The 57,671-nt window shown below is 75.2% G+C and carries 42 protein-coding genes, 1 pseudogene and 1 riboswitch (1 of these 44 only partly in view); of the genes and pseudogenes, 28 read left to right on the plus strand and 15 right to left on the minus strand.

Features of this window, described 5'->3' with window-relative positions; genetic code table 11:
* Positions 1–700 carry the 5' portion of a threonine synthase gene (gene thrC / locus AC0VYN_RS33565; RefSeq protein ID WP_475534006.1) on the minus strand. Its footprint begins 611 nt before the window's first position, so 700 of the gene's 1,311 nt are visible here — the first part of the coding sequence; it begins with the start codon at positions 698–700; its stop codon lies off the left edge, out of view.
* Between the two features lie 18 nt (positions 701–718).
* Positions 719–874: riboswitch (SAM riboswitch) on the minus strand.
* Between the two features lie 141 nt (positions 875–1,015).
* On the opposite strand from thrC, the gene AC0VYN_RS33570 reads away from it, so the two are divergent.
* Positions 1,016–1,987, plus strand: coding sequence for a glucosyl-3-phosphoglycerate synthase (locus AC0VYN_RS33570; RefSeq protein ID WP_475534007.1), 972 nt, complete (start codon positions 1,016–1,018; stop codon positions 1,985–1,987).
* A gap of 36 nt (positions 1,988–2,023) precedes the next feature.
* Here the strand turns inward: AC0VYN_RS33570 and AC0VYN_RS33575 are convergent, their stop codons facing one another.
* Entirely contained in the window at positions 2,024–2,707 is a 684-nt protein-coding gene (locus tag AC0VYN_RS33575) for a hypothetical protein (RefSeq protein ID WP_475534008.1), read from the minus strand.
* A gap of 161 nt (positions 2,708–2,868) precedes the next feature.
* Between AC0VYN_RS33575 and AC0VYN_RS33580 the strand changes: the two genes are divergently transcribed.
* Entirely contained in the window at positions 2,869–4,257 is a 1,389-nt protein-coding gene (locus tag AC0VYN_RS33580) for an alpha,alpha-trehalose-phosphate synthase (UDP-forming) (protein WP_475534009.1), read from the plus strand.
* 61 nt (positions 4,258–4,318) lie between these two features.
* Here the strand turns inward: AC0VYN_RS33580 and otsB are convergent, their stop codons facing one another.
* The 3 genes from otsB to AC0VYN_RS33595 are packed head-to-tail and all read right to left on the minus strand — an operon-like array spanning position 4,319 to position 6,751.
* Entirely contained in the window at positions 4,319–5,191 is an 873-nt protein-coding gene (otsB, locus tag AC0VYN_RS33585) for a trehalose-phosphatase (protein WP_475534010.1), read from the minus strand.
* 34 nt (positions 5,192–5,225) lie between these two features.
* The gene (locus tag AC0VYN_RS33590) at positions 5,226–5,450 is read right to left on the minus strand and encodes a DUF3263 domain-containing protein (protein WP_077797979.1); all 225 of its coding nucleotides are present in this window, start codon (positions 5,448–5,450) and stop codon (positions 5,226–5,228) included.
* Positions 5,451–5,485: 35 nt separating this feature from the next.
* Complete coding sequence (locus AC0VYN_RS33595; RefSeq protein WP_475534011.1) at positions 5,486–6,751, minus strand: ABC transporter substrate-binding protein; 1,266 nt, start codon at positions 6,749–6,751, stop codon at positions 5,486–5,488.
* 144 nt (positions 6,752–6,895) lie between these two features.
* On the opposite strand from AC0VYN_RS33595, the gene AC0VYN_RS33600 reads away from it, so the two are divergent.
* The 3 genes from AC0VYN_RS33600 (at position 6,896) to AC0VYN_RS33610 (ending at position 10,033) form a co-directional block, all read left to right on the plus strand.
* Positions 6,896–7,813, plus strand: coding sequence for an ROK family protein (locus AC0VYN_RS33600; protein ID WP_475537035.1), 918 nt, complete (start codon positions 6,896–6,898; stop codon positions 7,811–7,813).
* Complete coding sequence (nagA, locus tag AC0VYN_RS33605; RefSeq protein WP_475534012.1) at positions 7,813–8,958, plus strand: N-acetylglucosamine-6-phosphate deacetylase; 1,146 nt, start codon at positions 7,813–7,815, stop codon at positions 8,956–8,958. The genes AC0VYN_RS33600 and nagA overlap by 1 nt, the downstream gene beginning before the upstream one ends.
* A 142-nt stretch (positions 8,959–9,100) precedes the next feature.
* Positions 9,101–10,033 carry a 1-phosphofructokinase family hexose kinase gene (locus AC0VYN_RS33610; protein ID WP_475534013.1) on the plus strand — a complete coding sequence of 311 codons (933 nt, stop codon included), beginning with the start codon at positions 9,101–9,103 and terminating at the stop codon, positions 10,031–10,033.
* A gap of 95 nt (positions 10,034–10,128) precedes the next feature.
* Here AC0VYN_RS33610 and AC0VYN_RS33615 read toward each other — a convergent pair whose 3' ends face one another.
* Positions 10,129–11,112, minus strand: a complete 984-nt coding sequence (locus AC0VYN_RS33615) for a carbohydrate-binding protein (protein ID WP_475534014.1) — start codon at positions 11,110–11,112, stop codon at positions 10,129–10,131.
* 119 nt (positions 11,113–11,231) lie between these two features.
* On the minus strand, positions 11,232–12,893 hold the full coding sequence (gene cdgB, locus AC0VYN_RS33620) for a diguanylate cyclase CdgB (RefSeq protein ID WP_451686553.1): 1,662 nt from the start codon (positions 12,891–12,893) through the stop codon (positions 11,232–11,234).
* A 326-nt stretch (positions 12,894–13,219) separates the two neighbouring features.
* Between cdgB and AC0VYN_RS33625 the strand changes: the two genes are divergently transcribed.
* Entirely contained in the window at positions 13,220–13,819 is a 600-nt protein-coding gene (locus AC0VYN_RS33625; RefSeq protein WP_475534015.1) for a flavin reductase family protein, read from the plus strand.
* A 48-nt stretch (positions 13,820–13,867) separates the two neighbouring features.
* Entirely contained in the window at positions 13,868–14,341 is a 474-nt protein-coding gene (locus AC0VYN_RS33630; protein WP_475534016.1) for a GNAT family N-acetyltransferase, read from the plus strand.
* 27 nt (positions 14,342–14,368) lie between these two features.
* On the opposite strand, the gene arfB is transcribed toward AC0VYN_RS33630, so the two are convergent.
* Positions 14,369–14,806, minus strand: a complete 438-nt coding sequence (gene arfB / locus AC0VYN_RS33635) for an alternative ribosome rescue aminoacyl-tRNA hydrolase ArfB (RefSeq protein WP_385458335.1) — start codon at positions 14,804–14,806, stop codon at positions 14,369–14,371.
* A gap of 189 nt (positions 14,807–14,995) precedes the next feature.
* On the opposite strand from arfB, the gene AC0VYN_RS33640 reads away from it, so the two are divergent.
* Positions 14,996–15,571 (plus strand): TerD family protein, encoded by a 576-nt coding sequence (locus tag AC0VYN_RS33640; protein ID WP_033312269.1) that lies wholly within the window; start codon positions 14,996–14,998, stop codon positions 15,569–15,571.
* 62 nt (positions 15,572–15,633) lie between these two features.
* Here the strand turns inward: AC0VYN_RS33640 and AC0VYN_RS33645 are convergent.
* A pseudogene (locus tag AC0VYN_RS33645) lies at positions 15,634–15,714 on the minus strand (DNA-binding response regulator); the annotation flags it as partial.
* 223 nt (positions 15,715–15,937) lie between these two features.
* Here AC0VYN_RS33645 and AC0VYN_RS33650 point away from each other — a divergent pair.
* On the plus strand, positions 15,938–16,453 hold the full coding sequence (locus AC0VYN_RS33650) for a GlcG/HbpS family heme-binding protein (RefSeq protein WP_475537036.1): 516 nt from the start codon (positions 15,938–15,940) through the stop codon (positions 16,451–16,453).
* Between the two features lie 57 nt (positions 16,454–16,510).
* Positions 16,511–17,917, plus strand: coding sequence for a M1 family metallopeptidase (locus AC0VYN_RS33655; protein ID WP_475534017.1), 1,407 nt, complete (start codon positions 16,511–16,513; stop codon positions 17,915–17,917).
* A 15-nt stretch (positions 17,918–17,932) separates the two neighbouring features.
* Here AC0VYN_RS33655 and AC0VYN_RS33660 read toward each other — a convergent pair whose 3' ends face one another.
* On the minus strand, positions 17,933–18,880 hold the full coding sequence (locus tag AC0VYN_RS33660) for a bifunctional GNAT family N-acetyltransferase/NUDIX hydrolase (RefSeq protein WP_475534018.1): 948 nt from the start codon (positions 18,878–18,880) through the stop codon (positions 17,933–17,935).
* A gap of 65 nt (positions 18,881–18,945) precedes the next feature.
* On the opposite strand from AC0VYN_RS33660, the gene AC0VYN_RS33665 reads away from it, so the two are divergent.
* Positions 18,946–19,446 (plus strand): hypothetical protein, encoded by a 501-nt coding sequence (locus AC0VYN_RS33665; protein ID WP_386921896.1) that lies wholly within the window; start codon positions 18,946–18,948, stop codon positions 19,444–19,446.
* Between the two features lie 24 nt (positions 19,447–19,470).
* Here AC0VYN_RS33665 and AC0VYN_RS33670 read toward each other — a convergent pair whose 3' ends face one another.
* Complete coding sequence (locus tag AC0VYN_RS33670; protein WP_475534019.1) at positions 19,471–20,163, minus strand: pentapeptide repeat-containing protein; 693 nt, start codon at positions 20,161–20,163, stop codon at positions 19,471–19,473.
* A gap of 160 nt (positions 20,164–20,323) precedes the next feature.
* Between AC0VYN_RS33670 and AC0VYN_RS33675 the strand changes: the two genes are divergently transcribed.
* Positions 20,324–21,826, plus strand: coding sequence for an MFS transporter (locus AC0VYN_RS33675; protein ID WP_475534020.1), 1,503 nt, complete (start codon positions 20,324–20,326; stop codon positions 21,824–21,826).
* A 222-nt stretch (positions 21,827–22,048) separates the two neighbouring features.
* On the plus strand, positions 22,049–27,127 hold the full coding sequence (locus AC0VYN_RS33680; RefSeq protein ID WP_475534021.1) for a hypothetical protein: 5,079 nt from the start codon (positions 22,049–22,051) through the stop codon (positions 27,125–27,127).
* Between the two features lie 35 nt (positions 27,128–27,162).
* Here AC0VYN_RS33680 and AC0VYN_RS33685 read toward each other — a convergent pair whose 3' ends face one another.
* Positions 27,163–29,991: an AAA family ATPase gene (locus tag AC0VYN_RS33685; RefSeq protein WP_475534022.1), complete on the minus strand. Its 2,829-nt coding sequence runs from the start codon at positions 29,989–29,991 to the stop codon at positions 27,163–27,165.
* A 357-nt stretch (positions 29,992–30,348) separates the two neighbouring features.
* On the opposite strand from AC0VYN_RS33685, the gene AC0VYN_RS33690 reads away from it, so the two are divergent.
* From AC0VYN_RS33690 to AC0VYN_RS33700, 3 genes are all read left to right on the plus strand, one after another.
* Entirely contained in the window at positions 30,349–31,032 is a 684-nt protein-coding gene (locus tag AC0VYN_RS33690; RefSeq protein ID WP_386921906.1) for a helix-turn-helix transcriptional regulator, read from the plus strand.
* Positions 31,033–31,195: 163 nt separating this feature from the next.
* Positions 31,196–31,873, plus strand: coding sequence for a Pvc16 family protein (locus AC0VYN_RS33695; protein WP_385458348.1), 678 nt, complete (start codon positions 31,196–31,198; stop codon positions 31,871–31,873).
* On the plus strand, positions 31,870–33,930 hold the full coding sequence (locus AC0VYN_RS33700) for an ATP-binding protein (RefSeq protein WP_475534023.1): 2,061 nt from the start codon (positions 31,870–31,872) through the stop codon (positions 33,928–33,930). Before AC0VYN_RS33695 ends, AC0VYN_RS33700 begins: the two co-directional genes overlap by 4 nt.
* Before the next feature lie 3 nt (positions 33,931–33,933).
* Here the strand turns inward: AC0VYN_RS33700 and AC0VYN_RS33705 are convergent, their stop codons facing one another.
* The 3 genes from AC0VYN_RS33705 to AC0VYN_RS33715 all read right to left on the minus strand — a co-directional run bounded on the left by AC0VYN_RS33705 (position 33,934) and on the right by AC0VYN_RS33715 (position 42,334).
* Complete coding sequence (locus AC0VYN_RS33705) at positions 33,934–35,373, minus strand: RICIN domain-containing protein (RefSeq protein WP_475534024.1); 1,440 nt, start codon at positions 35,371–35,373, stop codon at positions 33,934–33,936.
* Positions 35,374–35,485: 112 nt separating this feature from the next.
* The gene (locus AC0VYN_RS33710) at positions 35,486–36,901 is read right to left on the minus strand and encodes an eCIS core domain-containing protein (RefSeq protein WP_475534025.1); all 1,416 of its coding nucleotides are present in this window, start codon (positions 36,899–36,901) and stop codon (positions 35,486–35,488) included.
* Positions 36,902–37,006: 105 nt separating this feature from the next.
* A complete protein-coding gene (locus tag AC0VYN_RS33715) occupies positions 37,007–42,334 on the minus strand; it encodes a hypothetical protein (protein ID WP_475534026.1) in 5,328 nt (1,775 codons plus the stop codon).
* Positions 42,335–42,660: 326 nt separating this feature from the next.
* Here AC0VYN_RS33715 and AC0VYN_RS33720 point away from each other — a divergent pair, with 326 nt between their 5' ends.
* The 12 genes from AC0VYN_RS33720 to AC0VYN_RS33775 all read left to right on the plus strand — a co-directional run bounded on the left by AC0VYN_RS33720 (position 42,661) and on the right by AC0VYN_RS33775 (position 57,628).
* Positions 42,661–44,271, plus strand: a complete 1,611-nt coding sequence (locus AC0VYN_RS33720; RefSeq protein WP_475534027.1) for a phage tail sheath subtilisin-like domain-containing protein — start codon at positions 42,661–42,663, stop codon at positions 44,269–44,271.
* Between the two features lie 56 nt (positions 44,272–44,327).
* Positions 44,328–44,771, plus strand: coding sequence for a phage tail protein (locus AC0VYN_RS33725; RefSeq protein WP_475534028.1), 444 nt, complete (start codon positions 44,328–44,330; stop codon positions 44,769–44,771).
* Positions 44,771–45,268 (plus strand): hypothetical protein, encoded by a 498-nt coding sequence (locus AC0VYN_RS33730; protein WP_451627627.1) that lies wholly within the window; start codon positions 44,771–44,773, stop codon positions 45,266–45,268. Before AC0VYN_RS33725 ends, AC0VYN_RS33730 begins: the two co-directional genes overlap by 1 nt.
* On the plus strand, positions 45,265–45,420 hold the full coding sequence (locus AC0VYN_RS33735) for a DUF6760 family protein (RefSeq protein ID WP_385472989.1): 156 nt from the start codon (positions 45,265–45,267) through the stop codon (positions 45,418–45,420). The genes AC0VYN_RS33730 and AC0VYN_RS33735 overlap by 4 nt, the downstream gene beginning before the upstream one ends.
* A 108-nt stretch (positions 45,421–45,528) precedes the next feature.
* Complete coding sequence (locus tag AC0VYN_RS33740) at positions 45,529–49,482, plus strand: hypothetical protein (RefSeq protein WP_475534029.1); 3,954 nt, start codon at positions 45,529–45,531, stop codon at positions 49,480–49,482.
* Positions 49,483–49,533: 51 nt separating this feature from the next.
* On the plus strand, positions 49,534–49,956 hold the full coding sequence (locus tag AC0VYN_RS33745) for a phage tail protein (RefSeq protein WP_239765808.1): 423 nt from the start codon (positions 49,534–49,536) through the stop codon (positions 49,954–49,956).
* A 28-nt stretch (positions 49,957–49,984) separates the two neighbouring features.
* A complete protein-coding gene (locus AC0VYN_RS33750) occupies positions 49,985–50,707 on the plus strand; it encodes a CIS tube protein (RefSeq protein WP_385472073.1) in 723 nt (240 codons plus the stop codon).
* The gene (locus AC0VYN_RS33755; protein ID WP_475534030.1) at positions 50,707–52,632 is read left to right on the plus strand and encodes a VgrG-related protein; all 1,926 of its coding nucleotides are present in this window, start codon (positions 50,707–50,709) and stop codon (positions 52,630–52,632) included. The genes AC0VYN_RS33750 and AC0VYN_RS33755 overlap by 1 nt, the downstream gene beginning before the upstream one ends.
* 82 nt (positions 52,633–52,714) lie before the next feature.
* Entirely contained in the window at positions 52,715–53,167 is a 453-nt protein-coding gene (locus AC0VYN_RS33760; RefSeq protein WP_385472068.1) for a GPW/gp25 family protein, read from the plus strand.
* Positions 53,167–55,125, plus strand: coding sequence for a putative baseplate assembly protein (locus AC0VYN_RS33765; RefSeq protein WP_386924147.1), 1,959 nt, complete (start codon positions 53,167–53,169; stop codon positions 55,123–55,125). Before AC0VYN_RS33760 ends, AC0VYN_RS33765 begins: the two co-directional genes overlap by 1 nt.
* Before the next feature lie 59 nt (positions 55,126–55,184).
* Entirely contained in the window at positions 55,185–55,694 is a 510-nt protein-coding gene (locus AC0VYN_RS33770) for a phage tail protein (protein WP_385472089.1), read from the plus strand.
* Positions 55,695–56,269: 575 nt separating this feature from the next.
* Positions 56,270–57,628, plus strand: coding sequence for an NADase-type glycan-binding domain-containing protein (locus AC0VYN_RS33775; RefSeq protein WP_475537037.1), 1,359 nt, complete (start codon positions 56,270–56,272; stop codon positions 57,626–57,628).
* The last annotated feature ends 43 nt before the right edge of the window (positions 57,629–57,671 follow it).

Below are 57,671 nucleotides of genomic sequence, written 5' to 3' on the forward strand. Positions count from 1 at the left end.
GGTTGACGTTGACGAAGCCCCAGCCCTCGCCGGCCGGGTCGCCGATCAGCTCGGAGCAGAAGCGGTTCACGTCGTCGTAGTTGCCCTCGATGCCGACGAGTTCACCGCCGTAGACCGCGGCCATGACGACCTTGCCCTGCTCCAGGTCGTGCGGGATGAACACGCAGGAGCGGAAGCCGGCCCGCGCGGCGGCGGCGCCGACGGCGCCGGCGAGGTTGCCGGTGGAGGAGCAGGACAGGGTGGTGAAGCCGAAGGCACGGGCGGCCTCCAGGGCCTGGGCGACGACGCGGTCCTTGAAGGAGTGCGTCGGGTTGCCGGAGTCGTCCTTGACGTACAGGCCGCCGGTGACGCCGAGCTCGCGGGCCAGGTTCCCGGCCTCGACCAGCTTGGTCCAGCCCGGATTGATGTTCGGCTTGGTCGCGACGTCGGCCGGGACGGGCAGCAGGGGCGCGTAGCGCCAGATGTTCGCGGGGCCCGCTTCGATCCGCTTCCGCAGCTCCTCGGTGTCGTAGGCCGAGAAGTCGTAGGCGATCTCCAGCGGGCCGAAACACTCCTCGCAGGCGAAGACCGGGCCGAGGGGCACGCGGTGGCCGCACTCGCGGCAGGAGAGCGCCGCGGCGGGGCCCAGGTCCACGGGGGAGGCGGGGGAAGCGGGGGAAGCGGTGGTGTCGGTGCTGCTTGCGACAGTCTGCACAGCCATGTGAGGCGAGGCCCTTTCTCCTCATCTTCCTCACGACGCATCTCGCCGTGAGACGGATTTGGCACCTTCCCTAGCCGGGAGCCTCGCGCTGCGATCGACAGTGATCTACGAGAACCGACTGGAGGGTTGCCGGGGCTTCATCGGGCCGTTTCCCTCTGCCCCTCTGGATGAGCGGTATGTGGTTGTTTTGCGCTGGTGCACACGGTGACCCGGCATGCGCCGGTCCTCCGCGTTGTTCAAGACTGTAACCGACGGCCACGACTGTTGAGATAGTCGTCCGTACCGCGAGATGGATCACGAAGGAGCCCACCGACCGTGCTGGAAGAAGTCGAGCGCTGGCTTGGCGCGCGTTCCTGGTCCGTGGCAGACCGCACGATCGCCCAGATCATGGCCGCCAAACGTGCCACGGGCCAGTCGGTCAGCGTGGTGCTGCCCGCGCTCGACGAGGAGGCGACCGTCGGCGACATCGTCACGGTGATCCGCCGTGAGCTGATGCGGCGGATCCCGCTCGTCGACGAGCTCGTGGTCGTGGACTCCGGGTCGACCGACCGCACGTCGGCGGTGGCCGCGGCGGCGGGGGCGCGCGTCGTCCATCGCGACGAGATACTCCCCCGCATCCCCGCCGTGCCCGGCAAGGGCGAGGTGCTGTGGCGCTCGCTGCTGGTCACCGGCGGCGACATCGTCTGCTTCGTCGACGCCGACCTGCGCGAGTTCTCCGCCGACTTCGTCTCCGGCATCGTGGGCCCGCTGCTCACCGACCCGGAGGTCCACCTGGTCAAGGCCATGTACGACCGCCCGCTCACGATGCCCGACGGGCACGCCGGCGGCCCCGAGTCCGCCGGCCAGGGCGGGCGGGTCACGGAACTCATGGCCCGCCCGCTGCTCAACCTGCACTGGCCGCTGCTGGCCGGCTTCGTCCAGCCGCTCAGCGGTGAGTACGCGGCCCGCCGCTCGCTCCTCGAACGGCTCCCCTTCCCCGTCGGCTACGGGGTGGAGCTGGGCATGCTGGTCGACTCCCTGCACCTGGTGGGCCTGGACGCCCTCGCGCAGGTCGACGTCGGCGTCCGCAGGCACCGGCACCAGGACGGGCAGGCCCTGGGCCGGATGTCCGCCGCGATCTACCGCACCGCCCAGCTCCGGCTGGCCCGCGGCCATCTGGTCCGGCCGTCGCTGACCCAGTTCGAACGCGGCAGCACCGGCTTCGAGCCGCGCACCTACTCGGTGGACACCGAGGAACGCCCGCCGATGACACAGATCGCGGAGTACGCGGCCAGAAGAGTGGCCTGAGCCCCCGGGGTTGTTCCCGCCGGGGGCCCGCAAGCGTCAGCCGGAGACGCCGTCCGACCAGCGCCAGCGGCCGGCGGAGTCCGGCTCGCAGGTCAGGTACTCGCCGCCGCGGCCGTGGGTGCTCAGACCGCGGTGCTTCTTGGCGCAGAACTGGCCGTCGGCGTAGCAGTTGCCCGCGGGGCTGGTGAGTTCGCAGGCGCCGGTGCCCGTGCCGGCCCCGGTGCCCGTGTCCGAGCCGCCCGTGTCCGGTGTCCTGGCCGGTTCGGGGGTCGGCGTCGGCTTCGGGGTGTGCAGCAGGCGCCCGGCGCAGTCGCGGCCGTCGCGGGGGACGCTGAAGGTCACGCCACCGGGGCCGTCGGTCTGCTCGCAGACCTTCTCCCCCGTGCCCCAGGAGGAGGCCTGCCGACCGGTGCCCTGGAGCCGGACGGTGTAGCCGAGTCCCGCCCGCTTCGCCGCGAGGACGGCCGACCCGGCACTCCGCCCGGTGAAGTCGGGCAGCGTCACGGGGGTCGGTGTCGGCGTCGGTGTCGGTGTCGGGGCGGGCGCGGAGGTCGTCGCCCCGGTGGGGGACGCCTCGGCCGTGGGGCTCGCGTCGCCCGGTGTCGCGGTGGCCGCCGCCGACCGTTCGTCCGCCGCCGCGTCCGCGGTCCCGTCGCCGCAGCCGGCGAGTGCCAGCGCGGAGACCGCGACCGTCGCCGCGGCACCGGCGAGTCTGTTCATGCGCCTTCGTACGAGCACGGCGCCCACCCCCTGATCTCTGAAATGTGCACCTCGCATACTTGATGTGTTCACAGCATCCACACAAGTCACGTGACCAAATCGCGACCGAGGTGACGCACGGGCACGTTTGAGGATTTGGGGGCCGGGCTAGGTTGAGGCGTATGGCTTCAAGCTTCGGTGCTGCTCAGGTGCTCGTCGCCTCCAATCGGGGGCCCGTCTCGTACGAGGTGCGGGAGGACGGTTCGCTGCACGCCAGACGCGGCGGTGGCGGGCTGGTCTCCGGTCTGTCGGCCATCGGGCCGGACGCGGGCGCGTTGTGGGTCTGCTCGGCGCTGAGCGACGGCGACCGCGAGGCCGTGCGGCGCGGGGTGGGCGAGGACGGCGTGCGGATGCTGGACGTGCCGGCCGACGTGCACGCGGACGCGTACAACGGGATCGCCAACTCGGTGCTGTGGTTCGTCCACCACATGCTGTACCAGACCCCCGTCGAGCCCGTCTTCGACGCGGAGTTCCGGCGGCAGTGGGCGTCCTACGAGGCGTACAACCGGGCCTTCGCCGAGGCGCTGGCCGAGGAGGCCGCCGAGGGGGCGGTCGCGATCGTGCAGGACTACCACCTGACGCTGGTGCCGGGCATGCTGCGCGAGCTGCGGCCCGACCTGCGGATCGGCCACTTCTCGCACACGCCGTGGGCGCCGGTCGACTACTTCCGGATGCTGCCGGACGACATCGCCGAGCAGGTGCTGCGCGGGATGCTGGGCGCCGACCGGCTCGGCTTCCTCACCCGGCGGTGGGCCGACGCGTTCACCGCCTGCTGCGAGGCGCTGGTGGGCGGGCTCGGCGGCACGGAGATCGGCGTGCACGGGCTGGGGGCGGACGCGGACTTCCTGCGGAAGCGGTCGCACGAGGCCGACGTGGACGAGCGGATGGCGAAGCTGCGCGAGGAGATCGGCGAGGGGCGCCGGACGATCGTCCGGGTGGACCGGACCGAGCTGTCCAAGAACATCGTGCGCGGCCTGCTGGCGTACCGGCAGCTGCTCACCGACCGGCCCGAGTGGCGGGAGCGGGTCGTGCACGTCGCCTTCGCCTACCCGTCGCGGCAGGACCTCGCCGTGTACCGGGACTACACGGCCGAGGTGCAGCGGGTCGCGGAGGAGATCAACGCGGAGTTCGGGACGGCCGGGTGGAAGCCGGTCGTGCTGCACGTGAGGGACGACTTCGCGCGGTCGCTGGCGGCGTACCGGCTGGCGGACGTGGCGCTGGTCAACCCGATCCGGGACGGGATGAACCTGGTGGCGAAGGAGGTGCCGGTCGTCTCCGACGAGGGGTGCGTGCTGGTGCTGTCGCGCGAGGCCGGGGCGTACGAGGAGCTGGGCGACGACGCGGTGGTGGTGAACCCGTACGACGTCGCCGGAACGGCGGACGCGCTGCACGAGGCGCTGTCCGTGGGCCCGGGGGAACGGGCGGAGCGCTCGAAGCGGCTGGCCGCGGCGGGAACGGCCCTGCCCCCGGCCCGCTGGTTCCTGGACCAGCTAGAGGCCCTGAGGTCCTGACCCCGCCCGACTGCCCGCCGCCGCGAGCACGGCCGCGGGCAGTCGCGCCTCCCGCACCGCCCTACCGCAACCGCGCCGCCAGCCCCCGCAGCAGCGCCACCACGCCCCCGGGCCCGTCCACCTCCAGGTCGGCCTGTTCCCGCAGCTCGGCCACCTCGTCGCTGCCGCTGCACACGAGCAGCCCCGGTACGCCCTCGGCGCGAAGGTCTCCGACCGCCGCGAAGGCCGGCAGGTCACCGAGGTCGTCACCGGCGAACAGGACGGCCCCGGCACCCGTCTCCCGCGCGTACTCGCGCAGCGCGACCCCCTTGTCCATGCCGGGCGGCCGAAGCTCCAGCACCATGCGGCCCGGCTCGACGACGAGCCCGTGACGTGCGGCGAGGCCGGCCAGCGGCGCGCGCAGGGCCTCGAAGGCGGCCTGCGGATCGGCTGCGCGGCGGGTGTGCACGGCGACCGCCCGGCCCTTCTCCTCGATCCAGGTGCCCTCTCCCACTCCGGACCGCTCCAGCAGTCCCGGCAGCTCGGCCCGGACGGCGGCCACGCCCGGGTGGGGCGGCGGGGCGGTGACGGTGCCGGTGGCGGCGTCCCAGCGCTCGGCGCCGTAGTGGCCGAGGACGACGAGGTGGTCCAGGCCTGGGACGTCCGCGAAGCCCCCGTGGTGGACGGCGACCTCGGCCGGACGGCCGGTGATCACCGCGACGGAGGCGACCTTCGGGGCGAGGGCCTCGAGCGCGGGCACCGCGTCCGGGTGGGCGCGGGCCTGGTCGGGGTCCGGCACGATCGGGGCGAGCGTGCCGTCGAAGTCGAGCGCGATCACCGCGCGGCCCGGGCGGGCGAGGAGGGCGTCGAGCCCTTCGCGGCCGGCCTCGGTCACGGGCGTCGGCACGTGGTCGGCGCCCTGGGAGTCGGGGGTGAGGTCCTGGTGGCTGCCCATGAGGCGAACCTATCCCGCCGCGCGGAAATCAACCTCAGCGCTCGCCGCGCCGCGACTCCCGCACCCGGCGCAGCCGGTTGACCGTCACCGGGTCGAGGGCCAGCGCGCGCGGGTCGTCCAGGAGGGCGTTGAGGAGCTGGTAGTAGCGGACCGGGGCCAGGCCCAGTTCCTCACGGATCGCGCGTTCCTTGGCGCCGGGGCCCGCGAAGCCGCGGCGCTCCAGCGCGAGGATGCCGCGTTCCCTTGCTCCGAGGTCCATGCAGGGCACCGTAACGCCCGACGCCGACAGCGGCACTACTCGCCGCTGCCCGCCCGCATGGCCGTCGCCTGGATCTGGCCGAGGACCTCCGAGGGGCTGCCGCCGGGGAGGACCGCCTGGCCGATGCGCTTCTTCACGTCCGCGCTGACCGAGGCCCAGGAGGTCTTGCCGACCGGGTAGAGCTCGGAGAGCAGCAGTTCGTCCAGGAAGGGCTTGAGGTCCTTGTCCTCGGCCGCCGTACTCATCACCTGGGACGCGGAGGTGGTGACCGGCAGCAGGTCGTACTCGCGGGAGAAGTCGAGGACGTTCTCGTCGCTGTAGACGAAGTCGAGGAAGTCGCCGATCTCCTCCCGGTGGCCGTTCTTTTTGAAGGCCGTCATCCAGTCGGTGACGCCGAGCGTGGTCCTGCTTGCCCCGTCGGCACCGGGGGTGGGCACCATGCCGTACTTCACGCCCTTGGCGGACGCCGCCTTCATCAGCGAGGGGTGGCCGTTGAGCATGCCGACCTCGCCCTTGGCGAAGGCGGCGAAGGCGTCGGCGCGGTTGAGCCTGCCTGGGGCGACGGGGCCGGTGAGGCCCTTGCCGACCAGTTCGTCCTTGAGCCAGTCGAAGGTGGTGACGTTCTGCGGCGAGTCGACGGAGTAGGTGCCGACGTTGTCGGTGTAGCCGCCGCCGCCGCTGAGCATCCACTGCATCGTCTCGGCCTGCGCCTCCTCGGGGCCCAGCGGGAGGGCGTACGGGTACTTCACGCCCTCCGCCTCGAGCTTCCCGGCCGCCTCGGCGAGATCGTCCCAGGTCTTGGGCGGGGTGGCGCCGGCCTTGTCGAAGAGGGTCCTGTTGTAGAAGAGCACGCGCGTGGAGGCGGCGAACGGCAGGCCGTACTGGACGCCCCGGACCTGGCCGGCGGCGGCGAGCTGGGAGACGAAGTCGGCCTGGACCGGGATGGAGAGCACGTCGTCGGCCCGGTAGAGCAGGTCCTGGGCCGCGTAGTCGGAGTAGGCGCCGATCTGCGCGAGGTCGGGGGCCTCGCCGGCCTCGACCATCTCACGGACCTTGCGGTCGACGTCGTTCCAGGAGTAGACGGTGACGTCCACGTGCACGTCGGGGTGCTGGGCCTCGAAGGACTTGGCCAGCTCGTCCCAGTACTCCTGGGAGCTGTTGGCCTTGCTGTCGCCGTAGTCGGCGGCGACCAGCTTCAGCGTCACCTCGTCGGAGCCGCCGGTGAGCCCGCAGCCGCCGAGGAGCACCGTCAACCCCAGGGCGGACACCGCCGCGATCGTTCCAGTCCTGCGCCGCTGCACCGTTCCCGCCCCGCCCTGCTCATGTCACTGTCCGTTTACCGGATTAAGGTCTACACCACGCGAGTGGACTAGACCTCTCCCGGGTGTACGGGCCACACTGTTCCCGTGAGACACGTCATCGCGCTCGATGTGGGCGGAACCGGGATGAAGGCCGCCCTGGCGGGGCCGGGAGGCGAGCTGCTGCACCAGGCACGCCGCGCCACCGGACGCGACCGCGGCCCCGAGGCCGTCGTCGCGGGCATCCTGGACTTCGCCGCCGAACTGCGCGCCCTGGGCGCCGACCGGTTCGGCGAGGGCGCCGTCGCCGCCGGTGTCGCCGTCCCCGGCATCATCGACGAGGAGCACGGCACCGCCGTGTACGCCGCCAACCTCGGCTGGCGCGACGTCCCGCTGCGCGCGCTGCTCAGCGAGCGGCTCGGCGGCATCCCGGTCGCCCTCGGCCACGACGTGCGCACCGGCGGCCTCGCCGAGGGGCGGATCGGGGCCGGGCGGGGCGCCGACCGGTTCCTGTTCGTGCCGCTGGGCACCGGCATCGCGGGGGCCATCGGCATCGACGGCCGGGTGGAGGCGGGCGCCCACGGCTTCGCGGGCGAGATCGGCCACGTCGTGGTGCGCCCCGGCGGCATCCCGTGCCCGTGCGGGCAGCGCGGCTGCCTGGAGCGGTTCGCGTCCGCGTCGGCCGTCAGCCAGGCCTGGGCGGAGGCCTGCGGCGACCCGGAGGCGGACGCCGCCGACTGCGCCAAGGCCGTCGAGTCGGGCGACGCCCGCGCCGCCCGGGTGTGGCAGGACGCCGTCGACGCGCTCGCCGACGGGCTGGTCACCGCGCTCACCCTGCTGGACCCGCGCGTCCTGATCATCGGTGGCGGCCTCGCGGAGGCCGGGGAAACCTTGTTCACACCACTGCGGGACGCCGTCCGGCGGCGCGTCACCTTCCAGAAGCTGCCGGAGCTCGTCCCCGCGGCCCTGGGGGACACCGCCGGCTGCCTCGGTGCCGGGCTCATGGCCTGGGACCTGCTCGACACCACTGCCACGACCGCGACTCCCCCGGAGGTAACCACCTGATGGCCCCAAGCAAGGTTCTCGCCGGTGCCCGGGTGGTTCTGCCCACCGGCACCGTGGACGACGGCCGCGTGATCGTCGACGGCACGCGGATCGCGGACACGGCGCCCCCGGACGCGGAGACCGTCGACCTCGCCGGCCACTGGGTGGTCCCCGGCTTCGTCGACATCCACAACCACGGCGGCGGCGGCGCCTCCTTCACCGGCGGCACCGCCGAGGACATCCTCAAGGGCGTCCACACCCACCGCCTGCACGGCACGACCACGGTGGTCGCCTCCACCGTCACCGGCGACCTGGACTTCCTCGCCCGGCGCGCCGGGGTGCTCGCCGAGCTGGCCCAGCAGGGCGACATCGCCGGCATCCACTTCGAGGGGCCGTTCATCTCCCCGTGCCGCAAGGGCGCGCACGACGAGGAGCTGCTGCGCGACCCCGACCCGGCCGAGGTACGCAAACTGATCGACGCGGCGCACGGCCACGCGAGGATGATGACGCTGGCCACCGAGCTGCCGGGCGGCCTGGACTCGGTGCGGCTGCTCACCGAGCACGGTGTGATCGCGGCCGTCGGGCACACCGACGCGACGTACGAGCAGACGCTCCGGGCCATCGACGCCGGCGCGACCGTCGCCACCCACCTGTTCAACGCCATGCCGCCGCTCGGCCACCGCTCCCCCGGCCCGATCACGGCGCTGCTGGAGGACGAGCGGATCACCGTCGAGCTGATCAACGACGGCACCCATCTGCACCCGGCCGCGCTCCAGCTGGCCTTCCACCACGCGGGTGCGTCCCGGGTCGCCTTCATCACCGACGCGATGGACGCGGCCGGCTTCGGCGACGGCCGCTACATGCTCGGCCCCATGGAGGTCGAGGTCGCCGACGGCGTGGCCCGGCTGGTGGAGGGCGGCTCGATCGCCGGCTCCACGCTCACCCTGGACCGCGCCTTCAAGCGGGCGGTGACGGTGGACGGGCTGCCCGTCGAGGACGTCGTCGCCGCGATCTCGGCCAACCCGGCCCGGCTGCTCGGCCTCGCGGACCGCGTCGGCTCGCTGGAACCCGGCAGGGACGCCGACCTGGTGGTCCTCGACGCCGGATTCGACCTGGTCGGCGTGATGCGCCGGGGCGAATGGGTGGTCGATCCCCGACTGGGCTGATCCGTCCCCGGGTCCGCTCCGGTCCGGCCGGTGGTGGCCGGTCCGGGGGCTGGGCCGACAGCCCTCCGTTTGGCATGATCGTGACGTCGGACAACGTCTTCGGAACACGTGGCGGACAGATCGTCGGGGGAGGTCGGCACGGGTGATTCTCACGGTCACGCTGAACACCGCGCTCGACATCACGTACCGCGTCCGGTCCCTGCGCCCCCACGCCTCCCACCGGGTCACCGACGTGACGGAACGCCCGGGCGGCAAGGGGCTGAACGTGGCCCGCGTGCTCGCGGCCCTCGGACACCGGGTGACGGTGACCGGCTTCGCGGGCGGCACCACCGGACACGTCGTACGGGAGGGCCTGACGGGGCTGCACGGGGTGTCCGACGCGCTCGTGCCGTGCGCCGGGACGACCCGGCGCACCATCGCCGTCGTCGACGAGCGCACCGGCGACACCACCCAGCTCAACGAGCCGGGCCCGGCCGTCGCACCCGCCGAGTGGAACGCCTTCCTGGAGTCCTACGGCGACCTGCTCCCCGGCGCCTCGGCGGTCGCCCTGTGCGGCAGCCTGCCGCCGGGCGTGCCGGTGGGCGCCTACGCCGGCCTGGTGCGCACCGCGCGCGCGGCGGGCGTGCCGGTGCTGCTGGACACCAGCGGGGAGCCGCTGCGCCGGGGCGTCGCCGCCCGTCCGGACATGATCAAGCCGAATGCCGACGAACTGGCCGAGCTGACCGGCTCGCACGAGCCGCTGCGGGCCACCCAGGCCGCCCGGCGCCGCGGCGCCAGGTCCGTGGTGGCCTCCCTGGGCGCCGAGGGGCTGCTCGCGGTGACGCCGGAGGGCCGCTGGCGGGCGGCCCCGCCCGCGCACGTCCGCGGCAACCCGACCGGCGCGGGCGACTCCGCGGTCGCGGGCCTGCTGTCGGGGCTGGTGGAGCACCTGCCCTGGCCGGACCGCCTGGCCCGCGCGGTCGCCCTGTCCGCGGCGACGGTGCTGGCGCCGGTGGCGGGCGAGTTCGACCGGGCGGCGTACGAGGAGCTGCTCGGCCGGGGGGTCGCGGTGACGACGGAGGCCGGCGCGGCGTGAGGCGCCGGGGCCCGTCGTCCGGGCCGGGCCCTAGGGTGTGTCGTTCGGATCAGGCCGGCTGGGACGGACGGCGCGTCCCGGCCGACCTGAGCGCCCTAGTCCTTCACGTTGCCCTTCTTCAGGGACAGCTGGTCCAGCAGGACGTTGCACTTGTCGCCGTCCCCGCAGGACAGCGAGATCGTGTTGGTGCCCTTGTTCAGGGTGGGCCAGGCGAAGGTCTTGGTCCAGCCCTTGGCGAAGTCGCCGTCCTGGGCGTGCGCGAAGTTGCTCAGGTTCATCTTGCTGCCGAACGGCTTGCCGTTGACCGTGAGCGTCATCGACTGGTCCTCGCCGGCCGCGCTGTACCGGGCGAAGAGGGTGTAGGCGCCGTCCTCGGGGATGCCGTCGACGGTCCAGGTGACCGAGGCGCCGGGCTGGTTGAGGTTCGTCACGTAGGTGCCGCCGTCCGACTCGGCGCCCTCGACGTCCGAGGCCGTCGCCACGCCGGGCGAGAGCTGGAGCTGCCCGGCCTGGGCCGACGGCAGTTCGACCTCGTCCTCGGCGCTGCTGCTCGCCGCCGGGCTCGGGTCGGTGGTCTGGGACTGGGTCGGGGCGGTGTCGCCGCCCGCCTCGTCGCCGCCCTTGTCGTCGTCCGCGCCGCTGCTCGTCATGGCCACGGCGATGCCGATGACGACCGCGGCGACCACCGCGACCGCGCCGATCAGCAGGCCCTTGGTGTTGGGGCCGCGGCGTCCGCCGCCGCCACCGCGGGACGGCTGCTGCGGGGCGGTGGGCGCGCCGCCGCCGGGGAGCGTCTCCGGCGCGGCGTAGTGCGCGTTCGGCCTGCCGTAGGCGCCCTGCTGCGGGCCGTAGGCACCCTGCTGCTGCGGGGCCGCCTGGCCGTACGCGGCGGTCGGGGCGGCCTGGCCCTGCGGCGCCCCGTACTGCCGTGTGCCGACGGGACGCACCCGGTTGACGGAGTTCGGGTAGCCGTAGCCACCGGACGGCGGCTGGGCTCCGTTGGCCTGCCCGTCGGCGTACAGATAGCCGAACGGGTCGTCGTCCTCGGGCGTGCTCGCGCCGTTGTTGCCGGGCGTCATCCCTAGGTCTCCTAACCAGGTGCGGTGCGTTTGCGGTACGGGTGGTGAGAGGGCGAGCCTACCTGCTCCGGCTGACCCGAACGGGTGACTCGGACCGCTTCAGCTCGCTGACCTGGGGATCACCCGGCACGCCGGTGCTGTTTGGGACGAGATCGTTTCTCTACGTACATCCGCTCGTCGGCGGACTTCAGCACTTCGTCCGCCGTCATGCCGCAGTGGGCCCAGCCGATGCCGAAACTGGCGCCGACGCGGACGGCCCGGCCCTCGGCCCGGATGGGCTGGATGATCTCGTTGCGCAGCCGTACGGCGAGGTCCTCGGCGTCGGCCCGGCCGAGTCCGTCGGCGAGGATCACGAACTCGTCGCCGCCGAGCCGGGCCACCGTGTCGCCGTCGCGCACCCCGCCGCCGAGCCGTCGGGCGACCTCGATGAGGACGGCGTCGCCCGCGTTGTGCCCGAACCGGTCGTTGATCGACTTGAAACCGTCCAGGTCGCAGAAGAGGACCGCGAGCCCCTTGGTGCCGTCGTCGCGGCCGTCGCCGGGGGCGACGGTGTGCACGTGGTGGTCGTAGGCCCCGTAGGGATCGGCGCCGGAGCCGAAGTCGAAGGTGTGGCCGCCGGAGTCGGTGACGGGGTGCCCGTAGGCCGCGTCCATCGCGTCGGCCACCGCCCCGTGCACGGACTGCGGGCGCCGGCACAGCCGGGCGGCGAGCCGGGAGCGCAGCTCCGCGGAGTTCGGCAGGCCGGTGAGGGAGTCGTGGGAGGCGCGGTGGGCGAGCTGGAGCTCGCGGCGCTTGCGCTCCTCTATGTCCTCGACGTGGGTGAGCAGGAAGCGGGGCCCGTCGGCGGCGTCGGCGACGACGCTGTTGCGCAGCGAGACCCAGACGTACGTGCCGTCGCGGCGGCCCAGGCGCAGCTCGGCCCGGCCGCCCTCGGCGGAGGTGCGCAGCAGCGTGCCGAGGTCCTCGGGGTGGACGAGGTCGGAGAAGGCGTAGCGGCGCATCGCGGAGGCGGGGCGGCCGAGCAGCCGGCACAGGGCGTCGTTGGTGCGCAGGATGCGGCCGTGCTGGTCGCCGCCCATCTCGGCGATGGCCATGCCGGAGGGGGCGTACTCGAAGGCCTGCCGGAAGCTCTCCTCGCTCGCCCTGAGGGCCTGCTGGTCGCGTTCGAGGCGGACCAGGGCTCGCTGCATGTTGGAGCGGAGGCGGGCGTTGCTGATGGCGATGGCGGCCTGGAAGGCGTACATCTGCAGGGCCTCGCGGCCCCAGGCGCCGGGCCGGCGGCCGTTGCGCGGGCGGTCCACGGACAGGACGCCGATCAGTTCGCCGCTGGCGTCGCCGCGCCGCGGGCCGGGCGCGTACATGGGGGCGAAGAGGCGGTCCGAGGGGTGCCACTCGTCCTCGAAGCGGGGCGCGGGCCCGTCGGTGTACCACTGCGGGACGTCGTCGTCGTCGAGGACCCAGCCCTCGGTGTGGGGTATGAAGACCAGGTCGCCCCACCGCTCGCCCATGGCCAGCCGGCGGTCCCAGGACTCGCGGGACCCGGCCCGGCCGGTGATCAGGGCCTCGGCGGCCTGGTTGCCGGAGAAGGCCGCGACCACGAGGTCGCCGTCGGGGCGGACCAGGTTGACGCACGCCAGCTCGTACCCGAGGGCCTCGACGACGCCGTCGGCGACGGTCTGCAGGGTGTCCGCCAGGCTGCGGGCCGTGTTCATGTCGGCCATGACCTGGTGCAGTTGCCGCAGGGACGCAAGGCGGACGTAGGGCTCCGACTCGGTCTCCATGCTCGCCCTCCCCCCGAGACCTCGCAGCGAATGAAGGGTTCTCTTCGGCGTATCGTCCTATCAACTTCCGTCACTGAATCACAGCGCGCTGCTCACTCGGTACACAGGGTCAACAATAAATGCCCCTTGTGACTCAAGTCACAGCCAAAGATGAACAATTGAGTGGTGATTCTGTGTTTTCCACGTGCGTTTACCGAAAGCAGAATTTGTAGGTATGCGCACGGCTCCTCCGGGACGGCTGGTCCCGGGGTCCTAGGCCGGTCCTAGGACCCGGTTGGGACCGGGGGCCGATGCAGGGCCGGCGGGACGGCGGTTAGCGTGGCGGCGTGCCGAACACTCCCCCACTCGCGTCCCCCGCACCTCTCGCGATCCCCTCGCCGTCGCCGGCCTCCGGGCATGCTGAGGGGGTGAGCAACGACGAGTTCCGCGCCGCCATGTCCCGGCTGGCCTCGGGCGTGGTCCTGGTGACCGCGCAGGAGCCGCCGCTCGACCCCGACGACCCGGGGGCGCCGCTCGGCGAGGACGTCGGGATGACGGCCACGGCGTTCATGTCGGTGTCCCTGGACCCGCCGCTGGTGCTGGTCAGCCTGCGTGAGGGCTCCCGCATGGACGACCTGCTCGGCGAACAGCCCGTGTGGGCGGTCTCCGTGCTGTCCGGGAGCCAGCGGCACGTCGCCGGGCGCTTCGCGATGAAGGGCCGCGTCAGCGACCGGCTGCTCTTCGCGGACCTCGACTGCGCACGGGGCGAGGTGTCCGGCGCCCCGCTGGTGGGCGGCGCCCTGGCGACCCTGGAGTGCCGCACCGAGCGGCGCGTGCCGGCCGGGGACCACACCCTGGTGATCGGCCGCGTCCTGACCGCGTCCGCGCCGAGCGCGGACGGGGGGCCGCTGACGTACTTCCGGGGCCGCTACCGGCAATTGGGCTGAGCGGTAATTCGCTCGTCCGCCGGAAGGGCCCCCGCCTAGGGTGCGCGCATGACGACCGGTACCGCGCTCCGCCTGGAGCGGATCACCCCCGCGAACGTCGAGGCCGCCCTCGCCATACGCGTACGCCCCGAGCAGGAATTCGCCGTCTCCCCGGTGGTGAAGTCCCTCGCCGAGGCCTACGTGCACCCCGGCAAGGCATGGCCGCGCCTGATCCTCGACGGCGACCGTCCCGTGGGCTTCCTCATGGGCTTCTTCGACATCGACTGGTACGACGACGGCAGCGCGCTGCGTTCCGGCCTGTGGCGCCTGAACATCGCCGCCGGGGAACAGGGCCGGGGCTACGGCCGCTTCGCCGTGGAGTCGGTGGCCGCGGAGATCCGCCGCCGCGGCGGCACCGAGTGCTTCGTCACCTGGCACCCCGGGGACAACGGCCCCGAGAACTTCTACCTGAACCTCGGCTTCCGCCCGAACGGGGAGAAGGCCGAGGAGGAGACGGTGGGCGTGCTGGCGCTGGACCGGTAGCGGCGCCGGCGCGGACGGCGCGGGCCGTCAGTCCCAGTTCTTCGGGGACCGGCCCCGCTTCGTGTCGGAGCGCTGCTTCTTCTCCCGCAGCCGGCGCTCGTTGATGCCGCGCGGTATGCGGGTCGGCCTGCGGGGCCTGGGTGGAGGCGCGGTGGCCTCGGCGAGCAGGGCGGCGAGGCGCACGGCGGCGGCCTCGCGGTTGCGCCACTGGGAGCGGTGCTCGGAGGCGCGCACGGTGACGACCCCGTCGGTCAGCCGCCCGGCCAGCCGCTCCAGCGCCCGACGCTTCCACACCTCGGGCAGGGCCTCGGTGCGCGCCAGGTCGAAGCGGAGCTCCACCTGTGTGTCCGTGGTGTTGACGTGCTGTCCGCCGGGCCCCGAGGAGCGCGAGAAACGCCAGACGAGCTCGGACTCGGGGAGCGAGACGGAGCCGCGGATGACATGGGGACCGGACATGCCGTCCATGTTCCCGCCCCGGGGCGGCCCCCGTCACCCCAATATCCCCGGTCACGCCCCCCGCGCCGGGGGCGGGGCCCGGGCCCGGACTCGGTAAAGAAAGTAAAGAGACCTGGAACCTTGCGTACCCCTCTCGTCGTTCATGGGGGTAGCTGTAGCTTTCTTGCCGTACGTACACGAGGGAAGGGACTCCCAACAATGGCTGTAAGCCTGTCCAAGGGTGGCAACGTCTCGCTCACCAAGGAGGCTCCGGGCCTGACCGACGTCACCGTGGGCCTCGGCTGGGACGTCCGCACCACCACCGGCACCGACTTCGACCTCGACGCCTCCGCGATCGCGGTCAACACGCAGGGCAAGGTCTACTCCGACGCCCACTTCGTGTTCTTCAACAACAAGCAGACCCCGGACAACACCATCGTCCACACCGGTGACAACCGCACCGGTGAGGGCGCCGGCGACGACGAGGCGATCAACGTCAACCTGGCCGCCCTGCCGGCCGACATCGACAAGATCGTCTTCCCGGTCTCGATCTACGACGCCGAGAACCGGTCGCAGAACTTCGGCCAGGTGCGCAACGCCTACATCCGCATCGTCAACCAGGCCGGCGGCGCCGAGATCGCCCGCTACGACCTGTCCGAGGACGCGGCCACGGAGACCGCCATGGTCTTCGGCGAGCTGTACCGCAACGGCGCCGAGTGGAAGTTCCGCGCCGTCGGCCAGGGCTACGCCTCGGGCCTGGTGGGCATCGCCCAGGACTTCGGCGTCAACGTCTGACGTCCGCCCGTCCGTCGGGACACGACGAAGGCCTCCCGGTCCTTGCCGGGGGGCCTTCGGCGTCACGGCAGCAGGCGCCGCTCCTTGGCCACCGCCACCGCGCCCGCGCGGGTGTCGACGCCGAGCTTGTCGTAGATGCGCCGCGAGCCGCGCGTTCCCTCCCATGGTGACCTGTCCGGACGGCCACCGGGTCAGCCGATCGGACGACCCCGCCGTCGCCCGTTCCGTCGCCGGAGGGCAGCCGGAACGGCGACCGCTCCCACCGGGCGCGGGCCGGAGGGTGGAAGGCAGACGGACGGAAGCGGCCCGCAGGGGCCGGACGCGGACCGTCCGCCCCGACCCCGAGGATTTTCCCGGCGCGCCCGTATCGCCACCGGCGGCGCCGTCCTCGCCGCGGGCACCTTCGGCACGGTGGCGGCCAATGCCTCGGCACCGGAGGCCGCCCCGGCCGCCGCCCCCGCCGCGGCCGGGGAGCGCGGCACCACCACCTCCACGCACCTGACGATCAATGCCGCGAACGAGGCCGCCCGGGCCGCGCTGAAGGCGGCGGCGAAGGACGGCCAGCGGATCACGGTCGCCGTCGTCGACCGCAACGGCAACACGATCCTCACCATGCGCGGGGACGGCGCCGGCCCCCAGTCGTACGAGTCGGCCGTGAAGAAGGCGTACACCGCCGTCTCCTGGAACGCCACGACCACCGGGCTGGAGGGCCGCCTGGAGAACGCCCCGAACCTGAAGGACATCCCGGGCACGCTGTTCCTGGGCGGCGGCGTCCCGGTGACCGCCGACAAGGCTCCGATCGCCGGTATCGGCGTCGCGGGCGCCCCGTCCGGCGCCCTGGACGAGAAGTTCGCCCGGGCGGGCGCGGAGGCGCTGCGCTAGGCCCCAACGGCCGGTTCCGGTGGGTGTTTCACGTGAAACGCCCCTTAGGATCACGGCGTGCGCCCCACCCGTCTGCTCGTAGCCGCCGCCACCCTCGTCGCCCTCACGGCGTGCAGCAGTGGCGGTGGTGGTGTCGACGGCGTCCCCGGCGGTTCGGGCGTGCGCGACCCGTACTTCCCGAAGGCGGGCAACGGCGGCTACGACGTCGGCCACTACGACCTGGTGCTCGACTACGACCCCGACGCCGAGCGGCTCACCGGCACGGCGACGATCACCGCGCGTGCCACGCGGGACCTGTCCGCCTTCAACCTGGACCTCAAGGGCCTGGACGTCCAGAAGGTCACCGTCGAGGGCCGGGACGCCCGCTTCAACCGGGCGGGACAGGAGCTGACCGTCCGCCCGCCGGACGAGCTGAACGAGGGCGAGACGTTCCGCGTGCGGGTCCGCTACTCCGGCGAGCCCGAGACCGTGACCGACCCGGACGACTCCGAGGAGGGCTGGCTGCCCACGGACGACGGCGCGGTCGGACTCGGCGAGCCGACCGGCTCCATGGCCTGGTTCCCGGGCAACCACCACCCCTCCGACAAGGCGACCTACGACCTGGCGATGACCGTCCCCGAGGGCTACGGGGTGGTCTCCAACGGTCAGCCGGCCGGTGAGACGACCGGCGGCGGCCGTACGACGTTCCGCTGGCACACCGGCGAGCCGATGGCGAGCCATGCCGTCACGGTCGCCGTCGGCGACTGGCGGATCAGCCGCTCGGCCACCGAGGACGGCCTGCCGGTGTACACGGCCGTCGACCCGGAGCAGGCCGGCGCGAGCCGGGCGGTCCTCGCGCGGATCCCCGCGATCATGAAGTGGGAGCAGGCCACCTTCGGCCCGTACCCCTTCTCCTCCACCGGCGCGATCGTCGACCGCCCGGACGACGCCGGCTACGCGCTGGAGACCCAGACCCGCCCCTACTTCCCCGGCGCCCCCGACACCGAGACCCTCGTCCACGAGCTGGCCCACCAGTGGTACGGCGACTCCGTCACCCCGAAGACCTGGCGCGACATGTGGCTCAACGAGGGCTTCGCCACCTACGCGGAGTGGCTGTGGTCGGAGGACCACGTCGGCGACACCGCGCAGGAGACCTTCGACGCGCTCTACGACGGCGACTACTTCGACGACGCGGCGGCGAACGAGGCCGTCTGGGCGTTCCCGCCCGGCAAGCCGTCCGACGCCGCCCACATCTCCGACATCCCGGTCTACCAGCGCGGCGCGATGGTGCTGCACCGTATCCGGCAGACGGTCGGCGACGACGCCTTCCGCGCCCTGCTGCGCGACTGGGCCGCCGCCCACCGCCACGGCAACGCGGACACCGACGACTTCACGGCGTTCGTGGAGAAGTCGGCCCCCGGCGAGGACTTCACGGAGATCTGGGAGGACTGGCTGTTCGGGGACGGGAAGCCGGAGCGCCCCTGAGCGCGGGGCGCCGTGTCATTCCCCGAACGCGTCGAGCAGCCGGGGCAGGTCCGGCGGCCACAGGGCCTCGGGCGCCTCGGCGAGTTCCGCGCGGCTCCACCAGCGCCAGGTGAGGATGCCGTCCGCGGCGTGCGCGGCGGCGAGGTGGGCGCCGGTCGGCTCGCGCCGGGGGCCGTGGGCCACGTAGATGTGCTCGTGCTGGCGGACCGGGCCCACGCTCAGGTGGGTGAAGTCGTGTTCCCAGGTGCACAGCAGCGGGCCGGGCTCCAGGTCCGTCCAGCCGGTCTCCTCGCGCAGTTCGCGCCGGGCGCCCTCGCGGGGGCTCTCGTCCGCCTCCAGGCCGCCGCCGGGCATCGCCCAGTGCACGCCGACCTCGACGTTGTCGTAGCGCAGCAGGAAGACCGCGCCCTCGGGGTCGAGCACGGCGACGCGGGCCGCGCGGCGCGGGATGCGCAGCGGCTTGCGCAGCACCGTGCAGGGGCGGCCGGCACCGAGGTCCCGGCGGTGGTCGACGGTCTCGTAGCCGAGGGCGGTCCAGAAGGCGAGGCCGTCGCTGTTGCCGTCGAGGACGGCGAGCCGCAGACCGGCGTGGCCCGCGGCCCGGAAGCGGTCCTCGACGAGGGACGCGAGCCGCCTGCCGTGGCCCTTCCGGCGCAGGCGCGCGTCCACCATCAGCAGGCCGATCCACGGGTCCGGGTCGGCCGGGTCGGGGTGCCGGGCGAGGGTGACCGCGATGCCGACCAGCCGGCCCGCGTCCCGGGCGAGCAGAACCTCCGCGTCCGGCCGCGCCAGTTCGTCGGCCAGCGCCGCCGCCACCTGCTCCGGACGGATGTCGTCGGGGTCGGGGAAGTCGCCGCTCAGGGCGTGGAAGGCGCGGTGGGAGGCGTAGAGGGCGGTGAGCTCGGTCAGGAGCGGGCCCGGGATGTCGTGGTCGGGGGCGAGCGTGAGCGGGGTGAGGATCACGCCCGGCAACCTACCCGGCCCGGGGCCGGCCCGGCCCGGAGCGGCGGCATGACACCATCACCTGCGTGCTCGACATCGGCTACGCCCTCTCCACCCGTTTCCCCGACCCTCCGCAGACGGACTACCGCCGCGCGGACGTCCACGCCCTGCGGCACGACCTGTTCTGCGGGGACGTGTACCTCGCGGACACCAAGGAGGACCGGGAGATCTCCACGGCCTGGGGATGGGTGCCGGTGCTGGACTTCGCGTGGGCGCTGTGCGACATCGTGGAGCAGGTCGACCGGGACCCGGCGGGCTCCCGGGCCGCCCGGCCGCAGCGCGCCGAGCTGGACTTCACCGAGTCCACCGACCGGCTGCTGGTCGAGCGCCGCTTCGGCTGGGTCGACATCGAGGCGGAGTGGCTCCCGGCGACCGAGCCGCCGCTGTCCTTCTCGCACGGCGAGCTGCGGCGGGAGGCCCGGGACTTCCTCCACGACCTGATCGCCGACCTCACGGACCTGCACGAGGACCTGGCGGAGAACCCGGCGGTCTGGACCCTCCAGGCCCGCTTCCCCCGCGTCTCCTGACCGGCTCCGGCCCTCCGCCGGCCCCTACTCCTCCGCCAGCACCCGCAGCCCCAGCTCCGCCGCCAGCACCGGCGCCAGGTCGAGCAGCTGGGCCGGGCTGATCACCGCCCCGGCCAGCCGGTCGACGCCCCGGGCCAGCTCCAGCGGGACGGCACCGCGCAGGTCGACGTCCGTCAGGGTCGCCGCGCCGAGGTCGGCGTCCCTCAGGGCGCAGTCCACGAACGCCACCCGCTCCAGGCGCGCGCCCCCGAAGTCCGGCTCGACCAGGACACAGCCCTCGAAGACGACGTCCTTGAGCCGCGCCCGGCGGAGGTTCAGGTAGTCGATCTTGCCTCCGCGGATCAGCACCCGCTCCAGCGAGGCTCCGTGGAGCTGTGTGCCGCCGAGGCGGGCGTCGGTCATCTCCACGTCGCGCAGGGTCGCCTCGGCGAGGTCCGTGCCGACGCCCCGTACGCCGGTGAGGACCGAGTCGAGCAGCCGGGCGCGCGGCAGGGACGTCTCGTCCAGCGCGCACGCCGTCAGCGCGCAGTCCATGAACCGGGCGCCCGCGCCGTCCTGTCCGGCGAAGTCCGCCTCGGTGAACTCCAGCCCGTCGTAGTCGCCGTCCGGCTCCAGCTCCCCGCCGCCGTGGGGCTCCAGCGCCGGCAGCCGCACCTGGGGGCGCCGCACCTCCCGCACCGCCGCCCTACCGCCGCCGCCCGTCGTTCTCCTCGCCATGCCGCCCATGCTGCACCCCGCCACCGACAACCGCCCCCACCCGCGGGGCCGCGCGCTCCGGGACCGGGGGGACGGCCGGGAAGGTGGTTCTGGAGCCACAACCGCCGACGGACGACCGGAAAGGGATGCGATACGTCCCGATTCATGGTCTTCTGGCCAGATGAGTGACACCCGGACAGGTGAGGGGACCGCCCCCGCGGACGCCGACCCCCGCCGCTGGTGGGGGCTGGTGGTGATCGCCCTGGCCCAGCTGATGGTCGTCCTCGACGCGACGATCGTGAACATCGCGCTGCCCTCGGCGCAGCGGGACCTGGGCATGTCCGACGCCAACCGCCAATGGGTGATCACCGCCTACACCCTCGCCTTCGGCGGTCTGCTGCTGCTCGGCGGGCGCGTCGCCGACCTCGTGGGACGCAAACGCACCTTCGTCATCGGGCTGATCGGCTTCGCCGCGGCCTCCGCGCTCGGCGGCGCCGCCGTCGGCCCGGCGATGCTCTTCGGCGCCCGCGCGCTCCAGGGCGTCTTCGCGGCCGTCCTCGCACCGTCCGCGCTGTCCCTGCTGACGACCACCTTCACCGACCCCAAGGAGCGCGGAAAGGCCTTCGGCATCTACGGCGCGCTGGCCGGCAGCGGCGCCGCCGTCGGCTTCATCGTCGGCGGCGTGCTCACCGAGTACCTGAACTGGCGCTGGTGCCTGTACGTCAACATCCCCATCGCCGTCGTCGCCGTGATCGGCGCCCTGGTGCTCCTGTACGACCGGCCCGGCCACGCCGACGTCCGCCTCGACGTCCCGGGCGTGGTCCTCGGCTGCGGCGGCCTGGTCGCCCTCGTCTACGGCTTCAGCGAGGCACAGCCGCGCGGTTGGACCGACCCGCTCGTGCTGGCGCTGTTCGCCGCGGCCGCCGCCCTCCTGGGGACCTTCGTGTGGTGGCAGACCCGGGCGCCGGTGCCCCTGCTGCCGCTGCACATCATCCGCGACCGCAACCGGGCCGGCTGCTTCCTGACGATGATGCTGGCCGTCATCGGCATGTTCGGGCTGTTCCTGTTCATGACCTACTACCTCCAGGTCATCCTCGTCTACTCCCCCGTGCAGACCGGCCTGGCGTTCCTGCCGATGACCGCCGCGATCGTCATCGGCTCGACCCAGATCTCCGCCCGGCTGCTGCCCCGCGTGGGCCCGCGGATGCTGATGGTCCCCGGCATGCTCCTCGCCTCCGGCGGCATGGTGATCCTCACGCGGCTGACCGTGCACTCGCAGTACACCTCCGAGATCCTGCCCGCCCTGCTCCTGATGGGCCTCGGCATGGGCCTGACCTTCATGCCGGTCTTCTCCACCGCCACCGCCGGCGTCGCCCCGCAGGACTCCGGCGTCACCTCGGCGACGGTCAACACGTCGCAGCAGGTGGGCGGCTCGATCGGCACGGCGCTGCTCAACACCATCGCCACCAGCACCAGCGCGACCTGGATCACGGCCCACCTCACCGACCCCACCCGGCGGCAGGAGATCATCCGGGAGGGCATCGTCCACGGCTACACGGTCGCCATCTGGGTGGCCGCCGCGATCATGCTCCTGGCGGGCCTGATCGCGGGCCTGATGGTGACGGCCAAGGCCCCGAAGCACGGCACCCCGGCCGACCACCCGGTACCGGAACCGGTGGGCTGAGGGGCCCCTCGAGGGCCGTTGCATCGGGCCGCGCGGAGCGGCGGCCGGCCTCCCGGACCGCCGTCCGGCGGCTTCGGACCGGACCGTTCCCGAGCACTCGCCGGCCTGTCAACAATCCGCCGATGCACCGTAGTTGAACAGCGGAAAACCTTTCGCCGACGATCTTCCCGACCCCGTCCGCAGGCCCCGTTCGGACGCGTCCGCGTCCCTACGCTGACGCGGGTGCGAGGACAGCGACAGGGACGACGGCAGCCGGACGAAGGCCGGGACACCGCCCGTGGGCGGGCTCCCTCGACGCCCGTCCCGGAGCGCGTACCGGGCCCCGGCCGGCCCGGTGGGGCCGGGCCGCGCTCCATGCTCGCCCTCCAGCAGACGGCGGGGAACCTGGCCGCCACCCGGGCGGCCCGGCCGGCGGGCGGGCCCGCGCCGGGCCTCGGCACCCTGACGGAGGCCGCGGAGCACGGCCTGACCCTCCCCCCGTACCTCCTCGGCCTCGAGGCCCCGGGGCTCTCCTCCGCCCACGGGCCGACGGGACACGAGTTCGTCCGCACCACGGTCGCCGCCGCCGTCGGGCGCACCGACGGCACGGTCGCCGAGATCGCCCGGGAGCTGGCCGGCAGACCGGAGTCCTTCTACGGACAGGGCCGGGCCTTCGCCGTCGAGGGGACCGACGGCCGGGGCTGGTACGACGTGACGGTCACCGTCTCCCGCGCCCCCGACGAACGGCCCCCGGAGATCGACCCGTCCGCCCTCGCCCGGGCCAAGGACGAGGCCACCAAGGTCGACGTCCACCACACCTCGGCCACCGCCGTGACCTCCGGGTCCGGCAGCTCGTCGAGCTACGGCGCGGGCGGCACCTTCTTCGCGCTCGCGCCCGTCGTGCCCGGACTCCACCTGGGCGGCGTGGGCATGGCCCAGGCCCAGCCCTGGCAGTCCTCGCGGGAGAGCCGCGGCCAGAAGGGCGTCGCCGAGCCACGGGTGCTGCGCAGCGACTCGGGATCGGTCGAGGTACCGCGCAGGGTGCGGTACGGCGTGCGCGTCCAACGGCAGGACACGGCCCCAGCACCCACCGTGTACGGCGACGGCACGCTGACCCAACGGGTGCCGACCGAGAGCCTGGTCCCTTACGACACCCCCGCCCCGCCGCCGGCGCGGACCGTCGACGCCGCCCTGGCCGGGCGCCTACGGCATGCCGGGTCGCTGGCGCCGGTCGCGGTCACCGCCGCCGGCGGCACCGGACCGCAGGCGGGCGGCGGCGGGCTGTTCGACGCGGTCGCCGCCGTGCTGCACCCCTCGCTCACCGCCCCCGGCACCCCCGGACGGGCCCGGCTGTACGCGGCGACCTCCACCGCGGCCGTCCTGGAGGACATGCCCCGGCTGCTGGGCAACGGCGTCGTCGGCGAGGACCTGACCGGGCCGGACTCCCGTACGGCCGGCACCTACCGCATGCGCGCCCGCATCACCGGACTGGCGCCCGGATGGCCCGCCGGGAAGACGCAGTTGCGCACCCACGCCCACTCCCAGCACACGGCCGCCGACGCCGCCGGCAAGGGCCGCGCCGGCGCGATCGGGGCGGGGCCGGCCGCCGGCGCCGGCCTCGTCGGGAACGCCGCCGTCGTCCGGGCCGGGGTGATGCCCACCGCCGCCGCCCGCAAGGCCCGCTTCACCCAGTACGACCAGACGACGGCGCGCCGGCTGGGCGCCGAGGTCCGCGGCGACAAGGTGCTCTACCTGGCCACCGTGGACCTCACGGTCGAGGGCACGGGGACCGCCTCCGCGGACATGCTGCTGGGCCGGGCGTCCCGGGTGGCCCACCACCCGATGCGGATGTGGATGACCCTGCGGGCGGACGAGGCCCGGGACCTGGGCCTGGAGCTGCCGCCCGGCGTGGCGGCGGAGGCCTTCGTCACCCGGCCGAAGCGGCGCCGGGAGGGTGCCGCGGCCGACGGGGGGACGGAAGACGTCGAGCGTCACCTCCCGTTCGGCGCCCTCGGGGGCAGCGTCGCGCTCGACCGGCTGGACACCACCGGCGTGATCGCGTACATCGAGAAGGTCTTCGCCACGGATCCCCGGCTGGAGGGCTTCCTGCCCTCCTTCGGCGAGCGGAGGGGATCCGTCCCGTCCCCGGAGGAGGCCGAGGCCCAGCGGCACAACTACCGGGAGCTGGTCACCCGGCTCTCGGAGACCAACCTGAAGGCCAACAAGGACCAGTTGCTGTCCTCGGGCGTGCCGGTGCGCCTGCGCCGCAAGAGCCGTATGCACGCCCACGACGTGCAGGTCCGGGTCACGGGCACGCTCGGTGACCCGGAGTACGCCGGCGACATCGGGGACTGGCTGGTGCGCAGCCACTCCGGCGTCACCAGCAACCTGCAGAGCGGACGCGGCAGTTCGCGGTCGGCCGGCTGGTCGGCGGTCGGCCAGGTGCGGATCGTCCCCGGCGTGCTGACGGGCTCGGCCCGCCGGGACCGCAACCGTGTCAACAGCGCCCGCCGCAACCAGGCCGGGCCCACCACCCGCAGCGACGTCCTCACCAACGGCTCCGAGGACGCGAGCGTGTTCTCGGCGCCGCTGAACCTCCAGGTGCAGGTCACCATGACGCACCGGCAGCGCAAGGCCCGCCGCGCCGTCCTCCCCGGCTCCCCGGGGCGCGACGTGCCCCAACCCGAGCGCCTCGTCCGGGCGGACCTGGAACAGCAGGACGTGCGGCTGCTCACGCCGACCGCGTTCACCCTGGACGGCGAGGGCCGGCGCCGGCTCGACGCGGAGACCGCGGCGCGCGGCGCCCGGACCCGGGGACCGGAGTGGCAGGTGGACGCCCGGGGCATCGGGGACCTGGCCACGCTGACGCCCCGCCCGGCCCGCGGCCGGGCCCTGCGGCACTGGACGCTGGTGGAGACCGTCGGCTCCGGTGCGGAGATCCGCGGCCTCGCCTTCGACCTGCTGGCCCGGGCCGCGGCGAGGGACAAGGGCGTGCGCGAGGACCGCGCCCTGCAGACCGAGGGGCTCGCCCCCCGGCAGGCGATCGAGGAACGGCTCGGCCCCGGAGCGCTCACGGGCGCGCTGCGCCAGGCGGTGTCCTCGGGGTGGGTGGTGAAGAACCTGACGTACCCGCGGCGGCTGGCCGCGCTCGACGGCGCCGTGGGCATGCGGCTGGCGCTCACGGACCCGCGGGTGGTGCACGAGGGTTCGGGACCCGGCACGGAGACCTTCCTGCTCGGCGGGCACCAGGCCGGCGGCCAGCAGGCGCGCGGCAGCAGCACGACGTACCAGGGCGGGCTGACGGGCCTGCAGAACGGCCCCGAGTGGCGCACCGGGGAGGGATTCGCGGTGACCCGCGGCAAGGGGGAGAGCAGCGCCGAGGGCCTCACCGTGTCCGGCACGGTCGAGCGCAACGCCCACACCCCGCGCAAGGCCCCGCTGTACCTGGTCCGGTGCGATCTGCTGGTCACCATGGTCGCCGAGGTCAAGGTCACCGGCGGCGGCCCGTACGTGACCAGGGCGGCGCGGACGCTGCCGGGGCAGGTGGGCGTGTGGCTGACGGCGGAGCAGCTCTCGGCCCAGGGGCTCAGGCCGCCGGGGCGGACGTCCGGGGAACCCGCCGCCGACGGCGCGGCCGTGCCCCGGCAGGACCGGGCGCGGACACCGGCCGAGGGCGCCCGGCGGGAGGGTCCCCGCGCGGCCGCGACGCCCCTGGTGCCGCCCGCCGACCCGGCCCGCACCCCCGCACGGCCCGTCCCCGCCCTCGACGCCCGCCTGCCGCTCGGCATGGGCATGGTGGAGGAGCTGCCGGACTTCGTTCCGCTGCTGGGCAGGCTGCGCGACGCCCTCGGCCGGCGCGACCGGCGCCTGGCCGCGGACCTGCTGCCGCACCGGCAGCTCGACGACCCCCACGACAACGTGCAGCGGCTGCTGCGCGTCCTGGACCGGGACGGCTCCGCGGGGCTGCTGTCGAGCGCCATGGACGGCGGGGTCACCGTGGAGCTGTTCGACGGCCGCAGGACGCCGTACTGGGCGGTGTTCCGGGTGGACCGCAAGGGGCCCGGCCGGTTCGACGGGATGGCCGGCGACAAGCGGGACATGGAGTACATCACCTCGGCCTCCGCCTCCCGGGCGGCCGCCCGGGACCAGAGCCGCTCGCTCGGTGCGGAGGCGGTCCTCGCGGGGTCGGGGAAACCGGACGGGGGCGCAGGGACGCTGAAGAGCGCGGGCGGTGTCGCGGGCGCCGGAGCCGCCGCGGCGGACTCCGAGCGCAAGGGCTCCGCCTCCCGCGGCCAGGTCGGCATGAAGCTGGTCGCCGACGCCGCGACGAAGCCGGCGAGGATGCGGCTTCCGATCGACGCCTCGCTGGAACTGCACTCCCCGAAGGGCCGGGCGGCCGTCGTCGGGCTGGGCCGCAGGACCATGGTCCACCGCGTCCCCGAGGACGACCTGACGGCCCTGGCCCGGCTCGAGCCCGTCACCGCGGGACCGGCCGCCCAGGAGCCGCCCACCGCGGCGGACGCGGATCCCGGCCGGCTCGGTGCCTGGCGGGACGGCGGGGTGCGGCTGCCGACGGAGGCCCAGGTCAACGGCTTCCAGGGGGCGCCCCGCGTACGGCAGCTGGTCGACGCGGCGGTGGCGGAGGCCGGCGGCGGCCACCGCTACCGCGACAACGGGCAGACGGCCGCGTACACCCTGCGGGAGGCGGTCTCCACCGAGTGGCTGATCTCGGCGCTGCCGCTGCTGACCAACGCGGGGGCGGAGCTGCCACCGGTGCACGCGAGCGGGGCGCAGGGCCAGGACCTGCGGGCGTCGGTGCACGCACGGCTACGGGCCGGGAAGGTGCTGGGCACCGGCGCGAAGATGTCCTTCGAGGCGATCGCGCCGAGCGGCCCGGAGGGGCCCCGGCCCACCCAGGAAGACGGCCAGTACGCGACGGACCACGCGCGGACGGGGCGCGGGCTGTTCGGCGCGGGGGTCCTCAACGCCACCGAGTTCCGCCTCAACCAGGCCCTGGTCAACGCGGACGGCTCGGGCGGCGCGGGCGGCCCGACGGCGAGCGGCTCCGGCTCGATGCCGGTGCACAAGCCCAAACAGCGGTCGGTCCTCGTCCAGTTCACCCTGGACATCCGGGTCGTCGCGCGGGTCACCGCACGGGGCACCCACCGCACCGGCACGGCCGTGCGCGACCTGACGCTGCCGGCGCCGGTGGTGGTGCGGATGCCCGAACCGGTCGTCCGCCGCCTGCTCGCCGAGACGGCGGACGACACCAGGCTCCGCGCGGACGCCGGGCGTCCGGCCGTCGCCGACCCGCAGCCCTGAGCAGCCCTGAGCACCGGACGCCCGGGGCGGGCGGCTCACGGGCGGGGGGCCAGGGGACGGTCGCGGTCCAGCGCGGCGGGCAGCTCGGTCCGGCGGCGTATGCGCAGCTTGCGGTAGGTGCTGGTCAGGTGGGTCTCCACGGTGCGCCGGGCCAGGTGCAGCAGCTCGGCGATCTCGGTGTTGGTCCGGCCCGCGGCGGCCAGTTCGGCGATCCGGCGCTCGCTGTCGGTCAGCGCCCCGGAGCCGGTCCGGGCGTTCGCCGGGCCGCGGGCGCCGCTGTCGCGCAGGGCCTGTCCGGCCACGGCGAGCAGCCGCGCCGCGCCCGTGCGCTCGGCCAGGTCCGCCGCCTCGCGCAGGCGGTCGCGGGCACGGCCCCGTTCACCGGCGGCGAGGAGCTGGCGGCCCTGGGCCAGCAGGGCCTCGACCAGCTCCGTCGTAGCGCCGGCGGGCGCGCCCCGCAGGATGCCCACCGCCTCCTCGGCCAGCCGCGCACCGCGCCGCCCCCCGGTGGCGGTGCCCAGTACGCGCAGCGCCCGGCCCACCGTGCGCGGGGTGTTCCACACCCGGGCCAGCCGCAGTTCCTCCGCCGCCAGGTCCAGTGCCTCCTGGCCGCCGCCCAGCGCCAGCCGGCACTGCGCGACCGCCGTCCGCCACGGGGTGACGACGGGGCTGACCACGTCGCGGGCGGTCTGCCGGCGTCCGCACTCCAGGAAGTCGTGCAGCGCCCCCGCCGTGTCGCCGGCGGCGGCCCGCTGCACGCCCCGCGCGTACAGGAAGCGGTTCAGCTCCCAGGACTCCGGCGCCCGGCTCAGGTCGAACGCGGCCGCGAGACGGCCGGCCTCGTCCACGCGGCCGGTGTGGACGAGCGCCAGCAGGGCGTGGGCGTCCCGGTTGGTGGGCCCGGTGCGGGAACCCGCCGTGCCGGCGCGCGGTTCGCCGGCGAGCAGGCCGGCGTGGTCGCCGCGGGCCGCGCTGATGTCGGCGCGGGTGTTGAGGAGCGCCTGGTGCATCGGATGCAGCAGGGCGGGGTGCTGCCCGGCCAGCCCGCGCTCCACGAGCCGTTCCGCCTCGTCCAGTTCGTCGGCCCACTGGGCCACCGCGGCGGCCGTGCCCAGCAGGAAGGGCTCGGCGAGCGGGTCGGTGGGCTGGGCGAGGAGACCCCGGACGCGCGTCATCGCCTCCCCGGCCGAGATCAGCCCGGCCGTCGCCGCGTACCGCACCAGCAGGGCCTGCCCGGCGGTGCCCACCAGCTCCGGGGAGTCCTGACCGGTCTCGCACAGCCACCGGTACACCTCCTGACGGGTCGCCAGGTCCTCGTCGGACAGCAGCGCGCCCGCGGCCTGCACGGTGTGGGTGAGGCCCGGGTGGCCGGACAGCCGGCCGGCGGTGCGGCGCAGCACCTCCATGGCCGTGCGGATCTCGCCGCGGCCCGCGAGGGCGGTGCCGAGGGCGACGGCCGTGCGCACCCGGTTGCGCGGGTCGGCCGGTAGGTGCTGGGCCTCGGCGAGGCGCGCGATGGCCGCGGGGCCGTCGGCCGACGCGTACTCCAGGGACCCGAGCTCGGTCAGCAGCCGCCGGCGCCGGCCGTCGTCGAGCGGCTCGTCCAGCGCACGGCGCAGATAGCCGACGGCGTCGCCGGGCCGGGCGTCGTGCACGGCGACGGTCACCGCGTCCCGCAGCACGCGCGGGGCCCAGGGCAGCCCGACGGCCGGCGTCCGCAGCAGGTGCCGGGCGATCGCCTCGACCCGGCCGCCGCGGCGCAGCAGCACCTCGGCCGCGGCCCGGTGGGCGGCCTCCCGGCGCTGTCGCGGCCAGCCGGTGAGCACGGCGTCGCGCAGCAGCGGATGCGCGTAGCGGGGCCGGCCGCCGCCGTCCCGCCGCAGCAGCCCGAGCCGCGTGGAGGCGGCGAGCCACCCGGCGACCCGGGCGGGGTCCGCTCCGGCGGCCTCGGCGAGCAGGTCGACCGGCTCGCCGGCGTCCGCCCCGGCCGGGGGCCCCGCCGGGTCGTCGTCCCCGCCCGGCGGCCACGCCTGCTCCAGCGCCGCGAGGCACCGGGCCACGTCGGCCGTCGCGGCGCCGGCGCTGTTCAGCCACCAGGAGACGGCCGCCGGGTACGAACCGGGGTACAGCTCGGCGCTGGTGTCGGGCAGGACCGGGACGCCGCCGGGCGCGGCACCGTCCGGGCGCGGGGCGCCGCCGAGGTCGTCCAGCAGGGCGTGCAGCAGCAGCGGGCTGCCGGCACCGGCCCGCACACACTGAGCCGTCCAGTCCGGTCCCGCCGCCGGGAAGGCCTCCCGCACCACGGCGGCCGCCGCCGCGTCGCCGAGCGGGGCGAGGGTGTGGGTGCGCACGAGAGAGGGCGACAGGGCCTGGCTCAGCCCGGCCGGCCGCGGGTCGATGTCGTACTGGCTGCGCTCGGTGGCCACCAGCAGTACCGGTAATCGGTCCAGGCGCCGTGCCGCCTCCAGCAGCCAGCGGCGCGACGGCTCGTCGGCCAGGTGGACGTCGTCGGCCGCCACCAGCAGCGGTCCCTCGGCCGCGTACGAGCGCAGCAGCCGCCACAGCCGGGCCGCGCTGCCGCGGTCGTCGCCGTCGGGCGACAGGTCGGTGAAGTCCGGCACCGACGCGAGGAGTTGCAGGACCGTCCCGAAGGGCACCGCGGTGTCCTCGGGCGAGCAGCGCGCCCGCAGCACCCGCATGCCGCGGTCCGCCGCGTACCGCACGGCGCTCTCCAGCACGGCGGTGCGGCCGGTGCCGGTGGCACCGCGCACCAGGACGAAACCCCCGGTGCCGGCCCGGGCACGCTCGGTCTCGGCCGCCAGCAGCGCCCGGGCCTCGTCGCGTTCACGGAGCGGTCCGGTCATCGGGTGCCTCCTTGGTGGATGGTGCTCCCCCGGCCTGTGAGACGGGCGAACGCGGGCTCGGGTGGGTGTGAGGTGGCCCACGCGCGGAAACGCTGTTCCGTGCGGCGGGCGGCGGCTGTGGCGAGGCTCACGGTGGTGCGCGGCCCCGGCCACGGACCCGCACACCCGCGCTCATAACCCTCCTGACCTGCGGGAACGCCCACCCTAGGCGTGTCCCTCACGGTGCTCGCCCTGGTCTCGTGGTGTGACTCGTGGTGCTCCACGATTGCGCGGCCCCGGCAGCCGAAGAAGTGTGGAACACGCTCATCCGCTACCGGCCCCTGCCGGACGGCGGGCTCGTGAACAGGGGGGAAACGGTTGCTCAGCTCACCCCGGACCACCACCACGGCCACCCTCGGCGCCGGCCGGGTCACCCAGGCCGTCGACGGGCGTGTTCCGGTGGCGGTGTCCGCTCCGGACCCGATCAGCCGCGAGGGCGCGATCAGCCAGCTGCGCCGGCACCCGGAGGTCGACCTTCGCGAGGAGTCCGGCCCCGGCACGGTGGCACTGCTCATCGAGGACGCGCTGGACGAGGCGGCGCTCACCCGGCTGCGGAGGATCGTGCGCAGCGAGGGCGCGCGCGCCGTCCTCGTGGTCGGCGCGATCCGCGAGACCGAACTGCTGGACGTCGTCGAGTGCGGGGTCGGCGCCATCGTGTGGCGCCACGAGGCCACCGCGCACCGGCTGGTGCAGGCGGTGCTGGCGGCCTCCCGCGGCGACGGCGACCTGCCCGCTGACCTGATCGGACGGCTCATCAGCCAGGTGGGGACCCTGCATCGGGGGGCGGCGGGCCGCCCCGGCGCCCCCTCGCTGGGCCTCGCACCCCGTGAGGTGGACGTCCTGCGACTGGTCGCCGACGGCCTCGACACCGGGGAGATCGCCGGCAAGCTGTCCTACTCCGAACGGACCGTCAAGAACGTCATGCACGGACTCACCACACGGCTCCATCTGCGCAACCGCGCGCACGCCGTGGCCTTTGCCCTGCGGGAAGGCTACATCTGACCGAACGGGCAATCGAAGGCGGCGCGGCGGGACCGCGCGGGCAGGCCGTCCTGCCCGGGCGCCGTCCCCGGCGCGCCTGCGGGCCGGACGGCCCCCGGGGCACGATCGACGGCGGACGGCAGGCCGGGCGGAACGGCAGTGCGGGCAGGGCGGGAGCGCAAGAGTGATCCACGAGGTGGACGAGGTCCTCAAGACCCTCCTCGGCGGCGGGGCGTTGACGGGCTCGGGCATCGACGTGTCCTTCGAGGCACCCACGCGTGACTGGGCGGCCCGGCGCAACGCCCCCGTGGTCAACGCCTACCTGTACGACATCCGGGAGGACGTGGCCCGGCGTCAGCGCGGCCAGATGGCGGTGCGCGACGAGGACGACATCGTGGTGCGGCGCCGCCAGCCGCCGCGCTGGTTCCGGCTGTCGTACCTGGTGACGGCCTGGACGAAGACCCCGCAGGACGAGCACCGGCTGCTGTCCGCCGTGCTCGCGACCCTGCTGCCCCGCGAGATCATGCCGCCCTCCGAACTCCCCGGCTCACTGGGCGCGCTGGGCCTGTCGGTGCCGCTGACGGTGGCCGGCATCCAGACGGAGTCCCGGTCCCTCGCCGAGATCTGGTCCGCGCTGGGCGGCGAACTGAAGCCGTCCCTGGACCTGGTGGTCACCGCGCCCTTCCCCGCCTTCCCGGAGTACGACGCCGGTCCCCCGGTCACCGAGGGAGCCGTGGTCCGGGTGCGCGACCTGGCCGACGACACGGCGGAGCCCGCCGGACGCGCCCACCGTCCCCACCAGGTCGCCGCGGCGCGGGCCGCCCGCAGGTCCCGGTCCGGCCGGCCCACGGACCCGCGGTGAGCGCCCCGTACACCACCGCCGACGGCCCCGCGCCGGACACGGGCACCCACGGCGATCCCGCCCACGCGCTGCTCGCCCGGCTCGCGGTGCTGCGGGAGCGGGTGACCGTCCTCGCCGAGCAGCGGGCCGCCACCGACCCGACCGCCGACGACCCGTTGCGGGGCCTGTACCTGTCCGAGGAGGCGGTACGGCACCTGCTGCGCACCTGGCCCGCGGACAGCGGTGACGACGGCCTCGGGGCGGACCCCGGTGCCGCCCCCGACGCCGTCCACGGCGACGGTCACGGCGGGGAGACGGCCGACCGGCTGGCACGGCTGGCCGCACGGGCGGCGCTGACCGAACTGGACGTCGCCGTCCTGCTCGTGGCCCTCGCCCCCGACGTCGACCGCACCTTCGAGCCGCTCTACGGCTACCTCAACGACGACGTCAGCCGCCGCCGGGCCACCGTGGGCCTCGCCCTCGAACTGTGCGCCGTGCCCGCACACGCGGCCGCGGCCCGCGCCCGCCTGCACGCCTCCGCACCGCTGCGCGCCCTCGGCCTGCTGGAGGTCGAGGAGCCGGAACGCCCGTTCCTGACCCGGTCGCTGCGGGTTCCCGACCGGCTGACCGGCCACCTGCTCGGCGACGACACCCCGGACGCCGCGCTGCTCGGCCGGCTGCACCCGGTGCCGGAGCCGCTGCCCGCCGACCCGGCCGCCGAGGACTTCGCGCACCGGCTCGCCGCCCGCCTCCTCGCCGGACCGCTCACCGTCCACCTGCGGGAGCAGCACGAGGGGGACGGCCTGGCCGCGATCGCCTCCGCGCTGCGCCTCGCCGGTGTCGACGCGCTGCACTGCCCGGACCCCGGGGACCACGTCCCCGAGCTGCTGCGCGAGGCCCGCCTGGACGGCCGGGCCGTCGTCGTCACGGGCCTGCCCGAGCAGCCGGGCCCGCTGGTGCGGACGCTGACGGCGGCGAGGGACGTGACCGTCCTGCTGACGGACACCCGCCCCTACGACCCGCACTGGTCCCCCGACGATCCGCTGGTCCTGGAGGCACCGGGCCGCCGGGCCGGCGGGACGCCCGCCTGGCGGGCCGCGCTCGGCGCGGACGCCGACGGCTTCGACCTGGCCGCCACCGTCGCCCCGTACCGCCTGGGCGGCGACCGCATCCGGCGGGCCGCGCAGGCCGCCCGCGCCCTGGCCGCCTTCGACGCCGGCCCGGTCACCGCGGGCCACGTCCGCCTCGCCGCCCGCCGCCAGTCGGCCTCCGGCCTGGAGAGCCATGCCCGGCGCATCCGCCCCGCGGTGGACTGGGGGGACCTGGTCCTGCCCGATCAGCCCCTCACCCAGCTGCGGGAACTCGCCCTGCGCGCCCGCCATCGCGACCAGGTGCTCGGCGACTGGCGGCTCAGCGCCGGCGGCGGGCGCGGCCGGGGCGTCCTCGGGCTGTTCGCGGGCGAGTCCGGCACCGGCAAGACCCTGTCGGCGGAGGTGGTCGCGGCCGACCTGGGCCTGGACCTGTACGTCGTCCAGTTGTCGTCGATCGTGGACAAGTACGTCGGCGAGACCGAGAAGAACCTGGAACGGATCTTCACGGAGGCCGACCGCACCGACGCCGTGCTCCTCTTCGACGAGGCCGACGCCGTGTTCGGCAAGCGCTCCGAGGTCAAGGACTCGCACGACCGGTACGCCAACATGGAGAGCGCCTACCTGCTCCAGCGGCTGGAGTCCTTCGACGGCATCGCCCTGCTCACCACCAACCTGCGGGCCAACATCGACGAGGCGTTCACGCGGCGGCTGGACCTGGTGGTCGACTTCCCGTTCCCGGACGCCGGGCAGCGCCTCGCGCTGTGGCGGCACGGTCTGGTGCACGTCCCGTCCGCCGTCGGCATCGACCCGGAGCCCCTGGCCCGGGAGTTCGAGCTGGCCGGGGGTTCGATCCGCAGCGCGGTGGTCACCGCCGCCTACCTGGCCGCCGGGCGCGGGGACCATGTGACGGCGGGCGACCTGCTGGAGGGCGCCCGCCGCGAGTACCGCAAGGCGGGGCGGCTGGTGCCGGGCGAGGGCGGCTGGTGACCGTCAGTCCTCGTCCGGCCGGACGATCTTCCACTCCGCGTCGTCGGAGGCGGCGCAGTCGTAGATCATCAACCGGGCGAAGAGGTTGCCCCCGTCGGCGCCGTCCAAGTCCAGACACGCGTTGTTGCTGGCGAAGTTGCGGATCCAGTAGACACCGCTCTGCTGCTCGTCGAGCCACCAGAGCTGGTTGTCAGCGGTCGTGCCGTCGCAGTGGAACTCGGCGACGGGCGTCCCGAAGGGCCGGGCACCGTACTCGCCCAGGTCCATGCAGTACTTGTCCTTGACGTTCCGGATCTGGAAGAGAGCCGCCCCGCCGGGACCGCCCTTCTCGTCCGTCACCTCCAGGTCCCAGATCTGGTTGTCCCCGTCGGTGTCGTCGCAGACGGCCTGCTGCACGGGGCCGTTGATCTCCCCCTTCTCACGGCCGGGCAGTTCGGCGCACATGTCGCTGGCGGTGTTGCGCAGCAGGATGTTCCGGGCGGGCACCACGGGCGGCTCGCCCTTGGGCTTCTGCGTCGGCTGCGCGTCGCCGCCCCCGCCACCGCCACCGCCGCCGCCGTCGTTCTTCGGTTCCTCGGAGGCCGGCTGCTCGGCGGTCTGGACGGGCTCCGGCGCCTCCAGGGACGGCAGCGTCTCCGGTTTGGCACTGGGGCTGGGCGCGAGCGCGGCGCCCGCCTGCTCCGTCTGCTCGGTGGCGCTGGTGCGGACCTGGGGCTTGTAGGCGATCCAGATCATGACGAAGGCGATGGTCAGGGCCAGGGCGATGCCGAAGAAGGTGGCGAGCCAGCGGGGCAGGAACCCCCGCTGCACGTAGGTCCCCTCGACCTCGGTCGGATCGACGCCCGACCGGCGCACCGCCAGCTTGTACGGCCGCTCCTCCTTCGACCCGAACCAGATGATCCGGCGCGGCTTCAGCGTCGTGTCCACGAACGCCGCGCGCCCCGGCTCGATCTGCACGTTCCCCGGGCGGATCTCGTACGTCAGGTGGTCCCCGGTGTCACTGCCGGCGACCGATGCCGTCACCTTGGTGTTGCCGAGGTTGTCCACCGCGAGCCGCGGCCGCCCCCGGAACCTGCCCTTCACCGTGGGCGGCACCAGTTCCGCCCGCACCTGGGTGAACGGCGTGATCGTCAGGTTGCCCTCGGGGACCGTCACCGCTTCCGGATGCTCGGTCGGCGTGATCCGCACCGCGTACGGATTCGGGCCCGCGGTGGCGTCGGGGGTCCGCGGTGGCGCGAACGTCAGCTCGACGGTGCCGGTCGTTCCGGGGTACAGCCGCAGCGTATGCGGCTCGACGGTCGTCCAGGGCGCCACCTCCCCGACGGGTTCGAACCGGTACTCGTCGACGACGTCACCGGTGTTGCGCAGCCGTAGCCGCACCCGTGTGCTGCTGCCGGGATCCACCGTGACGGACGCGGGCTCCAGGGAAGTCCAAAGGCTCACGCCGCGACGCTACGGGTCCGCCCCGAAGCCGTCACGGGCTTCCGGGGCAGAGTTCGGTGCACCATCGGTCCCGCGATCCGCGGGCGGACGGGCAGCGGCCCGCCCGCCGGGCTCAGGACCGCGGGGCCGCGAAGAGCGCGTTGAAGTACATCCGCCCGACGCGGTCCTGGATCTTCGCCCGCCTCGTCTTCTTCGCGAAGCCGCGCCCCTCCTCCTCGTCGTACTTGGCGTTCGCGAGCTCGGCCACGATCGCGGCCAGCAGCCGCTGCTGCCCGGCGTCGCCGCTCGCCTGGACGTAGTTGACGAGGGCCTGCCAGGGGTTGCCCAGGTTGAGGCCCTCTTCCCGGGCGCGTTCCCGGACGGCGCTGGAGATCGTGTTGTCGGAGCTGGTGTACTCCATGCGCAGCTGACCCGTCAGGGCGTTCTCGTTCACCAGGACGTTGTGGTACTCGACCAGGGCCCGGCGCCCGCCCGACATGTCGACGTCGAAGCCGTCCTGGTGCTGCTTGAGGTGTCCCATCTCGTGCTGGATGGTCTGGGCGACGGTGAAGCCGCCCTCGGCGGTGCTGTTCACCAGGATCAGCCCGTACTGGGCCAGGTAACCGCCGCCGCCGGCCTGGGCCACGACGTCGCTGGCCGGCGTGCTGCCGTCGTGCCAGCCGTTGACCTCCTGGACGGTCAGCTTGCCGTCCGCGGGGGTCAGGCCGACCACGTTGCCCGAGGGGTACTTCTCGAAGGGCAGGTCGGCCCGGACGCCGGGCGGCACCTCCACGATCTTCACGGCGCGGGTGATGCCCAGCGCCGTCGTCGCCGACTCGACCAGCGCCGGGTCCAGGGCCCGCTGCACGGGAGCGGTCGTAAGGCCGCCCGTGGCGCGCTGGACGGCGTCCTCCCGGTCGCCCGCCCGTGCGTCGACCGCGCGCTGCGCGACGACCGAGGGGGCGGTGGCGGCGCCCGAGGCGAAGGCGGCGCCGTCGGCGACCGCCGCGCGTTCGGAACCCTGCCCGGGGTCGGTGACGGTGACGCCCGCGCCGTTGTCGTTGCCCGTCTCGCGGACGCCCCTGAGGTTCTTGTCCAGGTGACTGGCCTCGTGGGCGAGGATCTCCGTGTTCCCGACGGCCGAGGGCCCCAGGAAGATGTGGCTGCCGACCGTCATGGCCTGCGCGCCCATCGCCGCGGTCGCCCGCTGCGCCGTCGGGTTGTCGTGCACGCGGCCCGCGGAGAGGTTGTCGTTCTGGTAGAAGGACTTCGCCTTGGCGAGGAAGGGGCCGGGCAGGGGACTGCTCGGGGTCGCCATCGCGGCGTCGAGGAGACCGCGCTGGGCCGTCGGGCCCGTGTCCGCCGCCTGCCCGTGCCCGCACCCGGGACCGTGCTCGTGCCGCTCCGCCTCGACGGCCCGGGCCACGGCCGCGTTCCCCGCCCTGTGCTGGAGGTCCAGCATCCGCTGGACCGGCGCGCTCGGCGGGACCACGGGGCGGTGGGTGTCCCGCTCGTCGGACGGTCGTCTCCGCGTTCCGTGCGCGCGCACGATGCTCCCTTCGACACGGACGGTTGACCCCCCAGCCTGACCGGTCCACCCCCTTCACCGGCAGGTCCGCGAGGGCAGCCCTGGGGGCAGCCGGTCCGGCCCGGCCTAGCCGTCCGCGAACGGCCGCGCCCGCGACGCCGGCATCCGGATCACCACCGGCGTCACCAGTACGCCGTCCCGCACCCCCACGGCCGCCGGGCCGCGCAGCCGCTGCGTGTGCCGGTGCCGGACCCGGGCCACGGCGCGGAACTCCAGGGTGAACTGGACGAGCGCCGAGGTCTCCTTCGGCTTCTGCAGCGGCACCGTGCCGGCCGCGTGGCCCGCCGTGCTGGTGGGGCCGCCCTCGGCTCCGAAGGCGCCGGGCGTGTTGGTCATGCCGGACTGGTCGACCCTGACCGGACCGGCGCCTCCGCCGAGGCCGCCCGCGCGCCCGCGCCGGCCCGCCTGCCGGTGGTCGACGCCCGCCGGGCGGCCGTCCTCCGGCGTGCTCTGGGCCACGGTCTCGAAGGTCATCTCCTCGCTCTCGCCCAGCAGCCGGCCGTCCAGCAGCCGCGCGTGCAGCGAGCAGTCGATGTCCTGCCCCTCGACCCCGGAGGCGTGCACCGGCGGCAGTTCGGCTCCGCCCGCGACCAGCAGGGGCAGCGCGGCCTGGAGCCACTCCGTGGAGACGGCCTCGCGGTGCGCGTAGTACGCGGCGTTCCCCGGCCCGCGGAAGCCGGTGTCGGCGTGCGCGTCGGCCATCGCCCCGCCGATCAGCGCCCTGACCTGCGGTGCGCCCCGGAACCCGTCGGCCTGCGCCTCCAGCGGGAGCGTCGCCCCGGCGGCCCGCCAGGCGCTCAGGCCCCCCGGGGAGGCCTCGTGTGCGCCGGCCGCGACCGCCGGGTACTGCCCGGGGGCGCGCTCCTGCGGCACCGGCGTCATCCGGGCGAGGGCCGCGAGGTCCTTCTCCAGGGTGCGGTGGACCAGGCTCGCGTCGAAGCCCACGGTGGCCAGCCGCCCGCCGGCGGAGCGCAGTTCGAGTTCGGCCCGGACCGGGATGCGCACCTGAGCGGACGGGGCGTCGCCGACGATGGCGCGGAGGCCGGTCTGGGTCCGGGAGGTCCGGGACCGTCCGGTGGACTCCGTCCGGCCGGCGAGGGGGCCCGCGGTGCCGTCGGCCTGCCCGACGGCACCGTCCTCGGACCGCGCGCCGCCCGTCAGCCCGCCGGCGAGGCCGTCGGTCCGGCTCTCCTGGTGGCCCTGCGCGCTCTGCGCCGCGGCGACCGTCGCGTACTCCATCTCCCGGTCGCCGGCGGACGGCCCGACGACCGTGCCGGGGCCGGTGCGCCGGACGTGGAAGACGGCCCAGTAGGGCGTCGCCCGGCGGCCGGGCGTGCTGCTGTTGCGCAGCAGTTCCACGGGCACGCCGCCGTCCATGGCACCGGCGAGCAGGCCGGTGGCGCCGTCCCGGTCCAGGACGCGCAGCAGGCGCTGGACGTTGTCGAAGGTGTCGTCGAGGCGGCGGCGCGGCAGCAGGTCGTCGGCGAGGCTCCGGTCGTCGACGGCCGCGCGAAGCCGGTTCAGCAGCGGGACGAAGTCGGGGAGTTCGTCGATCAGGCCGAAGCCGACGGGCAGCGTGCCGGCGTGCCCGGGCAGGGCGGTGCCCGGTGCCGCGTCCCGTGTCGTGCCGGTGTCGCCGGAGCCGGACGCGGAAGCGGGCTCCCGGCCGTCCGCGCGGTCCGGCCGCTTCCCCTTTCCGTCGGGCTCCGGTGCCGTCGGCCCGAAGAGGCCGTCCGGGCCCAGCAGGGCGAGCGCGTCCCGCTGTTCCCGCGCCCGTTCCTCCGGGTCGCGCAGGCCCGCCGCCGCGAGCTGGGCGGCGGTGAGCCACAGGCCGACGGCGCCGGGGACGGTGCGGTGCCCGGCGGCCGCGTAGGGGCCCGAGCCGTTGACGGTGACCTCGGCGACCATGCTGACGTCCAGGTCGCACTGGACGAGGTAGAGGGGGCGGGAGCGCGGGTTGACGGCGTTGCGCTCCACGGTGCCGCCGAGCGTCCCGGCCGTCGCGTCGGTGGTCGCCGTCGCGCTGCGGTAGGAGGCCGACTCGGCCAGGCCCCAGCCGTCGGCGCCCTCGGCGCCCCGGCCCGAGACCGTGAGGCCGGTGCTCTTCGTCCGGGCGCGCTGTCCCGAGCCCTGGTGCCCGCCCAGCGCCATGTTCTCCATGCCGGCGCCGGTGGAGCGGTGCCGTACCCGGGGGCGGGTGAGGGCGAAGCGGGTGCCGACCGCGCCGTCCAGCGCGGTGAGCCGCCGGGGGTGGCGCAGGTCGGCGACGACCCAGCCGGAGGTGACGCCCTGCCGCAGGGCCGCGGTGACCGCCTGCGGGGCGAAGCGGTCCTCGACCGCGAGCCGCGGGGCGAGCCCCTCCGTCTCGAAGGCGGTGTCCCCGGGTGCGTCGCCGCGTCCCCGGCGGGCGGCCTGCGCCAGGAGCTGGAACGCCAGGTCACGCACCGGCTTGGCGTCGCCGACGGTCTCCACGAAGTCCCAGTCGCGCAGGCCGCGGCCGGGTGCCCGGGTGGTCAGGTCGCCGATGCCGGAGGCGTCCAGGGGCCCGGTCCGCGTGCGGCCCGCCGTGCGGTGCCGGTCCAGCCGGGCGTGCGTCTCCTCGTCGACGGTGAAGGCGGTGGGCGTGCTCAGGCGCACGTCCTGGCCCTCCTCGTCGAAGCGCAGGGGGTTGTCCCGCAGGCCGCGGTCGTCGGACGAGGCGATGCGTTCGGCCTCGGGCCGGTGCCGTCCGGGGCGGCCCGGCGTGACGGCGCGCTTGGCGGTGCGTTCCCGGCTGGTCATGGTGACGTCGACGCCGAGCCACAGCTTGGTGCCGAAGGTGCTGGTCGACACGTCGCCGCTGTTCAGCGAGTCGGTGCGGGTGACGGGGCCGCCCTGGGTGCGGCGGCTGGACTCCACCGCCGCGTCGGCCACGGCGCCCACGCTCAGCGCGCCCGGCACCAGGGAGGCCCGGACGCCTCCCTGCGCGCCGGCCCGGCGGGAGGTGGCGGCGCCGCTCTGACCGCCCGACCCGACGCCCGCGCTGCTGCGCACCAGCCAGTCGGCGGTGTCGCCGAGGTAGGTGAGGGCGCCGATCTGCCCGCGCACCCGGACCTGTACGTCGTGGGAGGTCAGGGCCGTCTTGCGGCGCAGCCGCACCGGGACGCCGGTGGACAGCAACTGGTCCTTGTTGGCGCGCAGGTTGGTCTCCGACAGGACGGTGACCAGTTCCCGGTAGTTGCGCCGCTGGGCCTCGGCGTCGGCGCGGCCCGCGTCCCGGCCCGTCGCCTGCGCGCCGAACGGGGGCAGATAGCCGGCCAGCCGCGGCTCGGTGGCGAACAGCCGGGTCACCGCCGCGATCAGGGGCCGGGTGTCCAGGTGCGTGAGGGCCACGCTGGATCCCGCCGCGTCGAACGGCAGCCGTCGTTCGGTCTTCTCGGGCAGGCCGTCCGGCCCGGTCACGGGCTTTCCGTCGGGCCCGGTCCGGTCGGGCTTCGTGTACAGCTCGCCCGGCTCGGTACCGGCCGGCAGCGGCAGCCCGAGGTGGTGGGCCTCCTCGGCGCGCAGGGTGACCCAGGCGTCGAGGACGTGCTCCGCGCCGCGGCGCGCGGGCCGTGCGGTGTGCCGCGGGGCGGCCGGCCCGGTGCCCTGCACGGTGAGGCGGACCCGGGCGCGGTAGAGCACCTTGCCGCCGCGGACCTCGGCGCCCTGCCGGGTGGCGGCGGTCTGGTCGGCGGCGGTGAACCGCATGCGCCGGTACCCGGCGACGCCCATGCCCGAGAAGCGCACGGCGGGCCCCGCGCCCGGTGCGCCGAGGCCCACGGCGGGGCCGGCGCCGGCGGTGCCGTTCGAGCCCTTGCCCACGGTGGCGCCCGCTCCGTGCGACACCTGCTGGTGGGTGCGCAACTGGGTCTGCCCGGCTCCCCAGCCGGGAACCAGCGAGACGATGTCGGCCCGCATCCGGTAGGCGCTCGCCGCCCCGGCGGCACCGGCGTCCAGGTCCTCGCTCGCCACCCAGCCCGCGAGCATGCGGGGCAGGTCCTGGAGGACGGTCGTGGTGCTGGTGGCCTCGTAGAGCCGGGCGCGTCCGGCCGAGCCGGGGGCGACCGCCGCGGGATGCAGCACGGAGGCGACCGTGTCGAACAGCCCGCCGCCCCCCGCGTGCGGGGCGGCGCCGTCCTCCACGGAGATCGCGGCCATGGAGGTGGCCTGCCGCACCGCCTTCCGCTGCCGCGCGCCGAGCTCGGGCCCGTGGGCGGGCGGGACGGTGCCCATCGGCACCAGGTGCTCGCTCGGCACCCGCATCGTCAGGGTGCCGGCGCCGTGGAACTCCTGGGGTGCCGTGCCGGGGCCCTGCCGGTCGATCCGGACGGTGTAGGTCACCCGACGCGTACTGCGCACCGTGCCGCCCGCGCTGCGCACCGTCCGGGGTTCGGACACCGTCCTCGTGGTGTGCACGTCGCGGTCGGTGCGCAGGGCGGCGCCCGCCGCCAGTTCGGCACCGGCCCACACCCCGGGGGCGGGCGTGGGGGCCAGCACCGTGCCGGAGCCGCTGAGGCCGAACTGCCGGGAGCGGACGGCGTCGGTCGCCACGGTGGCCGCCGAGTTGTGCTGCTGGTCCACCTTGGTGGCCGGGTCCGTGGCGGCCTCCGCGTCCGCCGCCCGCGTCGCCGACAGCCGGGGCGTGGTGGCCGCCGGGTTCGGGAACACGGACGGCCCCGGGTCGGCACCGGAGCCGGGGCCGAGGGAGACCGTGACGTCGTAGTCGGCGTCGGCGCCCCGCACGGAGAACGCGCGGCCCCGGCCGTAGAACGACTCCGGGCGGCCGGCCAGCTCCCGCCGCACGGCGGCGACGTCGCCGTCCGTCCGGCCGGTGACCCGGGTGAGGACGTGCCCGACGAACTCGTGGCCGGTCAGCCCGGTGGCGGTGGAGAGCCCCGCCGACGTCATGTCCCGCAGGTACGGCGGCAGCACCAGGAGGGGCGGCGGCGCGCCGTCGCTCCGGCCCGCCCCGGACGGTCCCCCGCCCGGGCCGGCCGCCGGCGGAGTGCGCCGGCCCTGCCGGGCGGGGCGCCGGGGCCGCGGGGGGCCGGTGTCGCCCTGCCGTCCCGGCGGCGCCTCCTCCTCGGCGATCGGGGCCAGGGGCGCCCGCGCCACCACGGGCGGTCCGGGCGTGCTCGCCGGGGGCGGTGCGGTGCGGTTGCCGAGGAGGCGGGCGGCCGCGCGGTTGCCGGCGGCACCCTGCACGGCCCACAGCTCCCTCGGGCCGAGTGCGGACGCGGCGGCGGACGGGAGGCCGGCCGGGAGGTGCGCGGCGCCGGCGGCGCCGGGCACGGTCCGCGGGGGCACCGCCGCCGGGCCCGTCCGGTCCGCCGCGGCGCCGTTCGTGCCGGACTCGTCCCGCCGTCCCCGCATCGCACGCCCCCGCCCGACGAGGCGCCGGCCCCGTCCCCGTCCTCGTCGCCGGCTCGGCGTGGTGCGGAGCCCGGCCAGGCGGGGAGGCTAACCCATGAACGGAGTACGGCCACAGGGTGACGTACGGGGGAACGGGGCCCCCGCGGGGGCGTGTCGGCCGGATGCCGGGGCTTCCGACCAGCGGCTGAGCCGTCCGACCTGCCCCTACGGGCACAGCCGGGGGCAGTGTCGGTGCCCCCGCTCCGGCCCCCCGGGCCGTTTCGGCGGGGGCAACGCGCGCGCGAGGCTGAGGGGCGTCCTGTCTCGTACCCCGAGGAGAGCAGAGCATGCCGTCCTACCTGTCGCCCGGCGTCTACGTCGAGGAGGTGGCCAGCGGCTCGCGCCCGATCGAGGGGGTGGGCACCTCGGTGGCGGCCTTCGTCGGACTCGCGCCGACCGGCCCGCTGAACGAGCCCACGCTGGTCACCAACTGGACCCAGTACGTCGCGGCGTTCGGTGACTTCACCGACGGGTACTACCTCGCGCACTCCGTCTACGGGTTCTTCAACAACGGCGGCAGCGCCGCGTACGTCGTCCGTGTCGGCGGTTCCGCCGAGGACGCCGCCGGCGAGGGACCGGGGACGGCCGCCGCCGCTCCCTCGGTCACGGGCGGCACCGCTCCCGCCGCGCTGCCCGCCGCCGAGCCCCGGCAGCTCGGGACGTTCGCCGTGACGGCCACCGCCGCCGGCGAGAGCGGCCCGCTGTCCGTCGAGGTCGCCGACCCCGAGGGCGAGGGCCCCGCCGAGCGCTTCAAGCTGATCGTCAAGGACGGCGACAAGCCGGTCGAGACCTTCGACGTGAGCGCCAAGAAGGGCAACCGCGCCTACGTCGTCACCCAGGTCAAGGAGCGCTCCAAGCTCATCACCGTGACGGAGGCCGCGCCGTCCGCGCAGCTGGCCCGTCCGGAGAACCAGACCGTGACCCTGCCCGCGCCGCCCGCCGCCCCGGCGGGCAAGGCCGCGCCGGTCTCCCGTGGCGACGTCGCGCACCCCGGCCCGGCGCAGTACCTCGGCGACTCCGCGGACCGCACCGGCTTCGGCGGCCTGGAGGCCGTCGACGAGGTCTCCATGGTCGCCGTGCCCGACCTGATGGCCGCCTACCAGCGCGGCGCGATCGACCTGGAGGCCGTCAAGGCCGTCCAGCTCGGCCTCATCGCCCACTGCGAGCTGATGGGCGACCGCGTCGCGGTCATCGACCCGCCGCCCGGCCTGAACGCCCGTCAGATCCGCGTCTGGCGCCAGGAGACGGCCGGCTACGACTCCAAGTACGCGGCCCTCTACTACCCCTGGATCAAGACCTTCGACCCGGCGTCCGGCCAGTCCCGCCTGATCCCGCCGAGCGGTCACGTGTCCGGCATCTGGGCCCGCAACGACTCCGAGCGCGGTGTGCACAAGGCCCCCGCCAACGAGGTCGTCCGCGGCGCCGTCGACCTCGAGCTCCAGATCACCCGCGGCGAGCAGGACCTGCTCAACCCGATCGGCGTCAACTGCATCCGCGCCTTCCCGGGCCGCGGCATCCGCGTCTGGGGCGCCCGCACCCTCTCCTCCGACCCGGCGTGGCGCTACCTGAACATCCGCCGGTACTTCAACTACCTGGAGGAGTCGATCCTGATCGGCACCCAGTGGGTGGTCTTCGAGCCGAACGACCACAACCTCTGGGCCCGCATCCGCCGCAACGTCTCCGCGTTCCTGGTCAACGAGTGGCGCAACGGCGCCCTGTTCGGCCAGAGCCCCGAGCAGGCGTACTACGTCAAGTGCGACGAGGAGACCAACCCGCCGGAGTCCGTCGACCTCGGCCGGGTCATCTGCGAGATCGGCATCGCGCCGGTCAAGCCCGCCGAGTTCGTGATCTTCCGGCTGGCCCAGTTCTCCAGCGGCAGCGGGGAGCTGGAGGAGTAGGCACACCCGCCCTCTCCCCGTAGTCCCCCTCCCATTCCCAGAAGGACAGCGAACACATGAGTCTCCAGCCGGGTGACGCCCTCACTTCACACAACTTCGGTCTCCAGATCGACGGTGTGATGGTCGAGTACCTCGCCGAGGTCAGCGGCCTCACCCTCGAACAGGACGTCATCACCTACCAGCAGAACAGCTCGCAGGGCCGCGCCGAGGTCGCACTGCTGCCGGGCGTGCAGAAGAACGGCCAGTGCACCGTCGTGCGCGGCATGACCCAGTCGGCGTCGTTCACCCAGTGGATCAACGACTCGATCCGCGGCCAGATGAGCACGGCCCGCAAGAACGCCTCCATCATCATGATGGACTACCAGGACAACCCGGTGAAGCGGTACAACCTGCGCAACGCCTGGTGCAGCAAGATCGACACGAGCACGGTGAAGGCGGGCGAGGCCGCGGCCCTGACCGAGACCGTCACCATCGTGTTCGAAGAACTGGTCATCGAGTAATGCGGCGTACGGCCGCCCAGGCACCCGCCGCGGCACCCCGGTCCGCGGCGGCGGGAGCGGACTCCATCCGTTCGGCTCCCGCCGCCGCGGCTGCCGACGCCCCGGCGGACCCGGGGCCCCGGCAGCAGCTCGTCACGGAGTTCCCCTTCGAGCTGCCGCGCGGTTACGTCGACGAGTCGGGCACGGTGCACCGGGACGGTGTGATGCGCCTGTCGACGGCCCGGGACGAACTGGTCCCGCTGCGCGACGTGCGCGTGCAGGAGAACCCCGCGTACCTGTCGGTGGTGCTGCTCGGCCGGGTCATCACCCGGCTGGGCACGCTGACGATGGTGCACGACGGGGTCGTGGAGAACATGTTCGCGTCCGATCTGGCGTTCCTCCAGGACTTCTACCGCCAGATCAACGCGGAGGGACACACCCGCGCGGCCGTGCAGTGCCCGCACTGCTCGGAGCCCTTCGAGGTGGAACTCGGCGGGAGCCGCCTGGGGGAATCGTGACGTACGCGACCGACCGGCTGCACGAGGAGATCGCGTACGTCGCCTACCACTTCCACTGGGGCCTGGACGCGATCCTGGATCTGGAGCACCAGGACCGACGCCGGTACACGGAGCAGATCGCGTCCCTCGTGACGCGCGCGGCGGAGGGCTGAGCGGTGGGAATCCTGGACCGGTTGCGGGGACGGCAGGGCGGTACCGGTGGGGCGGGCTCCGCGCAGAGCCCGGCCCCTGGCGGGGACGCGCCGAGTACGGCGAGCACGGTGGACGCGACGGCCACGGCTGAGGTCCCGGCGCCGCCCGTGGCCGTCGCCGCGTGGACGGCCCTGCCGCCGATCCAGCGGTCGACGGGCGGCCGGCGTCCCGGCGTCGCGGACGCCGGGTTCGGCGGACGGCTGCCGACCTGGCAGAACCCGTCGTTCAGCGGGGCGCCGTCCCCCGCGGTCCTCGACCCGGCGGCCGGCCACGGCCTGCTCTCGGGGGCGTTCGCCGAGCCGGCCCGGCCGGGCGCGGAGTCCGGCCCCCGTACGCGGGGGCTGCCTTCGGCGTCCCCGGCGGGCGCTCCCGCCGTGCAGCGCATGCCGGTGGCGCCGCTGCGGGCGATACCGGGGACACCCGCGTCGTCCCCGGCCGCGTCGCCGATGGCGCGTCCGAACGCTCCGCAGCCCGCCGCGGCGCCGGCCGCGTCCCGGGCACCGGTCCAGCGGTCGCGGTCCACGGCGCCTGCGTCGCCCGCGGCTCCGGCGGGGCCCCCGGCCCGGGGCGCGCACGGCGTCCGCGCGACTCCCGTGCCGCCCGCCGCGCCGCGCACGCGGGACCTGCTCACCAGGGCGCCGTCCGCGCCGGCGGCCGTGCAGCGACGGGCCCTGCCCGCGACCCGTCGGACGCCCGACGCCGCTCCGGCCTCCTCGGGCACCGCGCCGTCGTCGGCGGACGGCGACCGAGGAGGCCCCGGCACGTCTCCCGCCGGGCCCCCCGACCCGGCACCCGCGTCTGCCACGGCGCCCGTCCAGCGCGCGGCACACCCGCAGGGCCCCGCGCCCGCGGCGCGGACGCACACCTCCGGTCCCCGGGCGACGGCCGCGTCCCCGGACGGCCCGATGGCCGCCGACGCGTCTCCGGGCGCCGTCCGCCTGCCCGGCCCCACCACCGGCGCCCCTGCATCCGGCACCCCGGTCCAGCGGGCGACCCACGACGCGCGGCCCACGCCCCGCGGCACCCCGGCCCCGCGCACCGCCGCACGCCCCGCGAACGCCCCGGCCGGGGACACGCCGGCGCCCGGCGCCCCGGTCCGGCGGGCGACACCCGCCCCGCGCACGGGTCAGACCGGCACACCGGTCCAGCGCCCGTCGTCGGCGCCACGCACGAACCCGGCCGCGAACGCCCCGGCACCCGGAACTCCGGTCCAGCGGGCGACGCCCGCCCCCCGCACCAACCCGACCGGCAACGGCAACACGTCGGCGGGCAACCCTCCGGCACCCGGCACACCGGTACAGCGAGCGTCGTCGACGCCACGCACGAACCCGGCCGCGAACGCCCCGGCACCCGGAACTCCGGTCCAGGGGGCGACGCCCGCCCCGCGCACGAACCCGACCGGCAACGGCGACACCCCGGCGGCCGACGCCCCGGTCCAGCGGGCGACGCCCGCCCCGCTCGCGAAGCCGACCGGCAACCCGACCACGAACACCCCGGCACCCGGAACTCCCGTCCAGCGGGCGACGGCCGCCCCCCGCACGAACCCGACCGGCAACGGCGACACCCCGACGGCCGGCGCCCCCGTGCGCGAAGGCTCCGTCGGCGGTCAGGCGACCGGCCTCCCGGTGCAGCGGGCGGTGTCCCCGCAGGGCCCGCGGACCGCCCGCACGAGTACGGGTTCCGCCCCCGCGGGCAACCGGTCCCCGTCCGCCTCCGGCGGCACGCCGCCCGCCGCACCCGTGCCCCCGCCCGGCTCCGCGCCGAACGCCACCCCTGCCTCCGGCACCACTTCCGACGGCACGCGACCCACCACGCCGGTCCAGCGGGCCGTGCCCGGCTCCCCGCGGACCGCCCCGTCCGCGGGCGACCGGCGGACGCCTGCCCCCCACGACCCGGCAACCGGACTCCCGGTACAGCGGGCCGTCACCCCGGGCAGCACCGCGCCCGGCAGCGGCACGTCCGCACCGGCGGCGCGCCCGCAGGGCCGGCCCTCCGCGGCCGCCGGTCCGGCGACGCCCGCCACCGGCGGCACCCCGACGAGCACCCCGGTACAGCGCTCCGCGCCCAGCACCGTGCGCCCGGCCGCGGCACCCGGCACGCCCGCCGGCAGCCACGGCGGCGGAGCGACCGGCACGGCACCCGACGCCTCGGCCCCGCCCGTGCAGCGGGCCGTGTCGCGGAACATCCCCGCAGCGAGCGGGCCCCGGCCGGCCGCCACCGGCCGGCCACCGGCGGACGGCGCGGGACGCCACCCCGGCGCCACCGCCCCCCTCGCCACGCCCACGTCACCGCGCACCGCCGACGGAGCGACCGGAGCACGGCCCGCCCCGGCGAACAGCCCGGCCGACACGGGCGCCGCCACGGCTCCCGTCCAACGGCGGACGACGACGCCCGGCGGCCCGCCCGCATCGACGACCTCGCCGTCGCACCGAGCCCAGGGCACCCCCGCCCCGGCGACGCCCAGTACGACGCCGGCCCCGCCCACCGGCACCTCAGCCGTGCGCCCGGGCACGGTGGCACCCCCGGTGCAGCGCTCCACGGACGGAGCACCCGCGTCCGCGACGACTCCGGCGCCCGCCACGGCACCGGCCCCCGTCCGGCGGTCGCCGTCGGCCGCCGCCCCGGGGGCCTCCGACCGCCCGGCCCGTCCGACGACCGAAGCGGCCATCGCCTCGCCCTCCACCGGCCCCGCGGCCGTACGCCCCGGCCCGGTCGCCCCCGGCACCACGCCCCCGGTCCAGCGCGGCACCGCGGCACGCCGTCCGGGACTGGGCGCCCCCACCTCCGCACCGGCCCCCGTACGCCCGGCAGCGGCACCGGCCCCGGCACCCGAGCCCGCGCGCCCGGCCCCCGGCACGGCGCCCCTGCCCGGCGACCGGCGTCGCTCCCCGCTCGGCGCCCCCCTCACCACCACGCCGTCCGGCAGCACGCCGCTCACCACACCGGCCCCGGGCCCTCGCACGCCCCCGCCGGTCCAGAGAGCCACCGCACCCGTCATGCCCGGCCTTCCGGCCCCGGTGCCGAACAGCAACGTCTCCCACCCCACCGCCTCCACGCCCCCGCCGGCCACCCCCGGCACCGGCACCCCCTTCACGGGCCACCCCGCACCCCCGGCCCAGCGCGCCACCGCCCCCACACTCCCGCCGGTCCACCCGGCCACCCCCGGACCCGGCACCCCCTTCACGGGCCACCCCGCACCCCCGGTCCAGCGCGCCACCGCCCCCACACTCCCGCCGGTCCACCCGGCCGCCCCCGGACCCGGCACCCCCTTCACGGGCCACCCCGCACCCCCGGTCCAGCGCGCCACCGCCCCCGCGCCCCTGCCGAACCGGCAGGCCGCCACCCCGGGCCTCCCGCCATCGCCCGCATCCGCGACGCCCGCCACCCCGGCCGGCCCGCCGCCCCTGCCGATGCCCGTCGCGCCGCTGCCCGCCGCCCCGGGCGCCGCCGCGCCCACCGTCCAGCGCGCGCCCGCCAGGGCCGTACCGCTGCGCAGGCCCGCCCCGCTCGACGCCACCGCCGCCCGCGGTGCGCTGCCCGTGGCACCCCTGACCCCTCCCCCGGCGACCCCGCACCCCCCGCTCCAGCGCACGGCGCCGGCGAGGCCGGCCGCGGACAGCGCACCGGCGCACACGGTCCAGCGCCTTCCCGGCCGGACCATCGGCGCTCTCGCCGCGGCGGCGTCGGCCACCGTCGCCTCCACCCTGGAGCACTTCCGGACGCCCTCGTCCCCGCAGTCGCGGCCGAGCGGCCCGCCGCCGCCCTACGAGCCGCCCCCGTCGTACGGCGCGGCCACGGCCCCGCCCGGTGGCCGTCCGCCCTCCGTGGCGCCGGGTCCCCAGGCGGGCCCGCCGCCCGCGTACACGGCGGTCCCCCGGGGCGGGTTCGACCCGCGCGAGCTCACCGACTTCCAGCTCGACGAGCTGGTGCACCGGATCATCGGCCGCGTCACCCGCCTGGTCCGCACCGAACTGCGCATGGACCGCGAGCGGATCGGCAGACTCCGCGACCCCCGGGCCTGACCCCGGCCACCCCTCGCGTCCCACGGCTCACCCGACAGAAAGGCCACCCCGATGCCCCGCCAGGATCCGGGCTCCACGATCTGGTTCACCCTCACCATCGACGGCGAGAGCCTCGGTTACTTCAACGGGTGCGAAGGCCTGGCGTCCCAGGTGGAGGTCGAACAGCGCCAGGAGGGCGGCAACAACGGGTTCGTCTGGCAGCTGCCGACCCGCGTCACCTTCTCCACCATCCGGCTGACCCGCCCGCTCACCCCCGACACGGCCAAGGTCGCCAAGTGGATCTCCTCCGTGCAGACCGGCATCAAGCGGCCCACCGCGCAGATCTCGGCGCTGCGCGCGGACGGTTCGCTGGTCGCCCGCTGGGGGCTGATCGAGGTGCTGCCCGTCAGCTGGCAGGGCCCCAGTCTCGACCCGGCGAGCCCCGCCGTGGCCACGGAGGTCCTGGAGATCGCCCACCACGGGTTCACGGACTGACGGCGCCGCGGAGCAGAGAGGAAGACCCATGGCCAAGAGCAGCAACGGCGCCGGCAAGAGCCTCGTGCGCGCCAACCTCGCCATCCACGAGCCGCCCACCGGGACGACCACCACGCCCGGCGCGCTGATGCGGACGTTCGGCTTCGAGTTCAACCCGGCCCACCTGTCCCTCACCCAGCGCGCCCAGTGGAAGGCGACGCCGACCATGGCCGTACGGGACGGCTCCAAACCGGAGTTCATGGGTGCCGACCCGCGGGAGATGACCCTGGAGATCTTCCTGGACTCCTCGATGAAGCCCAACGGCAACACCGTGATGAAGAAGGTCGAGTCCCTGCTGCGCTGCTGCGACGTGACCGCCAAGAGCATCGCCGCCAAGCAGCCGTCACCGCCCTGGGTGGTCTTCGAGTGGGGTTCGTTCTCCACGGCGCGGTTCACCGCGTACGTCTCGTCCGTCGAGGCGCAGTACACCCTCTTCGGCACCACCGGTGTGCCGATCCGCGCCACCTGCCAGGTGTCGCTGGTGGAGATCCCCGGCCCGACCGAGGGACAGAACCCGACCTCCGGCGCCCTCACCGCCCAGCGGGTGCACCGGGTCGTCGCGGGGGACTCGCTCCAGTCGCTGGCCTGGAGCGAGTACGGCCGGGCGAACGCCTGGCGGGCGATCGCCGAGGCCAACGGCATCGACGACCCCTCCCACCTGCCGACCGGCACCGAGCTCATGCTGCCCGCCGCCGAGGAGGTGCCTCACTGATGGTGCGGCACGCTTTCTCCAGCATCGTCGAGGTGAGGATCGGCGGCGCCAAACTGCCCGCCGACATCGCCCCCATGCTCGTGGAGGGCTGGGTCGACCAGGGCGTCGGCGTACCCGCGGCCTTCCGCCTCACCTTTCGCGACCCCTACCGCCTGGTCCTCGGCAAGCTGAACGTGCAGTTCGGCACGCCGGTCGTCATCACCCCGGTGGCCGACGGCCAGGGCATCGGCAATCCCCTGCTCACCGGCGAGGTCACCGGCCTGGAGGCCGACTACGACGGCACCGGCAGCTTCACCGTCATCCGCGGCTACGACTACGGGCACCGCATGATGCGCCAGCGGCGCGTCGCCGCCTACCGCAACCAGAAGGCCTCCGACATCGCCCGCAAGCTCGCCGCCATGGACGGCGTGTCCATCGGCCGCATCCAGCCGACCAAGGGCATGTACGCGTTCATCAGCCAGTCCAACGTCACCGACTGGGACTTCCTCTCCCGGCTCGCCGACGAGAACAACATGGTCATGTCCCTGGACGCCAAGGGGAAGTTCCGGTTCGTCACGCCGAAGCCGTCGGCCGGAGCGCCCTCCCCGCGGACCGACGGCGACAAGAGCACCTTCGTGCTCCAGGCCGGCCACGACATCCTGCGGCTGCGGGCCGCCGTCACCGCCGCCGACCAGGTCGGCAAGGTCGAGTCGCGCGGCTGGAACGTCACCACCAAGAAGAAGATCACCGAGATCGCGCCCGCCACCACCGACCCGGGCATCAGCATCGGCTCGACCCCCGGCGAGGCCGCGGGGAAGTTCAAGTCGGCCAAGCTCGTCGAGACCGCCAACCCGTACGACCGGCAGGACGAGGTCCAGCACGCCGCGAAGGCCCTGGCCGCCGACGTCACCTCCTCCTTCGCCGAGCTGGAGGTCGCCGTCTACGGCCATCCGGACCTGCGTCCCGGCGTCCCGGTGGCCCTCTCCGACGTCGGCAAGCCCTTCGAGGGCAAGTACACCGTCACCTCGGTGCGTCACGTCTTCGGCGACGGCAAGCACTACGAGTCCTGGATCACGGTCAGCGGCCGCCAGTGGCGTTCGCTGTACGGGCTGGCCTCGGGCGGCGGGGGCGGCGGCGTGGACGCCGCGAGCGCCGCCCGGCTGCCCAGTGTCGCCAACGCCGTCGTCACCGACGTGCAGGACCCGCTCAAACAGGGCAGGGTCAAGCTCCAGTTCCCCTGGCTCGACGACATGTACGTCAGCGACTGGGCACGCAGCGTGCAGCTCGGGGGCGTCGGGGGCGGCGGCGTCTTCCCCATGGACGTCGGCGACGAGGTGCTCGTCGCCTTCGACCGGGGGGCGCTGGACCACCCGTTCGTCATCGGCGGGCTCTACAACGGCCGGGACCTGCCCACCAAGGTCTCCGACGTGCCCCTGCACGACGGCCTGAGGAAGAAGGCCGCCCGGCACACGCTGTCCGACCGCCAGGGCAACCGCGTCGACCTGCTCAGCCAGCAGACCGGCGGGCGCAAGCAGGGCGTCCGGATCGCCTCCGGCAACGAGAAGCTGATCATCAACCTCGACCGCACCAAGACGGAGATCACCGTCGACAGCAAGGGCACGGTCAGCATCACCGGCAGCCGTTCGGTGTCCGTGGAGGCGGGCACCAGCCTCCGGCTGCACGGCCGCCAGTCCGTCATGATCGACAGCGGCGGACCGCTCACCCTGAAGGGCAAGGGCCTGGTCAGCATGACGTCCCTGGGCGGGGCGGTGAACGTCAACGCGATGGGCGGCGCCATGAACCTGTCGTCGAGCGGCATGACGTCGATCAACGCCACCGGCATGGTCTCGGTCAACGCGGTGGCCAACGTGAACATCAAGGGCATCAAGGTCGATCTCTTCGGCGCCGTGTTCGTCAACACCGTGAAGTACCCCCTCCCGGCATGACCGGACGACCGCGCCGGCCCGCCCGGACCGCAGGAACAGCAGGAACAGCAGGAACAGGAAGAAGAAGGCAGGTGGCTCCCTGATGGCCGAACAGTTCGTCGGCTCCGGCTGGGCGTTCCCCATGCGCATCGGACCCACCGGCGGCATCGCCCTGGTCAGCGGCGAGCGCGAGGTCGAGGAGGCCATCCGCCTCGTCCTCGCCACCGCGCCCGGCGAACGGCCGATGCGCCCCGACTTCGGCTGCGCCATCCACGACCTGGTCTTCGCACCGGTCAACGAGCAGACCGCCGGCCGCATCCAGCACGAGGTGTACGTCAGCCTGGACCGCTGGGAGCCCCGCATCGAGGTCCACGACGTCGACGTCAGTACCGGTACCGACCAGAGCGTCCTCTTCATCGACGTCCGCTACTCGATCCGCGGCACCAACAACCCGCGCAGCCTCGTCTTCCCGTTCTACGTCATCCCCTCCCACGACGAGCCGGACCTCACCGACGGCCCCGCCGGCCTCCCGGGCTCTCCCGAAAGCGACCACTGATGTCCCTGCCCTCCCCCAACCTCGACGACCGCCGCTTCCAGCAGTTCGTCGACGACGCCAAGCGCTACATCCAGCAGCGCGCCCCGGAGTGGACCGACCACAACGTCTCCGACCCCGGCGTCACCCTCGTCGAGACGGTCGCCCACATGGCCGACCAGATCGTCTACCGCCTCAACCGGGTCCCCGAGAAGAACCACCTCGCCTTCCTCGACCTGGTCGGCATCACCCTCTTCCCGCCCTCCGCCGCCCGCACGGACGTCACCTTCTGGCTGTCCGCGCCGCAGGAGGACGCGATCCTGATACCGGCCGGCGCCGAGGTCGCCACCCTGCGGACCGAGCGCGACGACGCCGTCGTCTTCGCGACCGAGCGCGACCTGACCGTCGTGCCGTGCGCGCTCGGCCACCTGGTGACGCAGCGCCGCGGCGAACCCGTCACGGACCGCACCACGGACCTCGCCGAGGGCAAGGACCTGCTGTGCTTCGCCGAGGCCCCCAGCCCCGGTGACTGCATGCTCATCGGCCTCACCGCCGCCACCCCCGACTGCGCCCTCGCCCTGGAACTCGACAGCCGCGTCGACGGCGTCGGCGTCGACCCCCGCCAGCCGCCCCTCGTCTGGGAGGCCTGGACCGAGGACGGCTGGCAGCCCTGCGAGGTCGACCGCGACGGCACCGGCGGTCTCAACCGCCCCGGCGACGTCGTCCTCCACGTCCCCGGCGGCCACGTGCTCTCCCGCAACGGCGGCCAGGAGGCGGGCTGGATACGCTGCCGGGTCACCGACCCGCTGCCCGGCCAGCCCTTCTACACCACCTCGCCCACCATCCGCTCCGCCGAGGCGTACACCATCGGCGGCACCACCCGCGCCGTCCACGCGGAGACCGTCCACGACGAGGCCCTCGGCGAGTCCACCGGCCTGCCCGGCCAGCGGCTGCGGCTCGCCCACGCGCCCGTCGTCGCCGACGACCCGCCCCTCCTCCTCCAGACCGCCGCCGACGCCGGCTGGCAGGACTGGCAGGTCGTCCCGCACTTCGCGGCGTCCCGCCCCGACGACCACCACATCACCCTGGACGCCGCCACCGGTGAGATCGCCTTCGGCCCCGCCGTCCGCGAACCCGACGGCACCCTGCGCCAGTACGGCACCGTCGCCCCCAAGGGCGCCGTCATCCGCGCCCGCCGCTACCGCACAGGCGGCGGCCGGGCCGGCAACGTGGCGCGCGGCGCCGTACAGGTCCTGCGCACCTCCATCCCGTACGTCTCCGAGGTCGTCAACCGCGAGGCCGCCCGCGGCGGCGTGGACGGCGAGACCGTGGAGGAGGCGAAGCTCCGGGCCCCCATCACGCTGCGCGCCCAGGAACGCGCCGTCACCCTGCGGGACTACGAGGAACTCGCCCGCCGCGCCGCCCCCGAGACCGCCCGCATCACCTGCCTGGAGGGCAAGGAGGGCGACCACGGGGCCTACGCGGTCCGCGTCCTGGTCGTCCCGCAGGCCGTACCCGACCCGGGCGGACGGCTCCGCTTCGAGCAACTCGTCCCCGGCGACGCCCTCCTGGCCCGCATCACCCGCCACCTCGACGAACGCCGCCTCATCGGCACCCGCCTCGCCGTCGGCCCGCCCTACTACCAGGGCGTCACCGTCGTCGCCACCGTCCACGCCTTCCGCGGCGTCGACACCGACCGGGTGCGCCGCCAGGCCCACGACGCCCTCTACCGCCACCTCGACCCGCTCACCGGCGGCGCCGACGGCCGGGGCTGGCCCTTCGGCCGCCCGGTGCAGGCCGGGGAGGTCTTCGCCGTGCTGCAGCGCGTCCCCGGCGTGGAGCTCGTGGACGAGGTCGTCCTGCACCCCGCCGACCCCCTCACCGGCAAGCGCGGCGACCCCACCGACCGCATCGACCTCCAACCGCCCTCGCTGGTCTTCTCCTTCGACCACCGCGTCCGCGTGATCGGAGACGGCACGTGACCACCACGCCGTACCGGGGCTCCGTCGACGGGCTCGGCTCCTCCCTCCCGCTGGGCACGATGCTCCCCGCCGTCTTCGCCGACGACGACCTCGCCCAGCGCTTCGTCGGCGGCCTCGACGACGTCCTCGCCCCCATCCTCAACGTCCTCGACTGCCTGGACACCTACTTCGACCCGGCCCTCACGCCGGCCGACTTCGCCCAGTGGCTCGGCACCTGGGTCGGCGCCGAGACCGACGGCACCGAACCGGAGCCCCGGCTGCGCGCCGCCGTCGCCGCGGCAGCCCGCCTGCACCGCGTACGCGGCACCCGGCAGGGCCTGTCCGAGGCCGTACGGCTGGCGTTCGGCGTCGAGCCGGACATCACCGAGAGCGGCGGCGCCGACTGGAACGCCCGCCCCCTCGGCCCGTTCCCCGGCGCGCCCCGCCCCCGCCTCCACGTCGCCCTGCGGCTGCCCGACCCGTCCCCGGCCGACACCCACCGCCTGGACGCCCTCGTCGCGGCGGCCCGCCCCGCCCACATGCCCTACACCGTCGAAGTGACCGCCTCCGAAAGGACCCCGGAGAGATGACCACGCAGAACTGCGCCGAGTGCGGAACGCGCGCGGAACCGGGCCAGTCCTTCTGCGACGCGTGCGGCGCCGTGCTCCGCTGGGAGCAGGCCGGCGCGGCCCGCGCCGCCCGGCCCGCCGCCGGGGACGCCTCCGGCGCCACGGACACGCCCGCCACGACCGCACCGGCCGACGACGACGGCCGGCCCGCCCCCGGAGCCGACGGCGACTGGGCACCCCCGCCCACCGCCGGCACCGCCGCCCCTGCCCCACACCCGGAAACCCCCCGGCCCACGACCACGGCACCCGGCACGAGCACCCCGGGGGCCGGCACGGGCGCCGCGGGGGCCGGCATCGGCACCCCGGGGGCCGCCACGCACGCCGCGGGGACCGGCACGGGCACCCCGGGTGTTGGCGAAGGCACGCCCGGCACGAGTCACCCGGCGACCACCGCGGGCACTCCGACGCCCGACACGGGCCACCCAGAGGCCACCGCGGGCGCCCCGGGGACCCCGGAGGCCCCCGGCACCGGTGCGACCGCAGGAGCCGCGGGAGAGCCGGCGAGTGCCCCGGCGCCCGCGGGCACCGCCGACACCGTGAGCGCCGCGCGAGCCGCCAGGGCGGCGAGGGCCGCCAGAACCGCCAGGATCACGGCAGGCGCCGCGGCATCCACCGGCGGGGCCGCGGGCACCACCGCACCCCCGCGGGCCGACACCCGGCCCACCACCCCCGCCCCCTCCTGGCCGGCCGGCGCCGCACACCCCCCGGCCCCCGGAGCCCCCGGCACCACAACACCGGCGCCGCCCACCGGACCGAACGCCCCCTCCTGGTCCGCCGGCGCCGCACACCCCCCGGCCCCCGAACCGTCCGCACCCGCCACCGGCCCCGCCCACCCCGCGACGCCCGCCCGCGCGGACGGCGGCCCGACCAACCCGTACTCCGCCCCCGACGCCTCGGCCCCCCGCACCCGCGACGTGGACGAGACGGCGCCCACCGCCCCGATAGCCCCCGTTCCGGCGGAGCCCCCCGCGCCGAACGCCCTCAGCGACACCATGAACCACCGCGCGCGGTCCCTGCTCGTCCCCGTCGACGACCCCGAGGACCCCGCTCCCGCCCCGCCGCCCGCCGTCGCCCCGGTCCTGCCCGGCCGTCCCGACGCCGACCGGCCCCAGGTACGCGCCCCGGGCCACCGGCCGGACTTCGTGGGCGGTCCGCCCTGCCCGTGGTGCTCCACCCCCAACCGGCCCGACCGCCACTACTGCGCCCGCTGCGCGATGCCCCTGACCGCCACCGACGAGACCACCCAGGCACCGGCCCCCTGGTGGCGCCGCCTCTTCGGCGGCCGGCGCCGCGAGACCCCCTGGGCGGGCGACCGGCCCCGCCTGCGCCGCGTGTTCGACCGCATCGGCACCTGGGTCACCCTCGCCGTCGTCGTCGCCCTGGCGATCCTCGGCTTCGTCTACATCCCCGACGGCATCCAGGCCACCCGCGACCACTTCGCCAAGCGCGCCCCGGTCGCCCCGGACCGGATCACGGCCTCCCGCTCCTACAGCGGGCACTCGCCGAAGCTCGCCTTCGACCAGCGCAGCAACACCTGGTGGGGACCGGGCGTCGCGCAGTCCGGCCGCGGCGAGTGGATCGAGGTCGGCTTCAGCGAGCCGACCCGGCTGCTGGACCTGATCATCACGCCGGGCGTCTCCACCCGGGCCGACAAGCTCAGCGAGTCGGCCCTGCCGCACCGCATCAAGGCGACGATCACCAGGAAGGACGGCAGCACCACGACCCGCGACCTCACCCTGGACCAGGGCGCGGGCGGCCAGCGCCGCCCCTTCCGGGTCGGTGAGGTCACCAAGGTCCGCTTCACCATCGAGTCGGCCCACGCGGCCTCCGCCAACAAGCAGGTCGCCATCGCGGAGATCGAGTTCTTCGGCCCCTCCAGCGCGAACCGCACCTGACCCAGAACGACCGAGGGCCCCGCCGTCCAGCGGACGGCGGGGC

The sequence above is a fragment of the Streptomyces sp. 63XJN7_1_ISO-PGPR-S23-121 genome, from assembly GCF_056173025.1.

Bases quoted from the DNA above. Each gene is read 5' to 3' on its own strand.
- AC0VYN_RS33575 (WP_475534008.1), bottom strand. From the start codon at position 2,707: ATGAACAGACTCGCCGGTGCCGCGGCGACGGTCGCGGTCTCCGCGCTG.
- AC0VYN_RS33580 (WP_475534009.1), top strand. From the start codon at position 2,869: ATGGCTTCAAGCTTCGGTGCTGCTCAGGTGCTCGTCGCCTCCAATCGG.
- otsB (WP_475534010.1), bottom strand. From the start codon at position 5,191: ATGGGCAGCCACCAGGACCTCACCCCCGACTCCCAGGGCGCCGACCAC.
- AC0VYN_RS33590 (WP_077797979.1), bottom strand. From the start codon at position 5,450: ATGGACCTCGGAGCAAGGGAACGCGGCATCCTCGCGCTGGAGCGCCGC.
- AC0VYN_RS33600 (WP_475537035.1), top strand. From the start codon at position 6,896: ATGAAGGCCGCCCTGGCGGGGCCGGGAGGCGAGCTGCTGCACCAGGCA.
- nagA (WP_475534012.1), top strand. From the start codon at position 7,813: ATGGCCCCAAGCAAGGTTCTCGCCGGTGCCCGGGTGGTTCTGCCCACC.
- AC0VYN_RS33615 (WP_475534014.1), bottom strand. From the start codon at position 11,112: ATGACGCCCGGCAACAACGGCGCGAGCACGCCCGAGGACGACGACCCG.
- cdgB (WP_451686553.1), bottom strand. From the start codon at position 12,893: ATGGAGACCGAGTCGGAGCCCTACGTCCGCCTTGCGTCCCTGCGGCAA.
- AC0VYN_RS33630 (WP_475534016.1), top strand. From the start codon at position 13,868: ATGACGACCGGTACCGCGCTCCGCCTGGAGCGGATCACCCCCGCGAAC.
- arfB (WP_385458335.1), bottom strand. From the start codon at position 14,806: ATGGACGGCATGTCCGGTCCCCATGTCATCCGCGGCTCCGTCTCGCTC.
- AC0VYN_RS33640 (WP_033312269.1), top strand. From the start codon at position 14,996: ATGGCTGTAAGCCTGTCCAAGGGTGGCAACGTCTCGCTCACCAAGGAG.
- AC0VYN_RS33670 (WP_475534019.1), bottom strand. From the start codon at position 20,163: ATGGCGAGGAGAACGACGGGCGGCGGCGGTAGGGCGGCGGTGCGGGAG.
- AC0VYN_RS33675 (WP_475534020.1), top strand. From the start codon at position 20,324: ATGAGTGACACCCGGACAGGTGAGGGGACCGCCCCCGCGGACGCCGAC.
- AC0VYN_RS33685 (WP_475534022.1), bottom strand. From the start codon at position 29,991: ATGACCGGACCGCTCCGTGAACGCGACGAGGCCCGGGCGCTGCTGGCG.
- AC0VYN_RS33715 (WP_475534026.1), bottom strand. From the start codon at position 42,334: ATGCGGGGACGGCGGGACGAGTCCGGCACGAACGGCGCCGCGGCGGAC.
- AC0VYN_RS33720 (WP_475534027.1), top strand. From the start codon at position 42,661: ATGCCGTCCTACCTGTCGCCCGGCGTCTACGTCGAGGAGGTGGCCAGC.
- AC0VYN_RS33725 (WP_475534028.1), top strand. From the start codon at position 44,328: ATGAGTCTCCAGCCGGGTGACGCCCTCACTTCACACAACTTCGGTCTC.
- AC0VYN_RS33730 (WP_451627627.1), top strand. From the start codon at position 44,771: ATGCGGCGTACGGCCGCCCAGGCACCCGCCGCGGCACCCCGGTCCGCG.
- AC0VYN_RS33745 (WP_239765808.1), top strand. From the start codon at position 49,534: ATGCCCCGCCAGGATCCGGGCTCCACGATCTGGTTCACCCTCACCATC.
- AC0VYN_RS33750 (WP_385472073.1), top strand. From the start codon at position 49,985: ATGGCCAAGAGCAGCAACGGCGCCGGCAAGAGCCTCGTGCGCGCCAAC.
- AC0VYN_RS33755 (WP_475534030.1), top strand. From the start codon at position 50,707: ATGGTGCGGCACGCTTTCTCCAGCATCGTCGAGGTGAGGATCGGCGGC.
- AC0VYN_RS33760 (WP_385472068.1), top strand. From the start codon at position 52,715: ATGGCCGAACAGTTCGTCGGCTCCGGCTGGGCGTTCCCCATGCGCATC.
- AC0VYN_RS33765 (WP_386924147.1), top strand. From the start codon at position 53,167: ATGTCCCTGCCCTCCCCCAACCTCGACGACCGCCGCTTCCAGCAGTTC.
- AC0VYN_RS33770 (WP_385472089.1), top strand. From the start codon at position 55,185: ATGCTCCCCGCCGTCTTCGCCGACGACGACCTCGCCCAGCGCTTCGTC.